Source organism: Paenibacillus sp. 1SOY10 (assembly GCF_056836745.1).
This window is the reverse complement of sequence record NZ_JBXENK010000007.1, coordinates 57,672-115,342: the sequence shown is the minus strand read 5'-3', so window position 1 is coordinate 115,342 and position 57,671 is coordinate 57,672. Positions and strand designations below refer to the sequence as shown.

The following is a 57,671-nucleotide window of genomic DNA, read 5'->3' as shown; positions in this document are numbered from 1 at the left end:
AGGACTTACCACTACTCTTCGCCCTGAAGGCAGGCGTACTGCTGGAGGATGGTTCAATGTTCGTGGCTAATGGAGAGGGCTGTATCCGGCTTAATCTGGCCTGCCCAAGGGCAACCTTACAGATTGGGTTGGAGAGAATTGCAGGTCTGCTAAACCGGGAAGCTCAAACCCGGGAAGAAGTATCGCTCGTTGGTCAGATATCGGCGACCTGAGGTTCCTATATAAAATGAAAAAGCACCGATCCGAGAACAGAGGGATCGGTGCTTTTTTAATAGAATAGTTGCGAATTAATGTTCTACCCCATGGCTATATGTAGAAATGATAGATGGATTAGTTACCACAGGTCCGAGGATTACACTAAGCAGGCAAAAAACTACCATCACGGAAAGATATGTTTTTTTCATGACTCAATTCCTCCTTAAGAAGTTGATGGATCATTGAAGAATATCGCAACTGCTGATCTTCACTAGTCTTGTTGCGAATGGATTCAAAAATGATAGTAAACTTTCTAAATGCTCTGGTGTCACTAAGCAAATTAGAGAATTCCAATCCTTGTAAGATGGTATCTATTGCCATATGATAATGTTTTCTTGCGAGATAATAGATGGATAATTTATTAAGCACTTTCATGATGTATAATGCTCTTTTATGTTTATAGTATTCCATGGCTCTATTCATTTCGATCTTAAACGACGCTAATAAATCGTCAATTTCAAAATCATTCTTTAGCGAAGAATCAATAATGTTAAGTAATCCTGGCATTAATTCATCCAATCGTGATTCTCTTAGAAACTGAACATACGGATCAAGGTACTCCAAATTTCCTTCAAGAACATTGACCGCAAGCAAATTAGCTTTGGCGAACATATTGAAAAAGGAGACCTCTTCGCTTGCCTCTTTACTTCCATCCTCCAGCCAAGAAAGATCGCTATAATTATCTATAAGTTCTTTAGCTTCGCTATACTGTCCCTTGTTTTGTAAGGCGATTCCCTTCATTAATTGGCTGTAGCCAACGTAATATACGATATGCCTCTCACAACTGGAACGTTTGATTTTTACATTTTCTTCAGATTCTTGAGTAGTATGATAGAGCTTGTCCGAAATTTCAATCATTTTGTCCCAGTCTTCCAAGGTATAGGTAGCTTTTAACAAGTCTACCAAGGAATCGACTTTGAGGTCGTTAAGATATAACGAATCCAAAGAAATACCTCCCATCCACATTTTTCCTTTTTAAATTATCATATAGACTAATTTACCATATGTCAATTATTTGGAATACATCCACTTATTGATGGTGTGAAGGGATGGGAATGGAGGAAGATGGTACTTAGGTGGTGCCCTCCCCCTCATGAATCTCGGAAATTTCAATCAGGCGGATTTCAAAAGGCTCCAGCACCGCTTGAATCGATAATATATTGCTCGTAAAGCGCAGCTCCTTTTCAATTCTGGGAATGGAAATTTGTCTCAGATAATCCACATCGCCAGCGGACCAATCGGCTGCTTGACCCAGATTCAGGGCATTATCATAAGCGCTGCCATAGCTGCGGTTTACGATAGAATGCTTGATCTCGTAATGTCCAGCCAAGGGGGCAAGCGCGAGCCGCAGCTCTCGTTTGGTTTTATTGGGAAAATGAGAATAACGTTCCTTGTGCGAAATACTGATTGAGATACCATTCGCGTAAATATCATCATAATGATGGTAGTTATGCAGTAGTATTTGGTAATTACTCCCTTTCCGGGTTATGAAATAGCCCTCTCCCTGGTCTATAAGTTCATCCCCAAGCCGGTTCAAGAAGTAAAAGGCATGGTAGGCTGGCTTCTTGATGTTGTTATACGTAAACAAACCCAGCCCACCGTGGAACAATTGCTGTGGCAACCGGTTCTCTTCATGCATGTCGGTCAGGAGCCAGTAGCCAAAGGAGTCCAGACGATCATAATTTTCAGTAATGTTCTTGATCACATAGGAGGACTTGAAGCAGGTATCGCTCATCAAGTCCTTATGAGACACCGTGGAGTTCCACTCCGTCATATATACAGGTAGATGGGACAAGCTCTCCTCCGAGAGACGACTATGGAGCCGGTCGATAAATTGCTGGAAGGAGTCGGTCACCGGGCTAAGGTTAAGCTGCTTGTCCATGCTGAGATGGTTGTTCTGCGGCACAAGGTCGATATCGTAATAATGAACGGTGATAAAGTCAGGCAGACAGGCATGATCCCGGCTGAAGGTCAGGAAAGAGAACAGCCAGTCCTCGTTCTTATTATAGGTTGAGAAGGCGGCAGGACCGCCGAAGGGTAGCAGCGAATCGATACTCTTCACCGTGTCGTAGGTATTCTTGTAGAGGGAGAAGAAGGTCTCATCCTGCTTGAAGCCAAATAGCAGATTGGACGAGCTGGGCTCATTCCATACGCAGAACATCCAGCTTCGCACTTCCCTGATGCCGTATCGTCCAATCAAGTGCCGCGTCAACGCCTCGACTAATCGGTTCCACTTGTCCATGTCCTTGGGCGGGCTGGTGTTCATGTTGGCGTAGAAGACCGTTTTGGACAAATCGCTGGCTAGCTTGCCGGGCATAAATGAAAACTGTACGAGGGGCTTCAAGCCAACGGACAGTAGAAAATCGAACGCCTTATCGATGAGCCGGAAATTATAGATGGCCTTCCCCTCGGTATCCTCCCCATACACCATCAGATCATCATCTAATAGCCCATGCATCTTGATGTAATGAAACCCGATTTCCTGCTGCGTCGTACGCAAGGCTTCTTGAACATCAGCATAGAGCACTTCCTTCACCCGGCTTACGCCGATGAAGTTCTTGAAGTGATGCTTCAGCTCTACAGTCGGCTCGTCCACATTCACCTGGAGGGTGGTGGAGAGCTGCTGCAAATGGGGCTGTGGTGGGATTACGGCCAAGGGCTCACCCAAATTATTCTCGATAAACAAAGAAATTTCCTGGTGATAAGAGTGAGGTTCGTCCTGATAATAATTCACCGACTTTTCCTTGGTTGTCTCAATGCTTCCTGATACTTCCTCCGCGTGCTTCTTACGCCATATACTAGGAAGCTCTCCATATTTCTCGCTAAATGCGGTTACGAAGGAGCGCACATTGGGGAAGCCGTTCTTGGCGGCAATCTTGTCGATCGTCAGCGATTCGTTCAATAAATCGTTCACCGCATAATGCAGGCGCAGATCCTTCAAATATTCACTGAAAGATAAGCCAAGCTTCTTCTTGAAATATTTGGACAAATAAGGAACAGACAGGAACTCTTGCTTCGCCACCTCTTGCAGGGACAGCGGCTCGTTGTAATGGCTGTTCACATAATCAAGAATACGGCGCAGCCGGTCCAGGGCTTCCTTGGGCTGGCGGGTACCGCCTTGCTCCTCACTGCTAAAATGCGTGCATAGCTCGTAAATCAATTCATAGACGAGGGCGGCATTCTTCAAATCAATAAACTCCGAAGCATTGATATTGTGCTGGAGGATTTGGGCAACGATGCGCTTGATATTTCTGAACATCTCGGGTTGGTTGGTCTTGGCTGTATTGCAGTCGAAATACATCTTCTTCAGATCGACAACGACTTCCTTAAGCAACTCCAGTTTGATTTGCAAGGCGACCATCGTGGCGTCCTCGGAATGCAGCTCATGTACCTCGTTGGAATTAATGAGAATCAGGTCTCCAGCGCCTAGCTGATAGGAGATATTGTTGACATTGATATTGACCTGTCCCTTCATGGTTACAATAAGCTCTAAGGACTGATGCCAATGTCGGCTTACACTGCCGATGCGGTGCAGGAAAAACTTGATAGGAAGCTTTTTGGGGAAGTTGATAATCTCATGGCGAAACTCCAAGCTCAAGCACCCCTTAATGGTCGGTTTGTTAATTCCATGCTTTTTTCAGAGTGTACTAAATATTAATGTAATCCACAATGCTAAAGAGTGAAATGTTGGAAATTGTCGATTTAGGTTAAATTATTACTCTATCCATGATAAAAACTATAGTTAATATTTAACCTGTTCTATGCTAAGATATTTGGTTTCCCGGAATATAGGAGCTTCAAAGAGCAGAATCAGGACGCTTTCAGCAGAAAGTGTGCTTTTTTGTTGTTTATGACGCCCGTAAGGGGGGGATTTTTAACTTTGTGTCAGCATTTCTAGGATTTGGTGTTCGGTATTGGTTAAATTATTGCCCTAATGAAGATAAATGAAGTAGTTATAGCGCATTCTCAATCGTGTTACACTTGGGCCACGGGAAGAAAGCGATATCAAAATTGAAGGAAGGTTGACATGGACAAACCCGTTTTTTTAGAAACCACAAACATTGTGAAGAGATTTAATGAGGTTTTGGCCGTGAACAAGGTGAGCATGAAGATTTATCGTGGGGAAATCCGTGGGCTGATTGGTGAAAACGGTTCCGGTAAATCAACCATTTCCGCGATGATCAGCGGCTTGTTGCCGAAGACGGATGGGGACATCTATGTCGAAGGTGAGCCTTATATTCCCAAGAACCCGCTGGATGCCCGGGCCAGAAAAATCTCCATGATTGTACAGGAGACCGGAACCATCGGTCCTTTGTCCATTGCGGAGAATATCTTTTTGGGAGATGAGAAGCGATTCCTGCGGGGCGGTTTTGTTGATCGCAAGCGGATGCTTGAGGAGGCAGAGAAGGCGCTGGAGCTTGTTGAGTTCGGTCCGGTAGACGTATCACAGCCGACCTTCACCTTGAATTTCGAACAGCGGAAGCTGATTGAAATCGCGAGAGCGTTGTATCACGAGCCGGAATTGTTCATTGTGGACGAGACGACCACCGCATTGTCGCACGACGGAAGACTTCTGATTCATCGGTTAATGCACAAGCTGCGTGATCTGAATAAAGCAGTCTTATTTATCTCTCATGACCTTCCTGAGTTAATGGAGGTCTGCGATGCGCTGACAATTATGCGCGATGGTGATTTAATTACGACCATTGACCGCGCAGATTTTGAAGAAAATCATATCAAGCAATCCATGGTCGGCAGAGTAATCGAAGGCAACTACTATAGAAGCGATGATGTCGCTTCCCGTGGTGATCAGGCCATGATTCAAGTGAAGGACGTTCATACGGATACCCTTCACGATATTGGCTTTGATCTGTACCAAGGAGAAATCCTCGGAATTGGTGGATTGTCAGGCAGCGGTATGCATGAGGTAGGGAAGGTCATTTTCGGTGAGTTGAAGCCACAGCAGGGTGAAGTTATCGTATACGGGCATAGGAAGACCACGGAGGGAGAACTACATCCCACCAAGATAAAAAATGTCCAGAATGCGATTGCGAATCAAGTCGGATATGTGTCCAAGGACCGGGATCGCGAGACTTTAATTATGGAGGCTTCAATCAAAGAAAACCTTGTATTGTCGGCCCTCGGAAAGCTGACCCAATTCGGACTGGTCTTGCCCGGAGCAGAGAAGAGATTTGCTCGTAAGCAGATCGAGGGATTGAATATCAAGGCCAGCGGGATGAATCAGCGCGTAGGGGAATTGTCGGGGGGCAACAAACAAAAGGTGTCTTTCGGTAAATGGATCGGCAACGATTCCAAGATTCTGATCCTCGATAGTCCAACTCGCGGTGTTGATGTTGGCGTGAAGACTACGATGTATCAACTGCTCTACTCGCTGAAGCAGCAAGGCTATGCCATCTTGATCATCTCGGAGGAACTCCCCGAATTAATCGGGATGAGCGACCGAATTCTGATGATGAAGGATGGAAGAATCAATAAGGAATTCCGGCGGGACGAGCAATTAAGTGAATCTATGCTAATCGACTACATGATTTAGGCAAGGCGGTGAGAAACAACGATGAAACTATTTTTCAAAAAGCATCAACATACGCTGATCCAGTATGCCGGGCTGGTGCTCGTATTGCTTGTGTTCACGCTCATGACAGACGGAGCGCTGTTATCTGAGTTCAACGTTCGAACGATACTCAAGCAGCTCGTCATTTTATTTACGATCACCGTGGGGATGATTTTTATTTTCTCCCATGGTGGGATGGATATTTCGGTAGGGGCGGTGTTGGCGCTAAGCTCCATGGCCGCTATTTACACGATGAATGCAGGAGCCCCACTTGTGCTAGGCATTCTGATGGCCGTATTCATATCGGTCCTCTGTTATATGATCAACGTGCTGATTGCCAACCAGTTTGGCCTCATGGCTGCGATTGCCTCATTAGCAATCATGATTGTATCCCGAGGGATTGTCACCTATCAGGTGTCAACCTCGGTGACCAAGATTGCTCTGATGGATGTCAAGCCATTAAGGGAGCTCGGGAGGAATATGCCCCTGATCGTAACCATCATCGTGCTGGTGGGTGTGGTTGGTTATGTATTGTTCCATCTGACGAAGATGGGCAAGCAAAACAAAGCGATTGGCGACAATCCGCTGGCCGCATCACAGAGTGGTGTACGAGTGAAGAGGACCAAGGTTATTGCCTATCTGCTGGCGGGTATCCTGGTGGGGGTCGCTTCGATTCTCTCCTTGTCCCGCTCGGCGGTGATTAGTGAGAACACCGGGATGGGACTGGAGATGGACGTTATCGTCGCGTTGATTCTGGGCGGCATGGCGCTCAACGGGGGTAGCCGTTCCAGAATGAGCTCGGCCTTTGTGGGAAGCATTACCTTGGTATTGCTGAACAATGGTCTGGTGATGGTGGGCGTTCCGCCTGAGGTCGTATCGCTGGTGAAGGGTATGATTTTCCTCGTTGTCGTGTTCCTGCTACTGCGGAGACCGGCCACTGAGGTTATGCCGAGATAAACAACAATAATAGATCAGAAAAGGGGTACATTCAAATGAAAAGAAAACAGTGGATCTTCTCTTTGGTAGCGTTGATGCTTCTGTTCAGTGTAGTTCTGTCCGGTTGTGGCGGGAACGGGAACAGTGCAAACGGCAATGAAGGCGGCAAGGCGAAAGACAACTATACCATAGGAGTCATGCTCTACAATTATACCGATATTCAAGGACAACAAATTAAAGCCTATTGCTCGTATCTGGAGAAGAATTTCAATGTGAAATTCAACTTTGCTACGGTAGGACCTAGTGAAGAAGGACATATCAGCGGTCTGGAGAACCTGCTGGCCTCCGGCGTGGATGCCATCATTAGTGGTTATGATACCGCACTGGAGCAAAGCGTCAGCCTGACGGAAGAAGCCGGTGTTTATTATGCGGTCGCACTGGGTGAAGTGGACGAGAATGTAACGAGTGACTATTTTGTAGGTGGAATCAAGCAATTTGGCGAGAATCCTGAGGAACTGGGAGCCAAATATGCGGAACAAGCTTATGCATCTGGGGCGAAGCATATTGGGATGACGTCATTCCTGGAGTTTGCCTTTGTTGATGCTCCGGCTATTATCAAGGGCTTCACGGATAAGATGAATGAACTGGATACGCAAGGAGAAGTGACCGTGTATCCGACAGAATTCCATTCCTTCGCTCCGGAAAATGCGGCCGATGCCGTGACCAAGGTAATCTCCGATCATCCCGAGGTGGATGCCATTGTAGGTTTGGGTTCCGGTATGGATTATGTGTATCCAGCCATCCTCAACAGCACGAAGCCGGACATTCCTTTGCTGGCGCTTGGTTATAACGATAGCGCGGAAGATGGCTTTGCCAGCGGCAAGGTGCTGATGGCCGGAACAAACAACTATGGTCAGCTTGTCGCGAACTCCTTCGCCCAGCTCTATGATCGGCTGAATGGCAAGACATATTCGGATTGGAAGGCCAATGGCTATATCAGCTATGTCACGATGACTTCCATTGAAGAGGTACAGGATTTCAAAACTTACGTTATTCCGGAAGATCAATCCCAAGGTCCTGTGACGGCAGAAGAATTGAAGAGCGTTATGCTAACGTATAACGATGCAGCCACATGGGAATCGTTGCAGGAGCTGACGAATCGTACACTTGCCGAGATTAAGGCGGCCAGAAATTAAACCATGCTTGCTTTGGGAAAGAAGTTTGACGGGCAAGCGGATAATGGAGTGAAACTATGCAAGCCTCAATGTTGAAATATGCAGTTAACCTGCTAAAGACCTTCATGTTTCCAATTGCTGTGTATCTCAGCTTTCTGGTTATAACGCTTCTCATGAGCAAAACAGGGTACGTATCCTTCGGAGCCTTCGACCGGATTGTACGGGGCAGCGTGCTGACGACGATTACGGCTTATGCCATTGCGTTGCCTTTATCCGGCGGAAGATGGGACTTTGCACCAGGAATCATCATCATGCTCGCCGGCATCATTGGGAGCAATATAACGATTGATCTGGGGCTCGGCCCAGTCATGTTGCTCATCATTACTATCGCGGTTGCCATTGTGCTGAGTTTATTTGAAGGGCTCCTGTATGTCTGGATTCGGGTGCCTACGATCATTGTCTCGCTTGGCGTGGTGATGATGTATGAGGCGATATCCGGCGTCGTCTATGGAGGTTCAGGTACCCAGCTATTTATGCATGCTAACCTGACGATCTTCGCAAGGTCGCCCTGGATTTATATCCTGTTGGCCGTAGTCATGGTGTTGTTCTATTACCTTCTGGGTCACACCAAATTTGGCTATGATACAAGATCGTTGTCGGCCAATCCGAGACTTGCGGTCAACATGGGCGTGAAGGAGAAGAAGAATATTTTGCTGACCTACCTGGTCGTAGGGGCGCTCCTTGGCATCTCTGCCGTTATTAACGCCTCCACTGTACTGGTATCACCAGCCGGTAATCTTAGCTCCACCGCCTTGATGTTCTCTTCCATGGCTCCCGTATTGATGGGGCTGTACCTTGCGCAATTTACGAACTTGCCGTTGGGCATTTTTGCAGGGGCGCTAGGGATGAATTCCTTATCCTATGGGATGGTGGTTATGGGCATTAACAGTTCCTTGCAAACCGTGGTCATCGGAGTGTTCATTGTGGTCTTCATGGCTTATACGACCAATCAGGAGCGCATTCGCTCCTATCTTAGCCGGATCAAGACAGGGAGAAAAGCAAGCGCATAGAGAAAAGCGAGCATCTGGAGAGGAGAGAGATAAGCGGATGGACATCAATTTGCTACGGCAAAAGCCGTTCAATTTAGAGGAAGAGGATTTGCAATGGGTGGCTTCTACCTTTGAGGGACTGACAACCGATGAGAAGATCGGGCAGTTGTTCTTCATGGTAGGGTACAAGCAGGATGAGCCCTTCCTGACAAGGCTGGCAGGAGACTTGGGCATAGGAGGACTGATGTGCCGATCGATGGACAAGGAGAGTGTGATGGCCACCGTCTCTACCTTGCAATCTGCCGCCAGAATTCCGCTGCTGATTGCTGCCAATTTGGAAGCCGGGGGCCAGGGCATTACCAAGGATGGGACAAAGATTGGCTCCAATATGACGATTGCCGCTACCGACGATCCCGAGATGGCTTATGAGTTGGGCAAGATTTGTGCCCTGGAGGGCAAGAGCGTTGGCGCCAATTATGCGTTTGCCCCTGTGGTTGACGTGGATTATAACTTCCGCAATCCGATTACCAATACCCGAACCTTCGGGAGTGATCCGGAGCGGGTAAAAGCCATGGGCGCTGCCTATGTACAGGGAGCGCAGGAACAGGGTATGGCGACCTCGATCAAGCATTTTCCCGGGGATGGTGTAGACGAACGGGACCAGCATCTCGTCACCTCCGTCAATACATTGACCACAGATGAATGGGACCGCAGCTTTGGAAGTATCTACCGTCATTTAATCGATGAGGGAGCGAAGACGGTTATGATCGGGCATATCGCGTTGCCTGAATACTCCAAGAAGCTTGATCCGTCGCTGAAGGACGAAGAAATATTGCCGGCTTCGCTGGCCAAAGAGCTACTCTTCGGGTTACTTCGGGAACAACTCGGCTTTAATGGCTTAATCTTGACCGATGCCACCACGATGGCCGGTATGAATATTCCGATGCCAAGGCATGAATTGGTTCCACGTTCAATTGAGAACGGATGCGACATGTTCCTGTTCACCAAGAATCTGGACGAGGACGTGGCTTTCATGAAGCAGGGATTGGAGAATGGCCTGCTGTCAGCTAAAAGACTGGATGAAGCGGTCCTGCGGATTCTCGGATTGAAGGCCTCGCTAGCTCTGCATAAGTCTAGCAATATCCCCTCTCCGGAAAAGGCGGAGAACACATTAAGACATGAGCGCCATCTAAGTATCGCGGAGCAGGTGGCTGACCGCTCCATCACACTCGTGAAGGAGGAGCAGGGCGTATTGCCTATTACTAGTCAACGCTTCAAGCGGGTCCTGCTCTATGATATCGAGAGTGAAGCGAATGCCCTGGGCTACAACAAATCGAGTGGACTGGCCGCTTCCTTCATTCCACTATTGGAGGCGGAGGGTTTTGAAGTTACACGCTTCGAGCCCAGCGGCGTTTACGAAGGACTTCAAGGCTCGTCCCAGGATATGCAGGATCGTTACGATTTGATCCTCTACCTGTGCAATCTGGCGACCAAATCGAATCAAACGGCCGTGCGTATCGAATGGATCAATCCGATGGGAGTGAACGTGCCGATTTATATGCAATCCATCCCGACGATCTTTATTTCGATAGAAAATCCTTACCACCTACTGGATGTACCGCGGGTTAAGACATTCATCAATACGTATGGGGTTAATGACTACACCTTGCCTCTGCTGGTTCGCAAGCTGACGGGGCAATCGGCATTTAAGGGCAAGAGTCCTGTAGACCCATTCTGCGGAAAATGGGATACCCGATTATAGAAAGAAGGAACTCATGTGATTCATGAAACGATAAAACTGTTCGAACATTCTTCGGCAACCTTGACGACTTATGTGCAAGAGGACGGGGAGTATGACCGGAAAGGCTTGGTTCGTCCAGCTATTCTAATCTGCCCCGGGGGAGGTTATGCCTTTATCTCGCAAAATGAAGGCGAGCCGGTGGCACTGGCCTTCGCCAGAATGGGCTATCATGCTTTTGTTCTGACCTATTCCGTGAAAATCGACAATCCGTTCCCAACCGCCCTACGCGAGTTGGCTCAAGCGATGTCTATCATCCGGGCACGAGCTGATGAATGGCGGGTCGATACGAATGATATTACCGTGGCTGGCTTTTCGGCCGGGGGCAATTTGGCCCTGAGCCTGGGGGTTCACTATCGCAATGCAATCATTACGGATGAGATCGGGCTGACTTCGGAACAAATCAAGCCCAATCAATTGGTTCTGGGTTATCCCGCGGTCACCTTGGAGCCGCGTTCGACAGAGACGCCGGCCTTCCTCATTGAGCTAATGGACAAGGGGCTAATGCCGGATTTCCGTGGTCCGAATATTCGTGAAATCCTGATGGGCAAGGAGAATCTTACGGAGGAAGAAGAGCAATCACTTAATCTTCTCCCCCTCGTAAGCGGGGACACCCCGCGCACCTTTATCTGGGGAACCTATGAGGATACGGTGATTCTGCCAACCGATCTGCTTGGACTTGCCAGCAAGCTGCATGAATATCAAGTGCCCTGTGAATTGCATCTGTTTGAGAAGGGACCTCATGGGATGTCACTGGGTGATGCCACCGTCAAGCCGGAGGAGCAAGTAAGTGCCTTGAGTCTGGGAAGCTGGGTGGAGCTAAGCCAAAAATGGCTTGAGCAAGGAAGAGGGAGGTAACCAACATGCAGCCACAAGCCTTTATCTTCGACTTGGACGGAGTCATTACGGATACCGCCGAGTTTCATTATCTGGCCTGGAAGCAAGTCGGGGAAGAGCTGGGCATCTCGGTGGACAGGGAACTGAATGAACAGCTTAAGGGAGTGAGCCGACTTGAATCTTTAGAACGGATTTTGGCCGCCAGCCCCCGTCCGATAAGTCTGTCTGATGCAGAGAAGGAGCAGTGGGCAACTCGGAAAAATAACCATTATCGTGAATTAATTGAAGCGATTCGCCCTAGCGATATCCTTCCTGGTATCACGGAGTTGCTTGAGGAGATCCAGGCAAGGAAGCTGCGGATCGCCTTGGGATCAGCCAGTCGGAACGCAACCTTTGTCTTGGAGAAGCTGGGACTTACCAAGGTATTCGAGTATATTGTGGACCCTGGACGCATTGCCTTTGGCAAGCCGCATCCAGAGACTTTCTTGAATGCCGCCGATGTCTTGGGCGTTCCTTACGCCGCTTGCATCGGCGTAGAGGATTCAGAGGCGGGGATTGAAGCGATCAATCAGGCGAAGATGTTCTCGGTAGGGGTTGGGGCACCGGCATTTCTGCAAGCAGCGAACTATTTGGTGCCAGATACCTCGCGACTCCAGCTCGATGAAATATTGAAGGCATACGCTGAATACACGGCCCGTTAAAATGAAATAATGATAAGCAAGTCCAATGTATAGCATCCACCGGGAGATTCCCGGCGGGTGCTATATTTGGTTAGGGAGCCCTGTAGGTTGTTGACAGGTCCAAGGGGTTTGGGTATTATTCCTATTAAACAAATAGGAATAATTTTAATCTAAGAACAAGAAGGGGAGGGAATCCATTGAGTGAGACATGGCTTGACATTTCCGGTCTGGAGAAGAAATTCGTTAGCAATCAAGGCGTAGTTCATGCGCTGCATAATCTAAATCTGAAGGTGGAAGAAGGCGAATTCATTACGGTGATTGGTCCAAGCGGTTGCGGCAAGAGTACCCTATTGCGTATTATTGCAGGCTTGGATACGAAGTATGACGGTCAAGTCCAATTAGCCGGGGAACCAATCAAGGCGCCGGGCATCGACAAGGGGTTTATATTTCAAGAGCCCCGGTTGTTTCCCTGGTTAACGGTGGAGAAGAATATTGCCTCCGATCTCTCCCTAGGCAACGCCGAGGTGCGGCGCAAGGTAGGGGAACTTATTGAACTGGTTCGCCTTCAGGGGTTCGAGAAGTCGTTCCCGAAGGAGTTGTCCGGAGGGATGGCCCAGCGGGTAGCGATTGCCCGGGCGCTGTTACGCAATCCGCGTATCTTGCTGCTGGATGAGCCGTTTGGAGCGCTGGATGCCTTCACGCGGGCTCATATGCAGGATGTCCTGCTGGACATCTGGCAAGCGAACAAGACGACGATGATCTTCGTTACTCATGATATCGATGAGGCTGTATTTCTTGCTGACCGAATCGTCATTCTTAAGCCTCGTCCTGGAGAAATACAGAAGGTTATCAAGGTGGATTTACCGTTCCCACGCAAAAAAGCAAGCACAGCGTTCCAGGAATTCCGTTACGCCGTGCTTCGCGAGTTCGAGCAAATCGATGAATTCAGACCGGGCGAGGCCGGCGCTGGTATTTAGACTGAATTGTGAATGATGCCAAGAGGCCTTTATTTATACAGGTAACGCATGTTCAGCATGAGTTCCTGAATGAAGGCTTCTGTTGCTATGGATGTGCTCTGCTTGGAGCGAATCCAATACAATTTGACCTCGACCTTCTCCTTGATGGGAATCGGTAATATTCGCCCCATCATCACGTAAGGGTCTTTGACCAAGGAAATATCAAGGTAGAAGCTGGTAGCCATACTCTCCGAGATGATATGCTTGGTAGCTTCCGTTCGCGTCGAATGGAAGATTTCCTTGGGCGTACCATGCTTCATCAATTCCATTTTAATATTATCGGAAATGTTCACCAGCGGGTACTGAACGATGTCGGCAAGCGAAAGCTGGCTGTTGCCCGCCAAGGGAGATTCCGGTCCCACGCAAGCCACCAGTTGGCAAGACAGAAATTGCTCCGCCTCCAAATGCTTAAACTCATGCTCTCCCAGTAATCCTACCAATCCCAGATTCAACTTCCCTTGAATCACATCTTCCTCAATCTCGTTGGAATTGGCCTCGACCAGCTCCAGATTCACATTCGGATACTTGTCCTTATATCGAGACAACAGCTTCGGCAGGAAGCTGTTGCAGACCCCGGGTACTGCCCCGATTCGAATCTGCTCATAAATGAGCGTCGATTGGTTCCTCGCGGTCAGCTTCAGCTTATCCAATCTCTCCAGAATGTCCTGGGCTTGGGCAATAAGCGTCTTCCCGATCTCCGTGGGTTCGGTTCCTCCACGTTTGCGATGGAATATCTGCACGCCCAGCTCTTCCTCCAGCGTATTCAAAGCATAGCTGATATTCGGCTGAGAGGAATGGAGCTTCTCCGCCGCCAGTGAAATAGACCCCGTTTGAGCGATCTCCACGACATATTGCAGTTGTTCAATCCGCACAGGCCATCGCCTCACATTTTAATAGTATAAATTTCATTTATGCAAATATAAAAAAATTATAGTTTACATTATACAGATTTATATGTTTAAATAAACGAAAATAATTCCTAGTATCCTTGTAGGAGTAATAGATAAAAGAGGGGTGATAGTCGAATATGCGGTTTCAAGAGGCGGCAACCGCGAAGTACAATGTGGCAAAAGCAAGCAGGCAGAAGCGGTTAAAGACAGGGATGGGCCGGCATGGCGGATACCTCAGAACGCTCAGGGGTCTGGTCCTTCCTGTGTTGCTTCTGACGGTGTGGGAATATCTGAGTGCTCACGAATATATCTCTTATTTGCTATTCCCGGCTCCCTCCCGCATTGCCGAGACCTTTATCTCCCTCGTACAGTCGGGGGCGTGGTGGAGCAATCTGGAGATCAGCTTGCAACGTGCGCTACTCGGGTTCTTGCTAGGCGGCGGCGCAGGCTTGCTGCTCGGGATTGTTGTAGGGTTGTTCCGCTGGGTAGAACGAACGATGGACCCGGCGGTGCAAATGCTGCGCATGGTCCCCCATCTGGCGGTGACCTCCTTGTTCGTACTCTGGTTCGGTATAGGTGAGACCTCGAAGGTGCTGCTCATTGCCAAGGGGGCATTCTTCCCGCTCTATATTAATGTCTTCCTCGGTTTGCGGGGGGTGGACAACAAGCTGTTCGAGGTAACCCGGGTGCTGGAATTCAGCAGGCTCCGTCAGGTCATTCAACTCATGCTTCCGGCTTCGCTGCCTAATCTCTTCCTTGGTATTCGGATGTCGGTGGCGATAGCTTGGCTTAGCCTGGTGGTCGCGGAAATGATGGGTGCTTCCTCAGGTATCGGCTATCTGATGATGGATGCCCGGGCGATGAGCAAAACACCGGTTGTCTTCGTGGGTATATTCACCTTCACCCTCATCGGCGTGTTGAGCGATTGGCTGATTCGGCGCATAGAACGTTACTTCCTTCGCTGGAAGGACTAAGCCAGGTCAAGCTAATAAATGAACAACGGTAGCAAGGGAGCGATTATTTTCATCGATCCCATAGAGAGGAGGAACCGGAATGAGCAGGCTGGCAAATTCAATGAAATGGCCAAGACGCAGCAAGGATTTGCATGGAAGCAGGCCGGGTTGGAAGCGGAAGCTGTCCTTGGGGGAGATCGCCCTGGGTGCAGCGTTGCCAATCGCCATCCTTGCTATCTGGCAAGTGTTGTCCGACCGACAGATCATCGATGATTTGTTCATGCCATCGCCGCTGGTCATTGCGCGTACCCTGGCCGAGCTTGTATTTACAGGTCAAATCTTTGGGCATTTGGGCATCAGCCTGTGGCGGGCAGCGATTGGCTTCCTGATTGGTGGCGGACTTGGTCTGGTGTTGGGCCTTCTGGTCGGATTCTCCAAGCGGACGGAAGAGTATGTTGATCCGTCCTTGCAACTACTGCGGCTGACGCCTAATCTGGCGCTCGCCCCGCTCTTTATTCTCTGGTTCGGCTTTGGGGAAATATCGAAAATCGTGATTATTGCCAACATTGCTTTTTTTCCGCTTTATATGAACGCTTATGCCGGAATCCGTCAGGTCGACCCGAAGCTGGTGGAGGTCTCCAGAGTGTTGGAATTCAGCCGCATTCGGCAAGTAACGCGATTGATTCTTCCAGCCTCGGTTCCCAATCTGCTGCTGGGCCTGCGTTTATCGCTAGCCAGCTCATGGCTGGGCCTGGTCGTAGCTGAAATTATCGGTTCCCAGGAAGGCATCGGTTATTTAATTACCTTTGGTCAATCCAATAATCGTACAGACATTATCTTTGCCGGCATTCTGATCTTTGCGCTCGTTGGCAAGCTGGTGGACTCCTTCGTGCGCTGGTTGGAGCGTCGCCTGTTAACCTGGCAGGACAGCTTCAAGGGTTAGTTGACAGGTGAGAGGATTAGGATGAACAACAAGAATCAGAACCAATAAGGAGGAACGATCATGAAAATAAAGAAATTCGGGTTCCATTTGGCACTAGTTGCTGCACTTGCCCTGTTGTTGCAGGGTTGCGGCGCGGGTGCCGCTTCTCCGGGAGGCGAGGAGAACAAAGAGGGAGCGAGCGGCGGCGATACACCTACCGTCTTGAACTTTGGTTACGTGGGCGGAGCTACCAAGCTGCCAGCCGATGCAGAAGGCTGGGGATTCCATACAGGCATCATTCAAGAGCATCTCAAGGAGCATGGTATTGAAGAGGTTAACATTACCGGGTTTCTGACCGGACCCGATTTAAATGAATCGCTAATAAGCGGGCGCCTGGATGTGGGCTTGTCGGGAGATGCCCCGGCGATCAATGCGAAAGCAGCCGGGGCCAAGACCAGGCTGATCACGCTTCGTACAGTGAACGGGCGCAGCATTCTTGTTGCCCCTGAGAATGGGGCCAAGTCGCTGCAGGACCTGGAGGGCAAGAAGGCGGCTGTGGTCAAAGGCTCAGCGATGCATCGTTATTTGTTAACCATCCTCAGTGAGGCCGGAGTCAACGCGGAAGTCATTAACATTAACTCCACGGGAGATTCGCTCGCTGCCTTGAAGCGAGGCGAGGTCGACGCGGTTGCGACGGTGCCATATTTGCTGGTAGTGCATCAAATTTTGCAAGAAGGCTTTACGGCCATTCATGATAGCGCCAGTGATCCGAATCTGGCTTTTGCTTCAGCGAATGTGGTAACAGAGAGCTACCTGGAGAAATTCCCTGAGTTCCCGCGAATCTGGAATGAAGCCAGAGAGAAAGCCATTGCAGACTTGAAGGCCAAGCCCGATGAATATTATGCCTGGTTGGCAGAACTGACGGGGGCTCCGGTCGATGTGGTTCCCGAGCTGTATCCGATTGAGGATATTTCCGAGACTGCCATTACGGATGAAGGAATTCGCCTGATCACCGTATCCAAGGATTTTCTGGTGAAGGAAGGCGTAGCTGCTGGAGATTTTGATGTAGAAGCCTGGATTGCTCGCTAATAATATGATTCGCCAACCAAGGAGGAATTGAACTATGACGACTCAACCCAAACAACATCCACGCCCGCAACCACCTATCTTTGCCACACTGGAGGAAGAGCGTCAGCATCGCAAGGAACGGCTGGCTGCCGCCTTCCGTATCTTCTCGAAGCTAGGCTTTGATGAAGGGGTGATGGGCCATCTGGTCGCCCGCGACCCCATTCTGACAGATCATTTCTGGGTGAACCCGTTTGGCGTAAGCTTCGCCTTGATTAAGGCCAGCGACTTGCTTCTGCTGAATTATGACGGGGACATTGCTTACGGGGAGGGCTTCGTGCATCCGGGGGCGATGCTGCTGCATCCGAAGTTGCTCAAGCTTCGCCCGGATATCGTAGCGGCGGGGCACACCCATTCGGTATATGGTCGCATCTGGTCTACTTACGGAAGGCTACTGGACCCGATTACGAACGAATCGGCTGTTTTCTTCGAGAAGCATGATATTTACGACAGCCATGCGGGCGGTGAAGGGGAGAACCTGGTCAAGGCGCTCGGTACGGATAACCGGGGATTGATTCTCAAGAATCATGGCATTGTCACGGTGGGTCACAGCGTCGATGAAATGGCTTACTGGTTTGTTTCCCTGGAGAAAAACTGCCAGGTACAGATTCTCGCAGAAGCCTCAGGTACCCCGCAGCCGCTGGACGCCGAGGTGGCGCGCGGTATCGCTGCCCGCACCACACCTGCATCGGGCTGGCTGAGCTTCCAGCCGATGTACCAAAGCATCATTAAGGAGCAGCCGGATCTGCTGGGTTAACTGCTGCTAAGACAGGACAGAGTTTATATAAAACACAAGGGGCAGCGATTTGCTGCTTACTATAAGTTGAATCAAAGAAGGATCAAAACAAAAACCAATATACCTCTAACGCGCTTTAACGGGAAATCCTCCTGCTAATTCGCCCGCATTTCACCAAATATCACAAATAGCAGGAAATCTTCATGTTAATTTTGGGCTTTTCCCCAGAATCGACCATTTCATAATAATTAGCATGAGGAATTCCATATAAAGCCCCAATTTTGGCGGATATGAGCAATTTAACGGGAGGTTTTCCCTATAACAAGAAAGCTGCATCCTTAAGCATCAATTTGTATTATATAGTCAGAAAAAGGAGGAGATTGAGCATGGCAGAGCGTCAGTTGAAATTAGGTATTTTTCTTCAAGGAGGAGGCGGACACTGGAAGGACCCGGACGTCCGGGCCGATGGCGCCGCCAATATTGCTGCTTATATCGAATCGGCGCGCATTGGTGAAGCGGGCAAATTTGATTTCGGATTTATTGCTGACTCGGCATTTATTAGCGAAGATTCGACGTGGCCCTTCTTGAGCCGATTGGAGCCAATGACGGCGCTCGCCGCCATTTCGTCCGTGACCACGCATCTCGGTCTGGTAGGAACATTCACTACTTCTTATAGCGAGCCGTTCACTACGGCGCGACAATTAGCATCGCTGGATGTAATTAGCCGTGGCCGGGCGGGATGGAATGCCGTCACCTCCGCACTGGAGGGGGTGGCCCGCAATCATGGTCATGACAAGATTCATGATCATGCGCTGCGCTATCGAATTGCCCACGAATATATTGAGGTGGTCAAGGGGCTGTGGGATTCCTGGGAGGACGATGCCTTTGTCCGTGACCGGGAGCGCGATATATACGTCGATTTGAACAAGATGCATACGCTGAATCACCGGGGAGAATTCTTCTCCGTCCAGGGTCCGCTGAATATGGAACGTTCCCCGCAGGGACGGCCCATCGTCTTCCAAGCCGGGGCTTCCGAGACGGGTAAGGAATTGGCGGCCAAGCATGCCGATGCTGTATTCTCCACATGGACGAGTACGGGAGATCTTGAGGAAGCACAGAACCATTATAAAGACTGGAAGCGTCGTGCCGCCTCTTATGGTCGCTCCCCTTCGGAGTTGCTGATTTTCCCGGCTATTGAGCCTATCGTCGGCGACACGCAGGAGGAGGCGGATGCGTTATACAAGAAGTCTCTGGATTATATCGACATTGATTTTGCCGTGAAATATTTGAGCCGTTACTTCAGCTTCTTCGATTTCTCGCAGTTCCCGCTGGATGAGCCGTTACCTGATCTGGGGGATGTCGGGAAAGACAGCTTCAAGTCGACGGCTGAATATTACTTGCGTATTGCGAAGGAACGGAACCTGACCTTGCGCCAGTTAGCGCTGGAAGCAGCTAATCCGAAGGGGGATTTCGTAGGTACGGCGGAGTATATTGCCGACAAGTTCGAGAAGTATTTTACCGGGGAAGCGGTTGACGGATTTATTCTTAAAGGTACCCACTACAATCAGCGCCGTTTTGTGGAACGGGTCGTTCCGATTTTGCAGGAGCGTGGCTTGTTCCGTAAGGAGTATGAAGCTGATACATTGCGGGGGAATTTGGGTATTCCTTATCCGGCCAACCGCTATACCGAAGGAAAGGTGCTATCATGAGCAAGCTTACAGAGGAGAAGCGAGATCTAGAGACTGGAAACCAAGGATCACGAGTCAAGGTCGTCCAAAGTATTACCGAATTAATCGGCGATACCCCGGCGGTGCGCATTCAGCGCTTGACCGGACCGGACGATGCCGAGGTCTACATCAAGCTGGAATACTTTAACCCTAGCGGCAGTGTCAAGGATCGGGCCGCATATAATCTGATCGTGGAGGCGGAGCGGCAAGGTCGCTTGCAGCCGGGCGCTACGATTATCGAGCCGACGAGCGGTAATACAGGCATTGGGCTGGCGATGAATGCTGCTGCCAAGGGGTATCGGGCCATCATGGTCATGCCCGACAACGCGACGCAGGAGCGGATCAACCTGATCAAGGCGTACGGAGCTGAGGTGGTGTTGACCCCGGCAGCGGAGCGGATGCCAGGCAGCATAGAGAAAGCGCTGGAGTTGAGCCGGGAAATCCCCGGCAGCTTCATTCCCCAGCAGTTCGAGAATCCGGCTAACCCGGATATTCACCGTACCACAACGGCGCTGGAAATCCTGGAGCAAATGGAAGGCCGGTTAGATGCTTTCGTGGCGACCTCCGGTACAGGGGGCACGATTACGGGAACTGGCGAAGCGCTCAAAGCGCAACTGCCCGAGGTTCGCGTCATTGTAGTGGAGCCACAAGGCTCACCGGTATTGTCCGGCGGTGAACCGGGACCGCATAAGCTGGTGGGGACGAGCCCGGGATTCATCCCGGCGATTCTCAACACGGAAGTCTATGATGAGATCGTCCAGGTCGCCGATGAAGCTGCCCTGGAGACCATTCGGCAGTTGGCCGCACAGGAAGGCATTCTGATCGGTCCCTCCGGCGGAGCCTCTGTCTGGGCTGCATTGCAGGAGGCCCGTCGTCTCGGACCGGGGCGGCGGGTATTATGTATTGCGCCGGATACGGGAGAACGCTATCTAAGTATGAATTTATTCTAAGGAGAGAGGTGCTTTATGGCATTTGATCCGCTTTATCATCCCTACCCGTCCCATCGCGTTCCGGTCTATGGCGCGCGGGGGATGGTCGCTACGTCCCAGCCGCTAGCCGCTCAAGCCGGGCTGGATGTGTTGAAGCGTGGCGGTAATGCAATAGACGCGGCCATTGCTACGGCCGCGGCCTTAACCGTGCTGGAGCCTTGCTCCAACGGCATCGGCGGCGATGCCTTCGCGTTGGTGTGGAGCGAGGGCAAGCTGCACGGCTTGAATAGCAGCGGCCCGTCGCCCGCTGCTATTTCGCTGGAGGCGGTGCGGGCGCTGGGCCATGACCGCATGCCTCAGTACGGCGCGGTGCCGGTGACCGTGCCCGGCGCCCCGGCGGCCTGGGCGGAGCTGTCGCGCCGCTTCGGCCGTTTGCCGCTGGCGGAGGCGCTGCGCCCCGCGACCGATTACGCCGAGCGCGGCTACCCGCTGTCGCCGACGGCCGCGCGGATGTGGCAGCGGGCGGCGGAGCATTACGCCGCCCAGCCTGATGGCGCAACCTTCGCCGAATGGTTGCGCACGTTTGCGCCAGCGGGCCGGGCCCCGCGCGCCGGAGAGATCTGGCGCTCGCCTACGCACGCGGCGACGCTGCGCCTCATCGGCGAGACGGACGCCGAGGCGTTCTACCGCGGAGCGCTGGCAGAACGGATTGAGGCGTGCATCGCCGAGCATGGCGGGTTCCTGGACGCCGGGGATTTGGCGGCGTTTGCGCCCGAATGGGTGGACCCGATCTCGACGAATTATCGGGGATATGAGGTATGGGAGATTCCGCCCAATGGTCAGGGCCTGGTGGCATTGCTGGCCCTGGGCATTCTCAGGGGCTGGGAACGGCATGAGCGGGAGGACGTGGAGACGATTCACCGCCAGATCGAGGCCATTAAGCTGGCCTTTGCCGATGGGCAGCATTATATCAGCGATGCTCGCGGCATGAAGATCAAGCCGGCTGATCTGCTGGATCCGGTGTATACCGATGCCCGCCGCGCTCTGATCGGGGATACGGCGGCACTGCCGGAAGCGGGGAAGCCGCCGGGAGGGGGTACAGTGTATTTAGCTACCGCTGATGATGAAGGCAACATGGTCTCATTCATTCAGAGCAATTACACCGGCTTTGGTTCCGGTCTGGTCGTTGAAAATACCGGCATTGCCTTGCAGAATCGGGGTTATGGCTTTTCCCTTGACCCGCTCAGTATCAATCGTCTGGAACCAGGCAAGAGAAGCTATCATACTATTATTCCAGGCTTTCTTACGAGAGATGGGAAAGCGGTGGGGTCGTTCGGAGTGATGGGCGGGCTGATGCAGCCTCAAGGTCATGTTCAGGTGCTGATGAATACGCTTGACTTCCAACTGCATCCCCAGGCGGCGCTGGATGCACCGCGCTGGCAATGGCAAGGGGGCCGAACCGTGCTGGTAGAGCCGGGCTTCCCGGCGCATATTGCTCAGGCATTGGCCCGGCGGGGCCATGATATCCAGGCGGCTGCCGATGCGTATAGCTTCGGACGTGGCCAGATCATTTGGCGCGATCCGGGCACTGGAGTTCTGGTCGGCGGCAGTGATAGTCGTACCGATGGACTGGTAGCAGCTTGGTAATCGCCACACGGGCGTACCAGGCTGCTCTGCTAATTGTACACAGGCAGGCCTTGCTCTAATTCTATCTATAATACAAATAAAAGAATAATACCCATAAGAAAACAATAATAAGCAAAAAACTTCAGGTTGCCCTTCTTCATAATATCCATAAACCACTTCATTGACATATATGTAAAGACCAATGATGCAATAAAAGAGATGGCGTAAGGCAACCAGAGGGTGGAGAACTCTGAGTCATTCGCAATGTCAGAGATGCTTAAGGTCAGACCGGCAAGGCTAATGGGTATATAGAGCATGAAGGAAAAACGCAAGGCCGTTTCTTGTTGCATGCCCATCGCTATGGAGGCAATAACGGTTGCTCCAGACCGGCTGATGCCTGGAATAAGAGCAACGGCCTGTGCTAATCCAACAATTAGAGAATCCTTGAATGTTAAATCCCCATCACGTTTAACCCCACGCAAGTTTCGAATCAACCAGAGTGCTATTGCTGTAAATAAAAGGCTGATACCGATCATTTTTGTCGAAGAAAATACGGCTTCGATATAGTCTTTGAACAATATACCAATTATACCTGCGGGAATTGTTCCAATGATCACATACACAACAAACATAAAATCAGATCGATACTCATCTTGACGAGTACGTAAGAAACCCATAGCGTTAATGGCTACTCTGATAAGCATTTTGCGATATATTAGAAGAATTGCGATGAGAGAGGCTGCATTTAATAAAGCTTCAAAAGATAAACCCCTATGCGTCATTCCCAACCATTGCTGGACTACAATAAGGTGACCACTTGAGGAGACGGGAATCGGTTCAGTAAAACCTTGCACTATTCCTAGAATTAAATACCTTAGCAAAGTTTCAATATCATTCAACTATTTATCAACCTTTCTGAGGGTAACCCGCATATGAATTTTAGGAATTTAAAAATCCTTTTCAGTTTGTTGCTCCAGACTTTTCTTCAAATCGTCCCTCACGCTGTTCTTCCATAGAGGGACTCCCGAACGATAGGCCGCTCTTCCGCTTAAATGTCCTGCTACGGGCGAGGTTAAAAATACAAAAGCGATGCCAAGCAGTAATTTGAGGCTAGTGTGCTCCAAATATAAAGTGAAGTAGAAGAATACGCCGGACAAAATAAACAGAACACCTAAAGTGGCACTTTTGGTTGCCGCATGTGCTCTCAAATATAGATCCGGCAACCGAATCAGGCCGAATACGCTAAGCAAGCCAATGAGTGAACCTGCTACAATGACAAGTCCAAGCAGTATCTCACCGATCTGGCTGATTATCTCCATCATCAAATACCTGCCCCCTTTCTACGTAATGAGCGAATGCAGTGGTTCCTATAAAGGTTAAAATACCCATGACAAGGACGATATCCAGGTACACGGTGGTTCGTAGCAAGGCGCAAAGCACAGCGATCATGGACAGCAGCAAGGTACCTATTGTATCCAGTGCGAAGACGCGATCAGGTACGGAGGGTCCCTTCAATAGCCGATATATACATCCCAGGACGGATATGGCCAGAAGGGTGAGTGCAGTTATAAGAAAATAATGAATCATGTTCTGGTTACCTCCATAATAGCTTTCTCGAAAGTATCCTTGAGATGTCTGGATAGCTCCTCGGCATCCTGAATATCCATAGCATGAATGTACAAGGTTCGATTATCCCGGGAAACGTCTAACGTAAGTGTTCCTGGGGTCAGACAGATCAGGCAAGAGAGCAAAGTGATCTCCCAATCTGATTTGAGCTGCGTGTTCAGCTCGATAATCCCTGGACGCATGGTCATTTGTGGACGAAGTACATGCCTGATCACTTCGAAGCTCGATATAAAGAGCTCTTTGGTAAATATGAGCAGGAGCTTTATGACCTTCCAGACCTTGACCATGTAAAAACCGGAATTCCAGCGTCGAAGCCCCCAAAGGATGATCAACCCGATCAAATAACCAATAACAAATTGTACATTTGACCAGGTTCCATATAGAAAGGTCCAGGCTACAGCAATGATCAAATTCAACAGAATTTGAAGGAACATTTTATCGACTCCTTAATATGGCATCAACATACATGGCAGGGTTGGCAAGTCCTTCTCCTGCTAGTGATACCCATCCGTATACATACTCGGCAAAAAGGCCTACGCCGATGACTAATACACTTAATATCATAGCTGGAAGGTATGATGAAGCTGTTATTACAGAAGGTTGCTTCATCTTGTCGCTCTTCTCCCCCCAGAAGGCATACGAGAATATTCGGAGTAAGGAATACAAAACAATCAAACTTGAGATCAGGCCGATTGCGGATAAGGCATAGTGACCGGCTTCAAGCCCCCCACGAATTAATAATAATTTCCCGGGAAAGCCACTGAATGGCGGTATTCCCGCCACCACCAAGCCTGTCATCAGAAAGAGGCCGCCTAGTAAGGGGTATGACTTGATCAACCCACCCATTTCCTTCAAGTTTGTTGTCCCTGAAACCTTGATAATGAGTCCACCCAGAATGAATAGCAAGACTTTGGCAAGCATATCGTGAAGCAGATAAAAAGCAACGCCATCCAAGGCATCCCTGGATAACACGGCAAGGCCCATCGTGAGTAATCCGACACTGATGATGATGTTGTAATTCATAATTCGCCGAATATCGGTGTAGGCAACGGCACCAAATGCGCCTAGCAGCATGGTAGCGATGGCCATCCATTCGAACCAGCTCTGAAAGTTAATAAACTCTGTATTAAAAATCAGCGTAAATGTTCGAATTAGGGCATATACGCCCACCTTGGTTAGCAAAGCTGCGAATAAGGCACTTATGGCTGTGGGTGGCGCACTATAGGAGCCGGGCAACCAGAAGAAGAGAAAAACGCCTGCTTTTAGCGAAAAGACAATTAAAAATAGCAAGGCAATTACATTCAGCACCGTACCTTGACCTGCTTCAGCAACTTTCATCGATAAATCTGCCATGTTTAAGGTGCCTGTGACACCATAGAGATAGGCAACAGCGGCAACAAACAAGGTGGAGGATAGAATATTGACCAGGATATATTTTAACGTTTCACGAAGTTGCAGCTTGGTCCCTCCAAGTACAATCAAGGCGTAAGAAGAGATTAGCATGACTTCAAAGCATACGAAGAGGTTGAATAAATCTCCCGTCAAGAAGGAGCCGTTAACGCCCACCAATAAGAATTGAACAAAAGGGTAATAGTAATGTTTTTCCCTTTCTTCCCCGATGCTCTTCATGGAATAAAGAATACAAGCGAAAGCGACGACGGAGGTTGTAAGCGTCAATAACGCCGCAAACATGTCGGCTACAAAAATAATACCGTATGGAGGAGCCCACCCACCCATATAAAGCGTTTGAATGCCGTCCGTTCGTACTTGTATGGCAATCAGAGCTGAGGCGATGCCCCCCAGGGTAATTCCGCCAATACTGACCCAACGTTGAAGCCTGACCTTCTGGTTAATGAACAGTAAGGCGATGCCAGTCAATAAGGGAAGGAGCAAAGGAAGCACAAGCAAATTATTCATCTTTTTCCCCCCTTAATTGCTCCATGTCATCCGTTCCAAGCCTGCGGTAGGATTTATAGACCAGAACAAAAAAGAATGAAGTTACGCCAAAACTGATAACAATGGAAGTCAGAATCAGCGCCTGAGGCACGGGATCGACATAAGCTGTCGCTTGTTCTTCTAGCAGAGGAGCTGCCCCTGTCTTTAATCTGGCCATGGTCAGGAGTAGAAGGTGAACCCCATGTGTCAGCAGCGAGGTTCCCAAGATAATACGCAACATGTTCCGGGATAATATCAGGTAGATGCCAACGGCAAACAGGATTCCAATCGTTAAAGACATGAATAATTCCATTCCTATTTATCCCTCCCTATCTCTAAAATGATTGTCATTGTAATGCCTATCACCGTCATGAAAACCCCTAGATCAAACAGCACTGCTGTAGCCAATTCCGTTTTCCCCAGAATCGGTAGGTAGAAGTAGCCGAAAGAATGACTTAGAAACGGCAGCTTGAACAGGAAGGAACCCACTCCCGTCAAAGCAGCAACAAGCAAGCCTGTGGCCGTTAATTTTCTAAAGTTCAGAGGAATTACCTGTTGAATGGTATTAAGTCCAGAGACCATAGTTAGCAGAATGAGGGCGGCTGAGGTCATTAACGCTCCGATAAACCCTCCTCCAGGCTGATTATGTCCGGCAAAGAACAGATAGAAGGAGAAAGTGAGGATGACCAATACAGCCACACTGGAAATCGTTCTTAATATGACATTGTTGCTGTGTGCTTGCCATGGGACAGAGCTCACTGGCGGTGCATCCTGGCTATTCTCCAGATTGAGCCGGATCATGGCATAAATACCAAAAGAAGCAATGCCAAGCACCACAATTTCCAGCATCGTATCAAAGCCCCGGAAATCGACAAGTATTACATTGACTACATTTTTGCCACCCGCAAGCTCATAGCTGAATTTCAAATAATAATCGGATATGGATTCGAACATTTTACTTCCCATAACTTTAAGTGAGATAAGTGTCATTAAAGTGCCCACCCCAACGGAGATGAGCAGGTTCATCCATTTGAACGAGCGTTTAGCTGATTCCAACTTTTTCTTCGGCAAATGATAAAAGCAAAGGAGAAAGAGAGCGGCAGAAACGGTCTCGACAATCATTTGGGTTAAGGCCAGGTCAGGTGCTCTGAAAATAACAAAAAATAAAGTAACAATATACCCAGAGGCGCTTGTTAAAATAATGGCCATCATTCTTGATTGAACAAAAGGAATGGAGACGACCACCACGATTAAGGCCAAATTAATCAATAATTCGTAAGCAGACACCGACGCAAGGGATTCAAATGGAATCGCAAATGGGCCTGTTCTGTATAACATCCAACTAAGTGAGAGAATGAAGAAGGTAAATATATAAATCAAATAATGTCGAACAGAGCCGGTCATATAGCTTTGTGTCAATGAGCGTGAGCCTTTGTGGAATAATTGAAGGCTGTTGTCAAAGGCCCAGTTGAGTGAGATTTTATCTAGCAAAGGCTGATGAAGCGGCTTGAAACGTTGGTGTGCGATATAGACCATCGTTCCCACCAGGATCACGCCTAGCGTCATAAACAATTCAGGTGTCCAGCCATGCCACATGGAGATAGACACTTCGAATCGTTCACCCGCAGTCAACAACCTCGGATGAATAGAGGCCATGGCAGGCTCCAGTATTGAATACGATAGCAGATTGGGAAATAAACCAAACACGACAGCCAAGGACGCCAAAATAACAGGCGAAAGCAGCAATCCCGTAGGGGCTTCATGTGGAGTTTTACCGAGCTTCTCAAATTGAGAAGGTCCGGTAAACGTTCTGAATACAAAAATCAGGCTATAACCAAAGGTGAACACACTGGCAATCCAGGCAACTATCGGAATCAAAACCCCCATAGTTTGCAGGTTCATCACATCCATACTTGCGATGGATAACAAAGCGGTATAAAACATTTCTTTACTTAAGAAGCCGTTAAACGGTGGTAACCCTGCCATGGATAAGGAACCGACTAAGGCGATGGAGAAGGTGATCGGCATCATCGACATCAGTCCGCCTAACTTGCGGAGATCCCGAGTACCTGTCTCATGGTCGACAATACCAACCACCATAAATAACGAACCCTTGAATATAGCGTGATTAATAAGATGGAATAGGGCTGCCAGCGTTGCTGTGGTATAAACCAGTCCATCTTGTGTTCCACTGTAGAAGGCTGCAGCAGAACCTACTCCCAGCAAGCTCATAATTAATCCCAGTTGACTGATGGTTGAGAAGGCCAGAAGTGCCTTGAGATCTCGTTGCTTCATCGCCCGAAATGAACCGTAAAGCAGTGTGCAAATCCCCACTATGGTAACCACCCAGAACCAGATCTTACTCCCGGCGAACACAGGGCTCATGCGTGCAACCAGGTAAAGACCAGCCTTGACCATAGTGGCGGAGTGGAGATAGGCACTGACCGGGGTAGGGGCTTCCATGGCATCAGGTAGCCAAATATGGAAGGGGAATTGGGCCGACTTTGTAAATGCCCCCAACAATACAAGCAGCATAGCCGGAATAAATAAGGGATGATTTGTAACCGGATCTAGATTTCCTATTATTTCCCGGATACTGAATGTGCCTGTCATAAGGTATAACAAAATAAATCCGGCTAGCATAGCCAGGCCGCCCAGAACCGTAATCAGCAGTGATTTGAACGCGCCATATCTTGACGTTTCCCGGTTATACCAAAAAGCAATCAGTAAAAATGAGGAGATGGTGGTTATTTCCCAAAAGCTGTACAGCACAATCAAGTTATCGGATAATACGACGCCCAGCATTGCTCCCATGAAGAGCAATAAATAGGCGTAAAACGAAGAAAGGGCTTCCTTGGTTTTATCCAGATAAAATATGGAATACACCACGACAAGGGTGCCCATACCGCTAATCAGCAGAGCGAACAACAAGCTTAATCCATCCAATAGCGCAGAAAATTCAACGCCTAATGAGGGCATCCATGGCATGGTGCTGTGTGTAATGTGGCCGGATTGAACTTCCGGAATTTGCAACAGGAAATACACAAATAAAACAAAGGGTACGGGAAGCACAAGCCACCCAGTATGGAAAGATTGTCGCAGTTTGTGGAGACAGGTCAACAATGCAGCTGCCAGAAATGGCAGCGAAATAGCAACATGAAGCAGAGACACTTATTTTCCTCCTTGACCCAAAAATATATGACTTCTTAATATTATTTCCCAAAAAAAGCACAAAAAGAGCCCGCTGTTGGCAGGCTCCTCCGATAATTCAATGATTTAGTTATTTAACGTTTAACAACGTTTTTAATAATATCGCGAGATGAAATGAATGTCAAACAAAATGCAAAAAATTACCTATTGGGTCAGTTGAGAATGAATGCTTCTTTACAGGCAAGACTATCTGGTAAAGGAGATGAGCCCATTGCTAAATAGAAGAAAAATAGGAGTGAGTCTGCTTGTGTTTTTTTGCATTCAAATCATTGGGGCGTATATATGGAATCTCCAATCTCAAGCAAGAATCACTGAACTGGTACTCAGAGATCTGACGGAATATTCCATTTTTCAAGCCCAGGCGGAGGGTTTCCATGTTGGTGTTCATTTACCCTTTCAGCCAAGGGAATATATTAGAATCAGAAAATAATGGGGTTGATATTGAATTCATTCTCAGGTAATAATACGTAAGATGAACAGTTTGACCATGCTCGAGAAAGGGGGGAGGGGTAATTTGCATGCACTCAAGACGTCGCCACTGATTCACCTCACTTCCTCAAGACTTATACTATTGAGCTTCGCTATTCCTATTCTCTTGGGGACGATTTTGCTATGGTTACCCGTTTCTTCTGCAGGGGGGAGGGGCGTTGGCTGGCTAGATGCATTTTTTACTTCTACTTCTGCAGTATGCGTTACCGGGTTAGTCGTTGTAGATACAGGTACGGCCTATTCCATCTTTGGACAAATCGTTATTATGTGCCTTATCCAAGTTGGTGGCCTTGGTTTTATGACTTATAGTGTGCTAGTGGCAGTTGTGCTTGGAAAAAAAATAGGTTTGAAGAATCGTCTGCTTATTCAGCAATCGACGAATGCCTTGTCTACTCAAGGCGTTGTCAAGCTATCGCTTGGTATCTTTACAGCAGCTCTTATTATTGAAGGCCTGGGGGCAGTTCTCCTAACCCTTCGGTGGATGGGAGAGATGGGCGGTTCTAGGGCAATTTACTATGGCGTTTTCCATTCAATTTCGGCCTTCAATAATGCAGGCTTCGCCTTGTGGCCAGACAACTTAAGCCGATATGTAGGAGATCCTGTCATGAATATTGTCGTTACCTTACTGTTCATTTTTGGTGGTCTCGGCTTTACGGTTATTCTTGACTTGTGGAAAAATCGAAACTGGAGTGGCTTATCCTTGCACTCCAAAATGGTACTCTCTACTACGGCAATTTTATGTATAGCCGGGTTTGTAGTAATTTTTTTGATAGAGTGCTTTAACCCCAATACGTTTGGTTTGTTAACTTGGCCTGAAAGAATTTGGGCAAGCTATTTTCAAGGTGTTGTCACAAGGACGGCGGGGTTTAATACCGTGGATATAGCATCCATGATGACGGCCTCCCAATTTTTCATGGTGTTTCTGATGTTTATCGGCGCCTCCTCGGGTTCCACAGGGGGAGGAATCAAGACGACAACCTTTGTCGTTTTGCTTCTTACATTAATTAGTATCGTAAGAGGAAAGCAGGATGTTCAAATGATGAATCGAAGAATTCCTCAATCTATTATTATGCGAGCTTTAGCGGTCATGATTATATCGGTATGCGTGGTAGCATTATCGACCTTTTTGCTCACCCTGAGCGAGCAAGGGCCAGGCAGCAATTTTATGGATATTTTATTTGAAGTAACTTCGGCTTTCGGGACGGTTGGTTTGTCTACAGGGCTAACCCCAGATCTTTCTTCCTTTGGCAAACTGGTTATTATACTGACTATGTTTATTGGAAGGCTCGGGCCCTTGACGCTAGCTTTTGCGTTATCACAAAGATACAGTCAGGACAAGTTCCGATATCCAGAGGAGAAGGTATTGATCGGCTAAAATGGGAAAAAGCTTATTGGATAACAATATTCCAATAAGCTTTTTTAGGCTCAATCCAAGAATCAGTGCTTGACTAAAGACATCTATGCAGCGGAGGGTCGTAGGGATTCTGGAGAAGCGAAGTGTTCGCCTTTGCGAGTGGATTTCTACCTTATAGGAATTTATTGAATGAGGAAATCCAGGAACAATAGCGATCGGAAGAACCCTACGAACCCGTAGGGCCTCATTGCTCACATTTCAAGCACTAATTTCGGTGTTTAGCCCTTTTTTATTTCATCTTAATGTAATCTTAATGCGGATAGATAAATGTTAACATGATCCTGATATTATCCATGATATACTCGCATAATAAAGACAGGAAGAGCTGTCATTTGAGAAGCGGGGGCAGACATTTATGACCCAAAGGGGAGCCTTGAAGGTATTTATAGGCTTTTCACCGGGAGTAGGGAAAACCTATGCCATGTTATCCAGTGCGCGCAAAGAGCTTGAGAGCGGAAGAGAAGTGCTCATTGGTCAAGTTCAAAACCAACATCTGCCACACATCGAGCCTTTACTAGCCACTATGGAACAATTACCTTACGAGTTTGATCTGGATGCTGCCCTGAGCCAAAGGCCTGAGCTTATTGTCCTTGATAATCTGGCCCATTACAATAGAGAGGGCAGTCGGCATAAGAGAAGATATCAGGATATTGATGAGCTTCTTCGGGCGGGAATTGATGTTTATACCACTCTAAATATACAGCAGTTAGAAAGCTTGGCAGATATCGTCTCCCCGCTTATTGCCTTTTCCGAGCCGGAGCGTATTCCTGATCATGTGCTTGATCGTGCAGACTTTATTGAATTTATTGATTATGAACCCAAAACATTGATTGAACGATTTCGAAGAGGCCTGATCTTTCAGGATGAGAGCCAACAGAAGGCCTATGAGTCCTTGTTCCAAGAGAAGAATTTGGGGGCATTGCGTGAAATTGCTTTGAGGATTGTCTCTCAGCAGTTAAACCGCATTGCTGGAAAATTATTAGTTCAAGCGAAGCGTCAAGATGAGAACATCAAGGAACATATCTTGGTATGTCTCTCCTCGGCGGAATCCAACAAAAAAGTGATTCGCACAGCAGCTCGTATGGCGGAGGCGTTTCATGCCCGCTTTACGGCGCTATATGTAGAGACGATACAACATAAAGAGTTAGTGAAATCCGATGCGATCATTTTAAGGGAAAATATTCGACTGGCAGAACAACTGGGAGCACAAATAGCAACGGTTTATGGGGAAGATATTCCTCTGCAAATTTCGGAATATGCCAAAACAAGCCACGTATCTAAAATCGTACTGGGCCGCTCTCCTAATCGCCGAGGGGGATTTACCAAGTCTACAGTTGTGGACAAATTGACAACTCTGGTTCCAAATGTAGAGACATATATCATCCCTGACGTACAAATTTCCATCAAGAAGAGCTTTCAAATGTTCAAGCATGAGCCAATGTTTTCAGTGCAGGACGTATTCAAGACATTTGCTATTTTCTCAGCTTGCACTTTAGCAGGGGTGTGGTTCTACGAACTAGGATTTCGCGAGGCTAATGTCATCACTTTATATATTTTGGGGGCCTTGATTAGTGCCATGGTCACTAAGGGCAGAATATATAACGGAATTACCTCGATCCTTAGTGTTATGGTGTTTAATTTCTTTTTTACAGAACCACGTTTTTCGTTTCAGGCCTATGATCCCAGTTATCCTGTAACTTTTTTGGTCATGCTGGTTGCTTCATTTATGACCAGTACACTGACAATGAGAGTTCGGGAGCAGGCCCGCCATTCTGCTCAAAAGGCATATCGTACTGAGCTGTTGCTTGAAACGAGCAGGAAGTTGCAGCAAGCTCGAAATTCAGAAGCTATTATGCAAGAAACAGCGAGACAGATGGTCAAGCTGTTGGACAAAACAGTAGTATTTTATCCGGTAAGCCATGGAAAAACGAATTGCCCGATTATAATCCCCAAGCCGGGGCTAAATATTGAACAATTAGAAGGGCTTGCTGGAGAGAAAGAACGCTTGGTAGCCGATTGGGTATTAAGAAACAATAAACGAGCCGGAGCTACAACCGATACGTTCTCCCACGTTCAGTGCTTGTATTTGGCGGTTCGTGGAGGAGAGGAAGTTTATGCAGTGGCTGCCATTGATATCGGGGAGCACTCCCCCATGGATGAATTTGAGAAAAGTCTGGTGATAGCTATGCTGGGAGAGTGTGGTCTTGCTCTGGAGAAAGAATTCCTTAGTGAGCATCAGAAGACAATCTCTATGCAAATCGAGCAAGAGCAACTCAGAGCCAATTTACTGCGGGGGATTTCTCATGATTTGCGTACCCCGTTAACCAGCATATCCGGTAACGCCGGTATGTTGCTTAATAATTCTTCTGTGTTAAACGAATTCCAAAAGAACGGGCTGTATGCTGATATTTACGATGATGCCGTTTGGCTCATTCATTTGGTTGAGAATGTACTGGCTATTAGCAGAATAGAGAATGGCACGATTAGCCTCAATTTCCAAGCCGAATTAGTAGAAGATGTTATATCTGAAGCACTTCAACATGTGAAGCGCAAGAAAGGCCAACACAGAATTGACACCAACATTCAGAACGAACTGCTAATGGCTAACATGGATTCACGTCTCATTGTACAGGTGTTGGTTAACCTGGTTGACAATGCTATCAAGTATACATCAAACAATTCGGTGATAACGGTCTCAGCAAGACAAGAGAAAGATATGGTTCTGATTGAAGTAGCGGATCAGGGACTGGGAATTGCAGATGAGTACAAATCTCGCATATTTGAGATGTTCTACACACTTAACCATAAGACAGATGGAAGACGTGGTTTGGGATTGGGCCTGTCGTTATGCCGATCAATTATTCAAGCACATGGGGGAGAAATCGGAATAAGAGACAATGATCCTAAGGGAGCTATATTCTACTTAACAATACCTGTCTCAGAGGTGAGCATTCATGAATAAGCCATTTGTTCTGGTGGTTGAGGACGATAAACCTATAAGAAAGTTAATTACGACGACCTTGGAGACCCAAGGGTATCGCTATGAGTCTGCCGCTTCAGGTGAAAGTGCCATGATGGAGGTTCTGTCAAGACAGCCTGATTTGATCATTCTTGATTTAGGTTTACCGGATATAGATGGGGTAGAAATCATTCGCAAAGTGAGAGAGTGGTCCACTCTACCTATCATTGTTGTTAGCGCGCGTAGTGAGGATCGGGACAAGATTGAGGCGCTTGATGCAGGTGCCGATGATTTCTTGACCAAGCCATTCAGCGTTGAAGAATTGTTAGCCAGGTTACGAGTAAGCTTGAGAAGACTTCAGTATGATCAAGAAAAATTAACCAGAGATTCATCTGTCTTTATAAACGGATATCTGAAAATAGATTATGCGGCTGGGTGCGTTTGGTTGAAGGGAGACGAAATTCATTTAACGCCTAGTGAATACAAGCTTCTTTGCTTGCTGGCCAAGCATGCGGGCAAAGTGCTTACACACAATTTTATTCTGCATGAGATCTGGGGCAGCCAATTGTACGATATTCCGGCATTACGTGTATTTATGGCCACCTTACGTAAAAAAATTGAGCCACCCGGCCAACCCAAGCTCATTCAAACCCATATCGGAGTTGGCTATCGTATGCTACAAATCATTGAGGAATCCTAGCCAATTTATTTGGAATGAAAGAGCCCTGAAGAGTCTGAAAGGGCTCTTTTTTTTATCTTTAGACAACCTTAATTCTAGAAGGTAAACCCTAATCCTATACTAATTCTCCGGGTGCTAAGATGAATGACGTGGAAATAATATGATCTGCCCTAATCTTAATACAATCTTAATTCCACTAGAGAGGTTCTAATCCTGACTTAATGTTCAAACTGTTAGGCTAGATACTGGGGCGGATGCTTGGAAAGAAGGAATCATCATGAATACCCGTGCTTATACCCTAGTCTTTGCGCCAACCCAAGCCGGGGAGCTATTCATCAAGTCGTTGAACGAGAAGGAAGTTCCATATGCTGTGTTAAGTTGCAATCAGCAGCTTGAGGATAATGGCTGCCCTTCAGTAGTAAAAACGGAGATAGCTGTTCATATTAAGGGAAAAGAATGGCAAGCTCCCCTCGATGTGGAGTTTGACAAAATATTTCTTTTTGAAGGGAAGACCTCAGAATGCTGTGACTTGATTGTGGCTATTCGCCATTTTAGTTCAGCTCCGATTTATGTCATAACGAAGCATTATCATCCGCAAATGCTGTATCGTTCCTTAGGTGCTGACTATGTGATCTGGACGATCAGTGATGATGTGTCGTTTTTGATAGAGTAAAGATTTTGGATAAGGAGAGGAGTACACCATGCTGGATATTTCAATGATTATCATTCTGATGCTTATGGCCATGCTTATGGCCGGGTTATTGCATTGGGCCGGCAAAACCATTGATGAGGGAAGTGAACGAGGATGATCTGGGTGTTAATGGTTGCCATCCTGGCCTTGTTTGGTTATCTGACTTATGCGCTTGTTAACCCGGAGAAATTCTGACTTCGGGATTCTAGGAGGGAATATCGTAATGACCACTTCGTTTTTGGGTATTGCAGTTACATTGGTTGTTGTTTTACTACTTGCCCGTCCGGCAGGGCTTTATATGGCTCGGGCGTTCGACTATCGTTCTTCTTCCATGGATCGCTGGTTTGGCTGGCTGGAGAAGCCCTTCAGTGCTTTGGGCGGTATTCGCAAGGATGACCAGACCTGGAAGCAATATGCGTTCTCACTGCTTCTTAGCAACACATTGATGATTGTATTGGTATACCTTATCTTTCGGTTTCAGGGCATCTTGCCCTTGAATCCAAGTGAAATAGCTTCAATGGAGCCAACGCTGGCGTTTAATACAGCCGTCAGCTTTATGACTAATACCAACTTGCAGCATTATAGCGGTGAGAGTGGGTTGTCATATCTATCGCAGATGCTAGCTATTATCTTCATGATGTTCGCAGCGCCAGCATCTGCACTTGCTACTGTGATTGCGTTCATCAGAGGAATGGCTGGCAAGCCATTGGGGAATTTCTTCACGGATTTTTTGAGAGCTATCACCCGTGTGCTGCTTCCAGTTGCTTTCGTGTCTGCATTGGCATTACTCGCTACGGGGGTTCCGCAAACTTTGGAACCAACTGCGATTGTAAAGACACTTGAGGGGGCTACACAAGAAATTGCGCGGGGGCCAGTGGCTTCTTTTCTTTCCATTAAGGAATTAGGCAATAACGGGGGCGGATTCTTCGGTGTTAACTCCGCACATCCCTTTGAAAATCCCGATGGTGTGAGCAACTTTATTCAAATTTTGTTAATGATGCTGTTGCCTACCGCGCTACCTTTTACTTACGGGAAAATGGTTGGCAACGATAAGCAAGGTCGGGTTCTATTTGTAGCTATGAGTGTCATGTTCCTAGTCTTCCTTGGGGTATCTCTGGCTAACGAGCATGCAGGCAACCCTGCCATCAATGCGATGGGCATTGAGCAAGGGGGTTCCATGGAAGGCAAGGAGGTACGATTCGGCATTGGCCAATCTTCCTTGTATTCCGTAGTGACAACGTCCTCGGAGACGGGAGCTGTGAACACGATGCATGATACCTTAACACCACTTGGCGGGTTGATTACCCTGGGCAATATGATGCTAAACACCGTCTTTGGTGGGGTAGGGGCCGGCTTCATGAATGTACTCCTGTATGCGATGGTCGCTGTCTTCTTGTCAGGCTTAATGGTAGGACGTACTCCGGAGTTCCTTGGCCGCAAAATTGAGGGTAAGGAAATGAAGCTAATTGCTGTTACGCTTATTATTACACCGTTGTTAATCCTTGTCCCTACAGCTTTGGCGGTATACTCCAACCCGGAGACCATCTCCAATCCAGGCTTTCATGGATTATCGCAGGCGCTTTATGAATATACGTCATCGGCAGGCAATAATGGTTCCGGATTTGAAGGACTAGGCGATGCCACTCCATTCTGGAATATATCCACAGGGATCGTTATGTTTATTGCCCGCTACTTCTCAATGATGACATTAATGGCCGTTGCAGGCTCAATGGCAGTCAAGAAGACAGTTCCGGAAACATCAGGTACCTTCCGTACGGATAATGCCTTATTTGGCACAGTATTTGTGGGGGCGGTATTTATTGTGGGAGCCCTGACCTTTTTCCCGGTCCTATCATTGGGACCAATCGCTGAATTTTTGACGCTGAAGCCATAGTGGCGGATGGAGGATAGAACAAGATGAGTACCCGAAAAAGTGTATTAACCAAAGAAATTGTAAGTGAAGCGATGAAGCAAGCCATTGTCAAATTACATCCAAGAATGATGATGCGTAATCCGGTCATGTTTGTTGTCGAGATTGGATTGATTGTCACTGCCTTCCTGATATTTGTGCCAAATGCGTTTGGCGGAAATGTGTCCAGTGGATTTAATGTTGCTGTTTCTCTAATCCTACTCTTTACCCTGTTATTTGCTAACTTTGCAGAGGCTCTGGCTGAAGGCAGAGGGAAAGCACAGGCTGATTCATTGAAGAAAACCAAAAAAGAAATTACAGCAAATAAACTAACACCTCAAGGCATCAAGCAAGTACCTTCTACAGATTTGCGTAAAGGTGATGTTGCCATCGTTAGTCAGGGAGAAATGATACCTGGAGACGGCGAGGTTATAGAGGGTCTGGCCTCTGTTGATGAATCAGCAATTACAGGGGAGTCTGCTCCGGTGATCAAGGAAGCGGGTGGTGACTTCAGCTCTGTAACCGGTGGGACAAAAGTGATTAGTGATGAAATAAAAATTCGTATTACAAGCGATCCAGGGGAATCTTTTCTCGATCGGATGATTTCCTTGGTAGAAGGGGCCAAACGGCAAAAAACACCTAATGAGATCGCCCTGAATACCGTGTTGGTGAGTTTGACCATTATCTTCTTACTTGTTGTCATCACTTTGCCCGTATTTGCCAATTATATAGGGGTTCAGTTAGAAGTTCCTGTCTTGATTGCATTGCTAGTATGTTTGATTCCAACGACCATTGGAGGACTCCTCTCGGCGATCGGGATTGCTGGCATGGACCGGGTGACGCAATTTAATGTATTAGCTATGTCGGGGAAGGCTGTAGAAGCTTCAGGGGATATTAATACCATTATTCTCGACAAAACAGGAACCATCACTTACGGGAACCGAATGGCTAGTGAATTCATCCCGGTAGGAGGGGCCAATACCAAGGATGTTGCCGAGTGGGCAGCCATAAGCTCAATCCAGGACGATACACCCGAAGGGCGCTCCGTGATAGAACTGGTGAATCAGCTAGGGCTTACCTATGCAAAGCAAACGGCCGACGGAGCTGACTTTATCGAGTTCAAGGCCGAAACAAGAATGAGTGGTATGGATCTCGCCGATGGACGTAAGGTGCGTAAGGGCGCTGTGGATGCAGTAAAGAGATGGGTTGCAGAACAGGGAGGTATCATTCCAGATGGTTTGCAACGAGGCAATGACAAAATTGCATCGGCTGGGGGGACGCCGCTAGCTGTTGCTGTGGATCGTACCATTTATGGCTTGATTTACTTGAAGGATACCGTTAAGCCAGGGATGAGAGAACGGTTTGATCAGATGCGTCAGATGGGGATTAAGACAGTCATGTGTACAGGGGATAATCCATTGACGGCTGCAACCATCGCTGCAGAGGCTGGCGTGGATGACTTTATTGCCGAGAGCAAGCCGGAAGACAAAATTGCAGTCATTCGCCGTGAACAGGCGGAGGGTAAGCTGGTAGCCATGACAGGAGACGGTACCAATGATGCTCCGGCATTGGCGCAAGCGGATGTAGGGATTGCCATGAACAGTGGGACTGTAGCTGCCAAGGAGGCTGCCAATATGGTCGATCTGGACTCAGACCCATCTAAAATCATTGAAGTGGTGTCGATTGGGAAGCAATTGTTGATGACTCGCGGGGCATTAACGACGTTCAGTATTGCAAATGATATTGCCAAGTATTTTGCTATCATCCCGGCAATGTTCATGGTGGCAATTCCTCAAATGGAAGTGCTGAACGTTATGGGCTTGCATTCTCCCATGTCAGCCATCCTGTCGGCGCTGATCTTCAATGCGGTTATTATTCCGCTCCTGATTCCGCTGGCTATGAAGGGTGTGGCTTATAAGCCAATGAGCTCCTCAAGTCTTCTTAGACAAAATCTACTCATATATGGTGTTGGCGGGATCATCGTACCGTTCTTAGGTATTAAGCTGATTGATCTGGCGATTCAATTCTTGGTATAGGAAGGCGATAAATGATGAAAATAATCAGCGTAACCTTGCGCACATCACTGCTTCTTATGGTTCTGATTATGGTGTATCAATTGGCCGTGACAGGGTTGGCCCAAGCCCTTGTGCCAGATAAAGCAAGTGGAAGTCTTATCTTTAATGATCAAGGGGAAGCCATTGGTTCTAAATTGATTGGGCAGAACTTCACTTCACCACAGTACTTTCAAGGCAGAGTATCCAGTATTGAATATAATGCCGTCTCATCCGGGAGTCCCAATTATGCTCCATCCAACCCGGATATGTTGCAGCGTACAAGTGATTCTGTAGCGGCTTGGGAGTCGAATAATCCCGAGGTTCCTATTCAATTGGTTCCCATTGACCTGATCACCAACTCAGGCTCTGGTCTCGATCCGCATATCACGCCGAAAGCTGCCGAGGTGCAAATTCCTAGAATCAGCAGCTTGACGGGAATCTCTACGGAACAACTAGAGACTTTGGTTAGCGCTCATACGCAAGGCCCGGATTGGGGAATATTTGGAGATGCTCGTGTGAACGTGCTGGAACTGAATTTAGTATTATCTGAAATGAATACAAGATAAGTAGTAAGCAGGCCCTGATTTGCCCATTTCGGTAATCAGGGTATGTTTGCCATTATCTTTTCTTTTATTTTTGTTGTAAGAGGTGATAGAGTTGCCTGCTATAAACTTAAACGGGGCATCTATTTATTATGAACAACACGGTCATGGCATGCCTCTAGTATTCATCCATGGCCATGGCATGATGCATACGATGTTTAAGCCGCAAGTAGAAGAACTATCCAAGCGCTTCCGTGTTATTGTCTGTGATTTGCGGGGCAATGGTCGATCAGGAAAGCTGAAGGGCAATTACCGTAAGGTGATGGAGACGCAAGGTACGGATCTCATGATGCTATTAAACGAATTAGATATTAAAGAGGCTGTGTTTGTAGGTGTTGATTACGGGGGCATTCTGGTGCAACAAGTGGCCTTGAATTATCCTCAGCGGGTTAAAGCCATAATAATAGCAGATGTTTATGGTATGGAATTGCATTCCGCCGTTATGAAGGTAGTTCAGAATGTGGCTGCCTACGGTAGCATACTGTCCTATCTTGCTCCAAGCCAGATTTCATTTCCAGCGATTCGTGTCGCTTATCAACACTGGCCGCTGCCTTACTCCATTATTAGAGAGAGTATGTTAATCAAGCGTCCTATTGAATTGTATAAGCAGAGGTTGGCTATAAGTTATGATTCTCTAGGGCATTTGCAGGATATTACATGCCCGATACTTGTACTTGCAGGTGATAATGATATTTACCGTGCAAAATATACCAAATCTATGGAAACACTTATAACTCAAGGCAGGGCGGAGGTATTGGCCAACTGCGCCTATCCGAGTAACCTCTGTCAGCCAGAACGATTTAACTGGGCCGTAGAGCAATTTATCGATATCGTAATAGACTTGACAAAGAATGAAGAAAACGATGGAGGCTAGGCTATGGCACCTTACAAGCGAAAGACGCCAGAAGAAATTTTATACTCCATTTACCGGCTTCATCAGGGGAAGCTAAAAATTATTATTGGTTCAGTCAGTGGCTCGGGCAAAACCTATCATATGTTGCAGGAAGGGAGACAGCTCAAACAACAAGGGATTGACGTAGTTTGTAGCGCTGTATCCACTATGCAACGTGCAGATACGGTTCAACAGCTCGAAGAATTGGAGCGAATTCCCAGCCTTCATTGGTGGAAGAATGGGGTGGAACAAAAGGATCTTCCCTTGGATGCTCTATTAAAGCGCAACCCCGAAGTATTGCTGGTTGACGGGTTAGCGCATCGCAATCGCGAAGGGGCCAGGTTCACTAATCGGCTGGAAGATATCCGTTATCTCATGGATCAGGGAATTAGCGTCATTACCACCATTAATGTCTATGAACTGGCTGGCGTGGAAGAACAAATATACAAAATCACTGGGATCAGAGCTGAGGAAACAGTCCCCTTAAATACGTTAGATTTGGCCGATGAGGTGCAGCTTATCGATGTGTCTCCCGAAACCATTCTTAAGAGAATAGAGGAGGGAGTATTGGGTAATAAAGCTCATCCGGCTTTATCACGGCGAGGTAATTTAGGCGTGCTCAGAGAGGTTGCTTTGCGACTGGTAGCGGAAGGTGTCAATGATTCTTTGGAGAAGCACCGTGAGGCGGAAGGGCTGCTTGGTCCTTCTGGAGCTACCGAGCGTATTTTGGTATCTGCCCAATATCACTGGAACGGCTCACTTTACGTAAGAAGAGGCCAGCAGATTGCCAAGCGACTTGGGGGAGACTTGGTTGTTGCCTCCTTCGTCCTTGCAAATAAGCCATTAACCAAGGAGCAAGAAGCATTTCGCCAGTCATTGAAGAAGCTGGTCAAGCGAATTGATGCTCGTTTTGACGAACTACCTTTGACTCATGTTAGAGGACTTCCTTCTGCTCTCGTTCGTTACGCAATCGATAATAATGTGACCCGAATTGTGATGGGGCATTCTCAAAAGAGTGTTTGGCAAGAGTTATGGCAGGGTTCTATTGCAAATCGCGTGCTTCGCAAAACACGAAATATTGATATTTTTCTAATGGCAGATCGTGCGCTTGAGGTCGGCGAACGTATTCTCCCTGTCAAGTCGTCTCCGCAAAAGCAGGAGGATAAGTTTCACAGGCTAAGCAAATCTGAAATGCAACGTGAAGTAGAGTACATTCGTCGGGGGACCTTCAAGGTGTATATAGGAGCTGCTCCCGGAGTAGGTAAAACTTATAAAATGTTGCAAGAAGGGAATGTCTTGCAGCAAAAGGGTATCGATGTAGTCGTGGGATTATTGGAAACCCATGGACGGAAGGAAACTCAGGAACAGATTGGTGATTTAACAATCATACCCCGGGCAAGAATTCCTTATCAATCGACAGTATTGGAGGAGATGGATACCGCGGCCATTCTCAGCCGCCATCCCGAAGTCGTGTTAGTAGACGAATTAGCTCATACCAATGTGCCTGGCAGTAAGACGAGGAAGCGGTATGAGGATGTGTTGCAACTTCTTGAAGCCGGAATTTCAGTAATTACCACAGTGAATGTTCAACATTTGGAGAGCTTAAATGATGCCGTCAAGCAACTTACGGGAGTTCACGTTCGAGAAACGGTGCCCGACGCTATATTCAAGATGGCGGATGAATTGGAGTTAATCGATATTACGCCTCAAATGCTTCAGGAGCGAATGCGAGAAGGCAAAATATATGCAAGAGAGAAGATCGGCCAGGCACTTGACTCCTTCTTTAAGATAGGTAATCTGATCGCACTTCGTGAATTGGCCCTCAGGGAAATAGCAGATGATGTGGACGAAAGGCTGGAAGCCTGGGACCGGGAATCAGCTTTGCGGGGCGCCTGGGGACGTAAGGAGGTGATCTTTGTCTGTGTAGATTTGGAGCCGCGGGCCGAACGGTTAATCCGCAGGGGCTTTCGCATTGCTCATCGGTTAAAGGCCGATTGGTACGTTCATTATGCAAGTTGTAACGCTACACTTAATGAAGATGAAGGCAAACGGTTGAATTCTTTGCGTCTACTAGCAGAACGCTTGGGCGGGAAGATGGAAATAACCAAGACGGAAAGCTCTAAGGTCGTTCACAGGCATTTGCTTGAACGAATGAATGAAATTCAGGCAACCCAGCTTATTATTGGGCAATCTCGCAAGCCGTTATGGCTTACGCTCTTCAAGGAGACGTTCGTTCATTATTTGTTAAGGAACGCCAGACATATTGATATGCTGATTGTAGCGGACTTTGACCCTCTTGTTGTAAAGCCATCGTAAGTATCAATCATGGGAGGATTGAGAATGGAAGCAGCTACAGAAAGTATAATGGTATGTGTAAGCTATGGACCCAATGGAGAAAGATTAATTCAAAGAGGGAGTCGATTGGCTCGCTTGCTTCATGCTCCGTTGATCGTACTTACAGTTGACTCATCTAAAAATAACGAGTATAACCTGGAAAAACAACAATATATTGCTGGTTGGGAGAGTCAGACAGAAGCTGCAGGTGGGCAGTTTCTGACTCGTCAAACGAATGGAAAAAAAGCAAGTGAAATCATTATAGAGACTGCTCGTGAGATGAATATTACCCAAATTGTTATTGGACAATCGGGCAGAACGCTTTGGCAGGGCATTACACGGGGAGATTTTGTAAATGATCTTATTAAGCAGTTAGGATTAATTGATCTTCATATCGTTGCAGTGCAGCGATATCCGGAAATGCTGGAGCAATCCCATGAGCGAGGAGTAAACGCATATTTGATCAGAAAAGGGGAGCGCTATGTTCTTACAGAAGAATCAGAGGAAGAAGGAGCAATCCAAGGGATTTTCTTTCGCGAGCTTAACACCGACTTTGATAGTGGACTATTTAAAGTAGTAAAAAACGGGGAAGAGCAATATTTAAAAATTGTGCAGAATGAATGGGTTAAGTAGTCAATGTCGTAAAGTATGAGGCATTTTGTTAGAATACACTCAAGAGGTGTAATGAAATGCAACCGAAAAAAGAGCGAAAAGACGTCATCAAATCCAGACTCCGGATCTTACAGACAGCAGAGTCGTTGTTTGTGGAACATGGGGTTGATAACATTACCATGAGGAAAATTGCAACGACAGCAGGCGTCGGGCAAGGGACGCTTTACAGGCATTATGCTCATAAAGGGGAGATATGTCAGGACTTGCTCCAGGAAAGTAGCCAAGAGTTCGTTGATGAAGTAAACAGCTACCTCCAACAAAATAGGGAGATATCTCTACAGGGAAAGCTGACTGCATTGGTACATTTTGCTGTCGAATTTATTGACAAGCACGCCAACTGGTTAGTTTATATGCAGGGACCCTCCTGCGAAGATGGGCAGCAAATGATATACAAATCTCAGGTATATACCTTTCTATATGCACAGGTGTATGAACTCATTGCCGCATCACCGTCGGTGCAGAACACCATGGACGGTGATGCTGGGTTTAGAGCGGATGCCTTGTTAGCCACCTTGACACCAGATCTGTATCTCTTTTTTAAAGCACAGCGTGGCTTAACTCATGAAAAAATTAAACAACACATCGTGAACCTGTATATTAATCCTTTATTTCAAGAATGATCAAAGCAGAATAAAGCAAGACTCTCATTTTTGTCATGGGAGTCTTTTTTCATTTAAGAGATTGCGTTAAATAAAAAAATCAATGATTCGACAATTCATCCTAAAATATTACAAGAGAGGAAGGGATGAAGAACGATGGAAAGGAGAAAACAACTAAGCGAAGAAATTGAAAAACAGCGAAAGGAATTGAATAAACTGGCGGAATTGTATGGTTTGCAAGGAAAAAAGGTGATTCGAAAATCACAGCAGTTAGACCGCTTGTTAAATCTGTATAATCATCTGCACAACCATAAAGCAAAATAAAATTGACAAATGACCCTAGGTCATTTATAGTCGACCTTAGGTCAATGACCTAAGGTCATTTGTGTTTTAGTCATTTATTTTGTATGGGAGGGCTTGGTATGGAACGGAAAGTGATTCTGATTACTGGGGCATCATCGGGGATAGGGAAGGAAACGGCAAAGAAGCTGCTGTCCGAAGGGCATATCGTTTATGTTGCCGCCAGACGGATAGACCCGATGAAGGATCTGCAAAGCCTGGGAGCGATTCGGATACAGATGGATATTTCCAAGGATGAAGACATACAGGCCTGTGTTGAGCGAATCTTGAAGGAGCAATCCAGAATCGATGTACTGTTCAACAATGCGGGTTTTGCTCTCTACGGTAGTGCCGAAGAAGTTAGTCTGGAGGATGCCAGATATCAGTTCGAGGTCAATTTGTTTGGTCTGGCCAGAATCACCCAGTTGATCCTGCCTCACATGAGACAGCAAGGGAGCGGCAAAATTATCAATACCTCTTCGATTGCCGGAAAAATGCATTCCCCACTTGGGGCCTGGTATCATGCCAGCAAGCATGCCTTGGAGGGATGGTCAGATTGCTTAAGAGTTGAAGTGGAACCGTTCGGCATCGATGTTGTGATTATTGAGCCAGGTACGATCGATACGGAATTCGCCCAAGTATCAGGAAGCCCGATGTTGAAAAATTCCGGAGAGGGGCCCTATAAGGAGCTTGCCAAGGGGGTAGCGAAGCTGCATGCCAATTCGTACAAACCCGGCGCCTCTTCACCGCCAACGGTGATTGCAAATGTGGTCGCCCAAGCGGTAAGGCTGAAACGGCCGAAAACAAGATATGCGGTGGGCAAAATGGCCAAGCCTTCTGTTTTAATGAGTAAATGGCTCAGTGACCGTACCCTGGATAAAGCGATCAGAGGGATGTTGAAATAGAGCAATTGTTTCACATTGACAAGCCAGGAGCATTTCCATACCATTGACCTTAAGTCAATAGATATTCCGGGATATGAGGTGATGGCATGAGAAGAGCGATGACAGACGTTGCCAAGGCAGAGAAAGCCAAGCTGATACTGAATGTGGCTTATGACTTATATAAGAACAGCACGTTTGAAGATATTAAAATGATCGATATCGCCAAGGCGGCCAACGTGTCAAAGGGGACGATGTTCTTTTATTACAGCACGAAGGAAGTTCTCTTTATGGAGATTTTATTTCTGGAATATGAGAAGCGGTTTAAAGGTTTTGAGGATTTACTGCTTCCATTAGGAAAGATGTCATATGAAGAGTTCAAAGTCTTCTTCTTGAGGGAAATGGCGGGAATGCTGGATGAGAACTCAGTCTTCATTCGGTTGAGCGCCATCAAGAGCACCATTCTGGAGCGAAATATCAATTATGAGACGGCCATGAAGGTGAGCTTGGGTATGTTTGCTTCATTAGAACGTATCGTACACTTGTTGGTGGAGCGAGTGGAGGAGTTTGCAGAAGATGCCTTCTATGAACTGTTTCAGGCCCAGCATGCTATCATTGTAGGATACAAAAGCGTAGTCAGCGTGCCTGACGCCATGCAGCAGGTTATGATTGACCAGCAGGTAGAACGGTATAGAGTGGAATTCAAGAGCCATGCCCTGATGGCCATGGAGTATTATCTGGATGGGTGGAACCGTAGCCAGAGAAAATGAGAACGAAATGACGATCAAGACGCCTGAAGCTGTTTTTCAGCTTGGGGCGTCTTTTTAATTTTAGAAATATATAATAGAAATCTTTACCAAGGTATAATACAATTATTTTAATCGTATTTATTACGAATAAAAGAAAGGAATTTACACATCTATATCATTTAATTAAGAGAGAAGGTAGGTACTTTCGCCTGAATCAAATAACTTAACTTGCACCAGATGGAACCGAAGGAGGAAAAAGAAAATTATCGTTTTTTGTCGAAAAAAATTGACAGCCCTAGGCAATCAAGCTAAACTTCATTTAAACGTAATAATTACGATTAAAATTAGCGAATTATTACATAAACTTTAAGTGAAGGGCGGGTATTCGGATGATGAAAGCTACGGGGATTGTCAGGAAAGTAGATGAACTGGGCAGAATTGTGATTCCTATTGAATTGCGGCGTACCTTGGGAATTGACATAAGGGATGCTATGGAAATTTTCGTCGATGGAGAGAAAATCATTTTACGCAAATATGAGCCGAGCTGTATTTTTACAGGGAGTGCGGACGACCTAATTTTTTTTCGTGGAAAGATGGTGAGCAGAGAGTGTCTGATAGAGCTTCAGCAGTTACTAGCTTCGACTGAAGGAAAGAAACAAAACCAGTAAATATATGGGCTAAATTCATACTATATTGCTCTTGTATTTAAATAGTAATATTTACGAATAAAAGGAGATAAATTCATGAACTCATTCAAAAAACTTGCACTCATGCTGTCGGCAAGCCTGCTCCTCGCCGTTTCTGTGGGCTGTTCCCAAACTTCAGTGACCAAGGAGACCACCCCCGCAAATGGAGAAGGAGCGTCAACGACGGAAACTAAATCAGCTAATGCAGCAGTCTCTCCCCCTTCGAACGAGGCTGAGGAATTTCTAACCTTTAAGGATGATGCTGACCGTGAGATTGCTCTTTCATCGCAGCCTCAAAAAATTGTTGTTCTATCTCCTCAATTGCTGGATTTGTTGTATGCAGTAGACGGTACTGCAATTGCTCGGGCCACCTCAACAGGAGGGACTGTGCCTGAGGCGGCAAAATCGCTTGATGATGTTGGAGGAATGACTACCGTGAATACGGAGAAGTTGCTTTCCCTAAAACCGGATTTGGTGATTGGTTCTACTTCCTTTCATCGTGATCTGACAAGTATTCTGGAGTCCAGTGATATCCCGGTTGCTCTCTTTACCCTAAGCACTTACGCAGATATGAAAGAAAAGGCCCAATTGTTTGGTAGACTGGCTGGCACAGAGACAAAGGCCAATGAAGCGCTGAAGCAATTGGAGGAACAGATTGAAAAATTGACTGCCAAAGTGCCCATGGGGGAAACGCCGAGCTTTATCATGCTGAATGTCACACCTACCAGCATCTCGGTGCAACGGGAGAATACGGTGGGATTGGAAGTAGCGGAAATGTTACATATGAAAAATGTAGCGGTTAATTTTGAGGCTTCCGAAAAAAGTCCGTCTACGGCTCCTTTTAGCCTGGAGAAAATCGTGGAAATGGACCCCGATTATGTCTTTGTGCTTATCCATGGAGCTCGGGATAACGGTGAAAAAAAGATTGAATCTGATTTGGCCGGACAACCCGCATGGTCTTCTCTTCGCGCGGTCAAGGAGAAGCGCATGGCTATTTTGCCATCAGACCTATTGTTGTCGAATCCCGGCTTTCGCTTGAATGAGTCGGTCGAATACTTGGCCAAACTGGTATACCCCACAGTTTATAACCATGAAAACTGATATCAAACGAACTGCCCCCAGAGGGTCTTTCACTCTGATTCTACTTGCGGGAGCCGCCCTTGCAGGTGTTGCGTTCAGCATCAGCACGGGGGCGGTCTCCATCTCATTGGGCGATATCTGGCGCTATCTGTTTCAGGGCTTTGATGGCCCACTAAGAGATGTGATCTGGAACATTCGTCTCCCGCGTACGTTGGTAGCAGGCCTGGTCGGTGTAAATTTAGCCTTGTCCGGGGCCATTCTGCAAGGGGTTATGCGCAATCCGTTGGCAGACCCCCATATTATCGGCGTGTCCTCAGGAGCAGGGTTGCTGGGTATTATTATTCTTGTCTTATTCCCTCAAGCCTGGCCATTGCTTACTCCTGCAGCCTTTCTTGGAGCCTCAGGAGCGGCAGGAATTATTTATTTGATGGCCTGGAAGCAAGGAGTTCAGCCGATCCGAATTATTCTGGCAGGGGTGGCAGTCTCAGCATTTCTTGGTTCTGGTATTTCTGCTTTGCTGACTTTTTACAGTGACCGTGTCAACGGAGCGCTGGTGTTTCTCGTTGGTGGGCTGGCTGCCAAAAGCTGGCCGGATCTTCAGCTTATGCTTCCTTATTCGCTTGTTGGAGTTACTCTAGCCTTGGCTGGTTCTGTGCATTTGAATTTGCTCGCGCTTGGAGACTCCAACGCCCGTGGGCTTGGCCTGGGAGTCGAAACAACCCGTCTGATCTTAACTGGGATTGCTACGTTGCTGGCAGCCAGCGCGGTAAGTGTTGTTGGTTTGCTCGGTTTTGTGGGACTGGTTGTTCCACACTCTGCCCGGCTTCTGATCGGTAGTGATTATCGGCTGTTATTGCCTGCCTCCGCGCTGCTGGGGGTAGCGGTAGTGACGATATGCGATACACTGGCTCGCTTGATGTTCGCGCCATTGGAGCTTCCTGTCGGCATTATATTGGGTGCGCTTGGGGCCCCGTTTTTTCTATATTTGCTAAGGAGGGAAGGGGAATGACAACAGCGCTTGAACTGGAGAAGCTTGTCGTTAAGTATCATCAACGGACCGTGATTGAGCGGTTAAGCTGGAGTGCACAGGAAGGTCGGATATATAGCATTATCGGTCCAAACGGTTGCGGTAAAAGTACCCTGCTAAAGGCGATTGCCGGGCAGATGAAGACAGCCGGTGGTTCAATTTTGCTTGCTGGTCAGCCGCTGGTCAGCTATTCAAGGCGGCGTCTGGCCAGATATTTGTCCATGCTCCAGCAAAGTCAGGATAAGCTGCCGGATATCACCGTACGCACGTTGGTTGGTTACGGTCGTTTTCCCCATAAACCCACGTGGGCGAAGCTTGGCAAGGAGGATGAAGATATTATCGACTGGGCCTTGGAACAAACGGGAACTACCCGGTTTGCGAATCGGAAGTTGTCTACCTTATCCGGGGGAGAGCGCCAGCGGGTCTGGATTGCCTTGGCGCTGGCTCAGAAGCCGCGCCTGTTATTGCTCGATGAGCCAACCACCTATTTGGACGTCAGTCATCAATGGGAAATTATGGAGCTCGTCGCTGAGATTAATCAGAGCCAGGGTATGACCATCATTATGGTCTTGCATGATATGAATCATGCTGCAGCCTATTCGGATGAACTCATGATTATGGATAAAGGGAAAATTTATGCCAGTGGAAAACCGGAGGACACCATGACCGAGCAAACGCTTGGTGAGGTATTTGGCGTTACGGGACGTATTGAGCCAGGTTCCGGGAACGGTCGGTTGAGCTGTCTTGTGACCGGGCTGCTGAAGCAGAACGATCGGATGAGAGTGGCGGAAGTCATTTAATGGAACAGGAGAGAGGACAAAGATGAATGTAAGACCGGATCTATTTCCGTTTACGGCAATTGTCGGACAGGATGCAATGAAGAAAGGACTTATTTTGAATCTGGTCGACCCACGCCTTGGCGGGGTACTGATTCGTGGAGAGAAGGGAACGGCCAAATCAACGGCTGTAAGGGCGCTGGCCGAACTTATGCCCGGTCTTCATGTCATCAATCTCCCGGTTAGTGCTACTGAGGATCGGGTCGTTGGCACATTGGATATCGAACATGCAATTCGTGAAGGGGAGAAGCGATTCGAGCCGGGCTTGCTGGCTGCGGCGCATGGAAATATTTTGTACGTAGACGAAATTAATTTACTGGATGATTCGATTGTAGATGCCTTGCTGGATGCCGCTGCTATGGGCGTAAATACGGTGGAGCGGGAAGGGGTATCGTATTCTCACCCGGCACGCTTCATTCTGATAGGTACCATGAATCCGGAAGAGGGAGAACTACGCCCGCAATTGCTGGATCGGTTTGCTCTCTCTGTCGAGGTGCTTGGGGAACGGGAAATCTCGAGCCGGGTAGAGGTGGTGAAGCGCCGCCTTGCATTTGATGCGGATCCTGAGGGGTTTCGGCGACAATATGAAGAGGAGCAGTCTCGTCTTGCCGACCGTGTTCTGGATGCTAGGGAAAGGCTTGCCACTATCCAGCCTTCATCGCAGTTGCTGGAATGGATTGCCGAGATTGGGATTCGTCTGAATGTAGACGGTCATCGCGCAGATATTACGCTGATGAAGACAGCCATGGCATTAGCTGCATTTGCCGGAAGAATCGAGGTATTGGCAGAGGATCTGGCAGAGGCTGCCTTATTGGCAATGCCGCACCGCATGCGGAGAAGGCCGTTTGAGGATAGCGGGGATGGACTGGGGATGATTCAGGATCTGATCGTCGATATGCTCCCGGAGGCGGCGCATGTGCTCTGACAGTCCGATCTTTCCATTTTGTGCGGTAGTCGGCCATGAGTTGGCCAAGAAGGCCCTGCTGTTGCATGCTGTCAATCCGGCTTTAAAGGGGGTCCTCCTGGCCGGAGAGCCGGGAACTTCGAAGACCACACTAATTCAAGGCCTTTCACTTCTATTGCCTGAGCGTAAACGGATTGCGGTACCGCTTCATGTGGACGAGGATCGTTTGTTAGGCGGAGGCGATTGGACAGTCTCCCTACGCTCCGGGGAGACAATATTCTCTCCCGGCCTACTGGCTTCCGCCGATGGGCAAGTGGTGACGGTTGACGAGGTCAATCTGATGAGTGAAAGAGCTCTGCGAGCCATTTTATCGGCAGCCGAGAACAGAGGCATACAAGCCAATGGGGAGGGGGCGCCTGATTGGCGGCCCACTTCCTTTTTACTGCTTGCAACGATGAATCCGGAGGAAGCCAGGTTAAGCCCAGCTTTGCTGGATCGCTTTGCCTTATATGTCCCGGTCAAGACGTCAGGCAATCCGGAGGAACGGGCGGAAATTGCCCGGCGGCGGCTGGCCTTTGAGCGGGATCAAGTCGGATTTGTCAGAGCGTTTGAGCCCGAGACCTCGGCGCTTCGTGAGCAGATTCTCCGGGTGAGGGAACGCCTTTCTGGCGTGAAGATGACGGAGGCTGCGCTGCGCTTGGCCGCTGAAATTACGATAGAAGCCGGATGTGCAGGGCATCGGGCAGATGTTCAACTGGTTGAGGTTGCCCGTACCCTGGCGGCTTGGAAGGGTCGACAAGAGATCGACCCCGAGCAGTTGCGCGAGGCGGCCCTACTGGTGTTACCGCATCGGATAAGGTCTTCCGATGAGGAAGCCCAGCCACAAGAAGTACCTGATCATCAGGAGCAGAAGGGCGAAGGGGCCAACAACCGACAACAGTCTAAACAGCCGGAAACATCCTCCAGGCTGCAAGACGAAGCTCACGGCTCTTCTGGGGATGATGGTGCGCCGGAAGAAGAACAGGAGCCTTACCCGGAGTTGAAGGAAGTGGCTGGAGATGGTGAGACTTGGGCAGGTGAACGTGCTCGGGACGAAGAGGGGGCGCCTGGCATGGCAGCGCGTGCCATTGTTGAGTCAGTGGGGCGTGGGTTTGATGTTCGCCGCATCGCTTTTACTCCGCCACGCTCTCGCTTCAAGGCCAAGTCGGGTAAGCGGAACCAGGCCATGGATGGGGGTTGTACAGGCCGTTATGTCCGAGCAGAGAAGCCGCGGGGAGCTGTCTTCGATTTGGCCTTTGATGCTACGCTGCGGGCTGCCGCTCCCTATCAGCAAGTCCGTCGGAACTATAGTCAAGCTGTAGAGAACGGAGGGCGTGGGCCACGCTTGCTGATTGAGCGGAGTGACCTGCGTGTCAAGGTGCGGGAGAGTCGAACGGGAACCGCACTGCTCTTCGTGGTTGATGCCAGCGGGTCCATGAATGCAGCCAAGCGGATGAAGGCGGTGAAAGGAGCGGTATTATCGCTATTGCAAGATGCTTATCGGCAGCGTGACAGCGTGGGACTGGTTACCTTCAGGGGTAGCGGGGCTGAACTGCTACTGGACATTACCCGCAGCGTCGAGTTGGCGGAGCGTCAGTTGAAGTCCATGCCTGTGGGGGGACGGACACCGCTATTAGCCGGACTTGAGAAAGGAGCGATGACCATGGAGGCCATGCTTCTTAAGGGAAGTGGACTTATTCCTGCGATGATCATCATGACCGATGGCAAAGCGAATACCGGAGTTGCTACGGGTAAGGAGATGTGGCAGGAAATCCGCCGGATGGGACAATGGCTTGCGAAGTCCGGCATCCAGACGCTTGTTATTGACACCGAGCAAGGGTTTGTTCGTCTCGGTTATGCTCGCAAGTTAGCGGATTGTTTACAATCGCGCTGTCTCCGATTGGAGGAGCTGGATGCTGGCCGGATTGCCAGAGTGGCAAGAAGTTTAACCAAGGGGAGATGAAGGCATGAAGATGGTGATAGTAACGAACAGCGAGGCCTCGCAGACGCATTTGTCATCCGCATATCGCATGCTGAGAGAGAAGCAGCAGGAGCAATTAGAACTAGTCATTATTGATCCGGGAGGGAACGAATCCACTGAATTTCCGGCTGAGCTTGAGAACAGACTTCTGGTGGAAGCAGGGGATATTGTTATTTGTGATGCGCATGGCGTTCGCAAGGAAGTTATAGAAGAAGTCAAGAAAATTCTGGATCAAGGTGCTTCGGCTTTTCTGCCAGTAGGCGGGGATACCGGTGAAATACGTTCCTTGTTCAAGCTTGGGGCATTAAGGGCAAAGGATCTTCCAGTACGTGGAATAAATGTGGCAGCCGAGTTGCCTGTTCATCTGAGACGGGATTATGAGAACTACGTGAAATTAACCGAATTCTGGCGGGGTGGGGGGCAGACGAATATGTTTGGTCTGCTTTGTCTGGCAGGTCGTATCTATGGCGGGTGTGACCTGCTGCCTACTCCTACTGAGCCCTTCATCATAGAGGAGTTATGTTTGTTCGATCCTGTAGCCGCTATACGCTATGCCTCGCTCGCAGATTATCGTAACCACCGAGCCGCCGCTGGGGGTCGGCCCATCGTGGCACTACTGTTCCTTGGGAACGGTAATCCGATTGAGCTTGCCGAATGTATCGGGGAGCTAGTACATCGAATCGGGGCGTTTGCCGAGGTACTACCGGTGGCGTTTCCCTCCGTCATGAATATTTCGCTGGAGCGTCTGCGTGAATTACTTATTGAGGAAGCTGGAACTGTTGATCTGATCGTCAATCTGTTGCCCTTCCGGCTGGGAATTGGCCCGGGCGGCGGCGGGACTACAGCCGAAGCTGGTGATGCAGTGGAATGGCTGGAGGTTCTGGGTGCGCCAATGCTGCATCCATTTTTATTGTCCGGCACGACAGAAGAAGAATGGCGTCAGTCAAGGCGAGGGATTAGCGCTGCGCAATTGATGGTCCAGGTTGTGCTGCCGGAGTTGGATGGAGCGATCGAGACCTATCCCATCGCAGCTTTGCAACATGAAGGGATCGACCCGGTGCTGGGCGTTACCTTGAACCGGCTGGTGCTTATATCCGAACGGGTAGACCGTCTGGTTAACCGTGTAAGACGCTGGCTTGAGCTAAAGCACAAATCCAATTTAGACAAGAGAATAGCCCTGATTTGCTACAATTATCCACCTGGAGAGGGGAGTGCATTCGGGGGCAGTTTTCTGGACACTTTGGCTTCGGTCTCTCATTTGCTAACTCGGTTGAACGAGGAGGGTTATGACGCACCAATACTGTCGGCAGAAGAGCTTCGTTCCCTGTTCGTAGAGGAAGGAAGGATTAACTCCGGACTATGGACGGGGGAGAAGGCGGCGGACAAGATGATTCGTTATCATGATCCCGAGTTTGCGGCCAAGCTAGGCTCCCGTTCATGGGGAGGAGAGGCTCAGGCTCGTTGGGGGGACCCTCCCGGTGATATTATGTCGGAGGAAGAGTCCTTTCTTATCCCTGGTATTTCGGTCGGCCATATTTTTATTGGATTGCAGCCCTCTCGCGGTATTCATGAGGAGCCCGAAAAATCTGTACATGATCGTTCTTTGTTACCCACGCATCAGTATACCGCATTCTATCAGTGGCTTCGTGAGGAATGGGAAGCCGATGCCGTCGTTCATATCGGTACTCACGGGACAGTGGAGTTTCAGCATGGGAAGGAATGCGGCATGTCGGGAGATTGTGTGCCGGATGATTTTATAGGGGATCTACCCCATTTGTATTACTATTACGTGGGTAATCCCTCGGAAGCGATGATCGCCAAGCGTCGCAGTCACGCGGTACTGGTGGGATATCAGGCGCCTCCCTTTGTGGAAGCAGAGTTGTACGGCGAATGGGCTGGTCTTGACATGCTGCTACACGAATATAGGGAAGCTGAGCAACTCGATCCCGATCGTTGCGGAGATGTTTGGTCCAAGCTGAAGGAGGCCGCCGAAGCCATGCACCTTGAAGCGAAGCATCCTGAGGAGATGGAGGAAGAGCTGTACCGGATGCAGCGCTCTCTGATCCCAAGCGGGTTACATGTACTTGGGAAAGGCTACACCGCCGAGGCGGCCGCCGCTTATATGAGCTTCGTGCTCCGGCATGAACGGGGAACGGTTCGTTCCTTACGAGGATTGCTGGCAGAACAACGGGGAGAGAAGGTCGAAGAATTGATGGCTCAGGGGAAAACGAAGGAGCTCAGAGATTTGGACCATGTAGCAAACGGAGTTATTGCTGAATATTTGCGCGGGAAGAGGAAGGTGCTTCCTAGCTCCTTCGCAGAAGAGCCGCCGACCTGGAGGGCTGCACTGCTGCAGACTCTGGAATTTGGCTATCGGGCTTATGAAAGCTCTATGCATAATGAGGAAATGGAAGGCTTGTTAAAGGCGCTGGAGGGACGCTATATCCGAGCGCAATTGGCAGGAGATGCCCTGCGGTCTCCGGAGGTCCTTCCGTCTGGACGCAATCTGTTCCAATTTGATCCGCGTGCTGTGCCGAGCGTTACAGCCGCTGAGCGGGGAGCACGTACGGCAGAGAATTCAATCCGTAAGTATTATGATAACCATGGCGAATATCCGGGGACGACAGCCCTCGTCCTGTGGGGTCTGGAGACCTCACGAACGCAAGGTGAAACGATTGGGCAAATTCTGTGGTACATGGGAGTACGCCCTGGCAAGGGATTGGGAACATTCCGAACGGAGTTTGATATCATTCCACTAGCTGAGTTGGGCCGTCCACGCTTGAATGTGGTAGTGCATATTACGGGGTTATTCCGCGATATGTTTCCTAACTTGCTGGAGGATTTAAATCGGATATTTCGCCGGGTTTCCGCACTGGATGAGCCAGAGGAGATGAACCTGTTCAAGGCGCATACTCGCAGGACAGAGGCAACATTGCTGGACAGCAACTATACAACGGGGCATGCCCGTGATTTGGCGAACGCCAGGATATTTGGGCCAGCAGAAGGCCAATACGGGACGAATATGACCCGATTGATTGAGACAAAGCAATGGAGCGAGGAGGCTGAGCTCGGTCAAGCGTATGCGGACAGTCAACAATATGTATACAGTCTGGAGCAACGGGGTCAGGCACAACCTGAGTTATATCGTACCCACTTGCTAGCTGTTGATATAGTATCGCAAATTCGTAGTAGCCATGAATGGGAGGTAACGGATACCGACCATTATTATGAATATTTTGGTGGTCTGTCCAAATCGGTGGAGACAGTTCAAGGAGCACCAGTTGAAATTCATATTACAGATACGACAGGGGAGCAGCCCCTGACTGAGTCGGCTGAGCACGCCATAGTTAGGGGTGTACGTACTCGGCTGACCAATCCGAAATGGATAGATGCGCTGCTGAAGCATCCTTATCATGGGGCACAGCAAATCGCCCGGCGATTTGAATATGTGCTTGGCCTGGCGGCTACCACAGGCAAAGTCGAGCCTTGGGTATTTGGTCAGTTGCACGAAGTGTACGTGGAGAATGAGCCAAGAAGCCAGCAATTGCAGGAGAATAATCGCTGGGCTTACCACGCGATGATGGAGACGCTATTAGAAAGCCACCAGCGGGGATACTGGCAGGCGGATGAAAAGCAATTAGAGCAGCTTCGCCAGAAATATGTAGAGTTGGAAGGGGATTTGGAGATCAACAGCTAACTAATGTAAGAAAAGGAGGAGGGTATCCATGAGCGACCAACCGTTCTATGAAGTTTGGTGGAATGATGATACTAGGAATGAGCAAGACATGGAGAACGATCATCAGGCCCATTGGAGCAAAGTGATCCAAATGATTACCGAACCGGATTTGACATCATTCCATGTGCTGGATTTTGGCTGCAATCAAGGAGGATTTCTGAGATACCTGCATAGTCAAAAGCCGTTTCAGAGCGGTACTGGAGTTGATCTGGCTACCAAATCTATCGAAGTGGCCAATAGCAGGAAAAAGGATCTGCCCCTAACCTATGAGGTCACCGCAAATGTTGATCAATATAACCAGACTTTTGACCTGGCCTTCAGCATATCTGTCATTTATCTGCTTCAGAACTTGCCAGAACACGCCTGGAAAATGAAGCAGGCTTTAAAGCGGGGAGGCGTGTATTACTGTACTTATACGGATTACAGCAAAAATCCCAGCCTACTTAATTACAAGAAGCAAGTGGACCACTCTGCATCGCTTCCGATGCAGTTGCATTCCCTGGATGATATTGCGGATGCATTTACAAATGAAGGCTTTAAGATAGAACTGCGCAGAATGCCATCTCCTGGGTTTATTACAATACCCGTTAACGACAGGTGGTTCAATGCCATTGCTGACCGCATGCAGTATGAATATCAAGAGGCGTACATTTTTCGCTTTACTGCTCCCGGCAAGTGAATGACTGGCTTCACGAAGAAAACGGCTTATAGGCTTTCTTGTCAGGTAAAAAAAACCGAAGGTGCGCAACCAATGTTCCATCGTTGCCCCTTCGGGATTTTTCTGTTCAGCGTAAGGCTGGGAGTTGCTTTTATTTTTTGCTGGCAAGCCGTTGATTGAATTTTTCCACTCTTCCGCCAACGTCAAGATTTTTTTGCTTCCCGGTGAAGAAGGGATGGGATGCAGAACTAACATCTAATCTTACTACGGGGTATACATTACCGTCTTCCCATTCCATCGTTTCATTGGAGGAACGGGTAGATCCGGTCAAAAACTTGTAGTTGGCTGCGGCATCGTAAAAAATGACCATATTATATTCGGGGTGAATATCTTTTCTCATATCTATACGCCTCCATCAATTAAACGTAATAATTACGATTTAATTACACTTTAACGTATTTTTA

The 57,671-nt window shown here is 48.2% G+C and carries 50 protein-coding genes (1 of these 50 only partly in view); 39 read left to right on the top strand and 11 right to left on the bottom strand.

The annotated features are described in order from the left end of the window. Positions 1-212, top strand: partial view of a MalY/PatB family protein gene (locus tag AC1VOR_RS16605; protein ID WP_482619370.1) — the final stretch only. 1,039 nt of this gene lie to the left of the window's left edge; the window shows 212 of its 1,251 coding nt (coding positions 1,040-1,251); its start codon lies beyond the left edge, outside the window; its stop codon occupies positions 210-212. Between the two features lie 145 nt (positions 213-357). Here the strand turns inward: AC1VOR_RS16605 and AC1VOR_RS16600 are convergent, their stop codons facing one another. Together AC1VOR_RS16600 and AC1VOR_RS16595 are read right to left on the bottom strand one after the other, a co-directional pair. Further along, positions 358-1,200: a hypothetical protein gene (locus AC1VOR_RS16600; protein WP_482619369.1), complete on the bottom strand. Its 843-nt coding sequence runs from the start codon at positions 1,198-1,200 to the stop codon at positions 358-360. A gap of 127 nt (positions 1,201-1,327) precedes the next feature. Beyond that, positions 1,328-3,847, bottom strand: coding sequence for a GH39 family glycosyl hydrolase (locus AC1VOR_RS16595; protein ID WP_482619367.1), 2,520 nt, complete (start codon positions 3,845-3,847; stop codon positions 1,328-1,330). Positions 3,848-4,345: 498 nt separating this feature from the next. Between AC1VOR_RS16595 and AC1VOR_RS16590 the strand changes: the two genes are divergently transcribed. The 8 genes from AC1VOR_RS16590 (at position 4,346) to AC1VOR_RS16555 (ending at position 13,279) form a co-directional block, all read left to right on the top strand. Beyond that, positions 4,346-5,809: a sugar ABC transporter ATP-binding protein gene (locus AC1VOR_RS16590; RefSeq protein ID WP_482619365.1), complete on the top strand. Its 1,464-nt coding sequence runs from the start codon at positions 4,346-4,348 to the stop codon at positions 5,807-5,809. A gap of 21 nt (positions 5,810-5,830) precedes the next feature. After that, positions 5,831-6,784 (top strand): ABC transporter permease, encoded by a 954-nt coding sequence (locus AC1VOR_RS16585; protein WP_482619363.1) that lies wholly within the window; start codon positions 5,831-5,833, stop codon positions 6,782-6,784. A 35-nt stretch (positions 6,785-6,819) separates the two neighbouring features. Next, positions 6,820-7,959 (top strand): sugar ABC transporter substrate-binding protein, encoded by a 1,140-nt coding sequence (locus tag AC1VOR_RS16580; protein ID WP_059049353.1) that lies wholly within the window; start codon positions 6,820-6,822, stop codon positions 7,957-7,959. Between the two features lie 56 nt (positions 7,960-8,015). Then, positions 8,016-9,008: an ABC transporter permease subunit gene (locus tag AC1VOR_RS16575; RefSeq protein ID WP_059049354.1), complete on the top strand. Its 993-nt coding sequence runs from the start codon at positions 8,016-8,018 to the stop codon at positions 9,006-9,008. 37 nt (positions 9,009-9,045) lie between these two features. Further along, on the top strand, positions 9,046-10,749 hold the full coding sequence (locus AC1VOR_RS16570) for a glycoside hydrolase family 3 protein (RefSeq protein WP_482619361.1): 1,704 nt from the start codon (positions 9,046-9,048) through the stop codon (positions 10,747-10,749). A gap of 15 nt (positions 10,750-10,764) precedes the next feature. Then, positions 10,765-11,643 carry an alpha/beta hydrolase gene (locus AC1VOR_RS16565; protein ID WP_482619359.1) on the top strand — a complete coding sequence of 293 codons (879 nt, stop codon included), beginning with the start codon at positions 10,765-10,767 and terminating at the stop codon, positions 11,641-11,643. A 5-nt stretch (positions 11,644-11,648) separates the two neighbouring features. Next, the gene (pgmB, locus tag AC1VOR_RS16560; protein ID WP_482619357.1) at positions 11,649-12,323 is read left to right on the top strand and encodes a beta-phosphoglucomutase; all 675 of its coding nucleotides are present in this window, start codon (positions 11,649-11,651) and stop codon (positions 12,321-12,323) included. A 176-nt stretch (positions 12,324-12,499) separates the two neighbouring features. Beyond that, positions 12,500-13,279 (top strand): ABC transporter ATP-binding protein, encoded by a 780-nt coding sequence (locus AC1VOR_RS16555; RefSeq protein ID WP_482619355.1) that lies wholly within the window; start codon positions 12,500-12,502, stop codon positions 13,277-13,279. Positions 13,280-13,308: 29 nt separating this feature from the next. Here the strand turns inward: AC1VOR_RS16555 and AC1VOR_RS16550 are convergent, their stop codons facing one another. Next, positions 13,309-14,190 carry a LysR family transcriptional regulator gene (locus tag AC1VOR_RS16550; RefSeq protein WP_482619353.1) on the bottom strand — a complete coding sequence of 294 codons (882 nt, stop codon included), beginning with the start codon at positions 14,188-14,190 and terminating at the stop codon, positions 13,309-13,311. Positions 14,191-14,345: 155 nt separating this feature from the next. Here AC1VOR_RS16550 and AC1VOR_RS16545 point away from each other — a divergent pair, with 155 nt between their 5' ends. The 7 genes from AC1VOR_RS16545 to AC1VOR_RS16515 all read left to right on the top strand — a co-directional run bounded on the left by AC1VOR_RS16545 (position 14,346) and on the right by AC1VOR_RS16515 (position 22,247). After that, a complete protein-coding gene (locus AC1VOR_RS16545; protein ID WP_482619351.1) occupies positions 14,346-15,182 on the top strand; it encodes an ABC transporter permease in 837 nt (278 codons plus the stop codon). Between the two features lie 79 nt (positions 15,183-15,261). Next, positions 15,262-16,104 (top strand): ABC transporter permease, encoded by an 843-nt coding sequence (locus AC1VOR_RS16540; RefSeq protein WP_482619350.1) that lies wholly within the window; start codon positions 15,262-15,264, stop codon positions 16,102-16,104. 60 nt (positions 16,105-16,164) lie between these two features. After that, the gene (locus tag AC1VOR_RS16535; RefSeq protein WP_482619348.1) at positions 16,165-17,172 is read left to right on the top strand and encodes an ABC transporter substrate-binding protein; all 1,008 of its coding nucleotides are present in this window, start codon (positions 16,165-16,167) and stop codon (positions 17,170-17,172) included. A 34-nt stretch (positions 17,173-17,206) separates the two neighbouring features. Beyond that, on the top strand, positions 17,207-17,965 hold the full coding sequence (locus tag AC1VOR_RS16530) for a class II aldolase/adducin family protein (protein ID WP_482619346.1): 759 nt from the start codon (positions 17,207-17,209) through the stop codon (positions 17,963-17,965). A gap of 365 nt (positions 17,966-18,330) precedes the next feature. Then, positions 18,331-19,653, top strand: coding sequence for an LLM class flavin-dependent oxidoreductase (locus AC1VOR_RS16525; protein ID WP_482619345.1), 1,323 nt, complete (start codon positions 18,331-18,333; stop codon positions 19,651-19,653). Continuing rightward, positions 19,650-20,621, top strand: coding sequence for a cysteine synthase A (cysK, locus tag AC1VOR_RS16520; RefSeq protein WP_482619344.1), 972 nt, complete (start codon positions 19,650-19,652; stop codon positions 20,619-20,621). Before AC1VOR_RS16525 ends, cysK begins: the two co-directional genes overlap by 4 nt. Positions 20,622-20,636: 15 nt before the next feature. Then, the gene (locus AC1VOR_RS16515; RefSeq protein ID WP_482619343.1) at positions 20,637-22,247 is read left to right on the top strand and encodes a gamma-glutamyltransferase family protein; all 1,611 of its coding nucleotides are present in this window, start codon (positions 20,637-20,639) and stop codon (positions 22,245-22,247) included. 65 nt (positions 22,248-22,312) lie between these two features. On the opposite strand, the gene AC1VOR_RS16510 is transcribed toward AC1VOR_RS16515, so the two are convergent. The 7 genes from AC1VOR_RS16510 to AC1VOR_RS16480 are packed head-to-tail and all read right to left on the bottom strand — an operon-like array spanning position 22,313 to position 28,958. Continuing rightward, positions 22,313-23,125, bottom strand: coding sequence for an undecaprenyl-diphosphate phosphatase (locus AC1VOR_RS16510; protein WP_482619340.1), 813 nt, complete (start codon positions 23,123-23,125; stop codon positions 22,313-22,315). Between the two features lie 48 nt (positions 23,126-23,173). Then, positions 23,174-23,548: a monovalent cation/H(+) antiporter subunit G gene (gene mnhG / locus AC1VOR_RS16505; protein WP_482619336.1), complete on the bottom strand. Its 375-nt coding sequence runs from the start codon at positions 23,546-23,548 to the stop codon at positions 23,174-23,176. Continuing rightward, complete coding sequence (locus AC1VOR_RS16500; RefSeq protein ID WP_482619334.1) at positions 23,520-23,813, bottom strand: Na(+)/H(+) antiporter subunit F1; 294 nt, start codon at positions 23,811-23,813, stop codon at positions 23,520-23,522. Before AC1VOR_RS16500 ends, mnhG begins: the two co-directional genes overlap by 29 nt. Beyond that, positions 23,810-24,286, bottom strand: coding sequence for a Na+/H+ antiporter subunit E (locus tag AC1VOR_RS16495; protein WP_482619332.1), 477 nt, complete (start codon positions 24,284-24,286; stop codon positions 23,810-23,812). Before AC1VOR_RS16495 ends, AC1VOR_RS16500 begins: the two co-directional genes overlap by 4 nt. Position 24,287: 1 nt before the next feature. Continuing rightward, positions 24,288-25,769: a Na+/H+ antiporter subunit D gene (locus AC1VOR_RS16490; protein ID WP_482619330.1), complete on the bottom strand. Its 1,482-nt coding sequence runs from the start codon at positions 25,767-25,769 to the stop codon at positions 24,288-24,290. Further along, complete coding sequence (locus AC1VOR_RS16485; protein WP_482619328.1) at positions 25,762-26,100, bottom strand: Na(+)/H(+) antiporter subunit C; 339 nt, start codon at positions 26,098-26,100, stop codon at positions 25,762-25,764. Before AC1VOR_RS16485 ends, AC1VOR_RS16490 begins: the two co-directional genes overlap by 8 nt. Before the next feature lie 2 nt (positions 26,101-26,102). Beyond that, entirely contained in the window at positions 26,103-28,958 is a 2,856-nt protein-coding gene (locus AC1VOR_RS16480) for a Na+/H+ antiporter subunit A (protein ID WP_482619326.1), read from the bottom strand. 511 nt (positions 28,959-29,469) lie between these two features. Between AC1VOR_RS16480 and AC1VOR_RS16475 the strand changes: the two genes are divergently transcribed. The 23 genes from AC1VOR_RS16475 (at position 29,470) to AC1VOR_RS16365 (ending at position 57,228) form a co-directional block, all read left to right on the top strand. Further along, positions 29,470-30,861 (top strand): TrkH family potassium uptake protein, encoded by a 1,392-nt coding sequence (locus AC1VOR_RS16475; protein ID WP_482619325.1) that lies wholly within the window; start codon positions 29,470-29,472, stop codon positions 30,859-30,861. Between the two features lie 394 nt (positions 30,862-31,255). Then, a complete protein-coding gene (locus tag AC1VOR_RS16470; protein ID WP_482619323.1) occupies positions 31,256-33,862 on the top strand; it encodes an ATP-binding protein in 2,607 nt (868 codons plus the stop codon). Further along, on the top strand, positions 33,855-34,559 hold the full coding sequence (locus AC1VOR_RS16465) for a response regulator (RefSeq protein WP_482619321.1): 705 nt from the start codon (positions 33,855-33,857) through the stop codon (positions 34,557-34,559). The genes AC1VOR_RS16470 and AC1VOR_RS16465 overlap by 8 nt, the downstream gene beginning before the upstream one ends. A gap of 256 nt (positions 34,560-34,815) precedes the next feature. Next, positions 34,816-35,211: a hypothetical protein gene (locus tag AC1VOR_RS16460; RefSeq protein WP_482619320.1), complete on the top strand. Its 396-nt coding sequence runs from the start codon at positions 34,816-34,818 to the stop codon at positions 35,209-35,211. Between the two features lie 132 nt (positions 35,212-35,343). Next, positions 35,344-35,424 carry a K(+)-transporting ATPase subunit F gene (gene kdpF / locus AC1VOR_RS16455; protein ID WP_482619492.1) on the top strand — a complete coding sequence of 27 codons (81 nt, stop codon included), beginning with the start codon at positions 35,344-35,346 and terminating at the stop codon, positions 35,422-35,424. Positions 35,425-35,452: 28 nt separating this feature from the next. Beyond that, positions 35,453-37,123, top strand: coding sequence for a potassium-transporting ATPase subunit KdpA (kdpA, locus tag AC1VOR_RS16450; RefSeq protein ID WP_482619318.1), 1,671 nt, complete (start codon positions 35,453-35,455; stop codon positions 37,121-37,123). 23 nt (positions 37,124-37,146) lie between these two features. Continuing rightward, positions 37,147-39,174 (top strand): potassium-transporting ATPase subunit KdpB, encoded by a 2,028-nt coding sequence (kdpB, locus tag AC1VOR_RS16445; protein ID WP_482619317.1) that lies wholly within the window; start codon positions 37,147-37,149, stop codon positions 39,172-39,174. Positions 39,175-39,185: 11 nt separating this feature from the next. Continuing rightward, the gene (gene kdpC / locus AC1VOR_RS16440) at positions 39,186-39,758 is read left to right on the top strand and encodes a potassium-transporting ATPase subunit KdpC (RefSeq protein ID WP_482619315.1); all 573 of its coding nucleotides are present in this window, start codon (positions 39,186-39,188) and stop codon (positions 39,756-39,758) included. A gap of 91 nt (positions 39,759-39,849) precedes the next feature. After that, a complete protein-coding gene (locus AC1VOR_RS16435; protein ID WP_482619314.1) occupies positions 39,850-40,668 on the top strand; it encodes an alpha/beta fold hydrolase in 819 nt (272 codons plus the stop codon). Between the two features lie 3 nt (positions 40,669-40,671). Beyond that, positions 40,672-43,002 (top strand): histidine kinase, encoded by a 2,331-nt coding sequence (locus tag AC1VOR_RS16430; protein WP_482619312.1) that lies wholly within the window; start codon positions 40,672-40,674, stop codon positions 43,000-43,002. Positions 43,003-43,026: 24 nt separating this feature from the next. Next, complete coding sequence (locus AC1VOR_RS16425) at positions 43,027-43,653, top strand: universal stress protein (protein ID WP_482619310.1); 627 nt, start codon at positions 43,027-43,029, stop codon at positions 43,651-43,653. A gap of 56 nt (positions 43,654-43,709) precedes the next feature. Then, positions 43,710-44,312: a TetR/AcrR family transcriptional regulator gene (locus AC1VOR_RS16420; RefSeq protein ID WP_482619309.1), complete on the top strand. Its 603-nt coding sequence runs from the start codon at positions 43,710-43,712 to the stop codon at positions 44,310-44,312. Between the two features lie 135 nt (positions 44,313-44,447). Beyond that, complete coding sequence (locus AC1VOR_RS16415; protein WP_482619308.1) at positions 44,448-44,615, top strand: aspartyl-phosphate phosphatase Spo0E family protein; 168 nt, start codon at positions 44,448-44,450, stop codon at positions 44,613-44,615. 98 nt (positions 44,616-44,713) lie between these two features. Next, positions 44,714-45,535: an oxidoreductase gene (locus AC1VOR_RS16410; RefSeq protein WP_482619306.1), complete on the top strand. Its 822-nt coding sequence runs from the start codon at positions 44,714-44,716 to the stop codon at positions 45,533-45,535. 86 nt (positions 45,536-45,621) lie between these two features. Further along, positions 45,622-46,281, top strand: a complete 660-nt coding sequence (locus AC1VOR_RS16405) for a TetR/AcrR family transcriptional regulator (RefSeq protein ID WP_482619305.1) — start codon at positions 45,622-45,624, stop codon at positions 46,279-46,281. Between the two features lie 368 nt (positions 46,282-46,649). Continuing rightward, positions 46,650-46,928: an AbrB/MazE/SpoVT family DNA-binding domain-containing protein gene (locus AC1VOR_RS16400; protein ID WP_482619303.1), complete on the top strand. Its 279-nt coding sequence runs from the start codon at positions 46,650-46,652 to the stop codon at positions 46,926-46,928. Positions 46,929-47,003: 75 nt separating this feature from the next. Further along, complete coding sequence (locus tag AC1VOR_RS16395; protein ID WP_482619301.1) at positions 47,004-48,047, top strand: ABC transporter substrate-binding protein; 1,044 nt, start codon at positions 47,004-47,006, stop codon at positions 48,045-48,047. Beyond that, positions 48,037-49,035 carry a FecCD family ABC transporter permease gene (locus tag AC1VOR_RS16390; protein ID WP_482619299.1) on the top strand — a complete coding sequence of 333 codons (999 nt, stop codon included), beginning with the start codon at positions 48,037-48,039 and terminating at the stop codon, positions 49,033-49,035. The genes AC1VOR_RS16395 and AC1VOR_RS16390 overlap by 11 nt, the downstream gene beginning before the upstream one ends. Beyond that, positions 49,032-49,853: an ABC transporter ATP-binding protein gene (locus tag AC1VOR_RS16385; protein ID WP_482619297.1), complete on the top strand. Its 822-nt coding sequence runs from the start codon at positions 49,032-49,034 to the stop codon at positions 49,851-49,853. Before AC1VOR_RS16390 ends, AC1VOR_RS16385 begins: the two co-directional genes overlap by 4 nt. 22 nt (positions 49,854-49,875) lie before the next feature. Beyond that, on the top strand, positions 49,876-50,814 hold the full coding sequence (locus AC1VOR_RS16380) for a magnesium chelatase ATPase subunit I (RefSeq protein ID WP_482619295.1): 939 nt from the start codon (positions 49,876-49,878) through the stop codon (positions 50,812-50,814). Beyond that, a complete protein-coding gene (locus AC1VOR_RS16375) occupies positions 50,804-52,795 on the top strand; it encodes an AAA family ATPase (RefSeq protein WP_482619293.1) in 1,992 nt (663 codons plus the stop codon). Before AC1VOR_RS16380 ends, AC1VOR_RS16375 begins: the two co-directional genes overlap by 11 nt. 4 nt (positions 52,796-52,799) lie before the next feature. Further along, positions 52,800-56,510 carry a cobaltochelatase subunit CobN gene (locus tag AC1VOR_RS16370; protein ID WP_482619291.1) on the top strand — a complete coding sequence of 1,237 codons (3,711 nt, stop codon included), beginning with the start codon at positions 52,800-52,802 and terminating at the stop codon, positions 56,508-56,510. Positions 56,511-56,538: 28 nt separating this feature from the next. Beyond that, the gene (locus tag AC1VOR_RS16365; RefSeq protein WP_482619290.1) at positions 56,539-57,228 is read left to right on the top strand and encodes a class I SAM-dependent methyltransferase; all 690 of its coding nucleotides are present in this window, start codon (positions 56,539-56,541) and stop codon (positions 57,226-57,228) included. Positions 57,229-57,358: 130 nt separating this feature from the next. Here AC1VOR_RS16365 and AC1VOR_RS16360 read toward each other — a convergent pair whose 3' ends face one another. Next, positions 57,359-57,607: a type B 50S ribosomal protein L31 gene (locus AC1VOR_RS16360; protein WP_482619288.1), complete on the bottom strand. Its 249-nt coding sequence runs from the start codon at positions 57,605-57,607 to the stop codon at positions 57,359-57,361. Positions 57,608-57,671 lie beyond the last annotated feature (64 nt).

Excerpts from the sequence above, each read along its gene's own strand:
- AC1VOR_RS16585 (WP_482619363.1), top strand. The coding sequence starts at position 5,831 with ATGAAACTATTTTTCAAAAAGCATCAACATACGCTGATCCAGTATGCC.
- AC1VOR_RS16580 (WP_059049353.1), top strand. The coding sequence starts at position 6,820 with ATGAAAAGAAAACAGTGGATCTTCTCTTTGGTAGCGTTGATGCTTCTG.
- AC1VOR_RS16575 (WP_059049354.1), top strand. The coding sequence starts at position 8,016 with ATGCAAGCCTCAATGTTGAAATATGCAGTTAACCTGCTAAAGACCTTC.
- AC1VOR_RS16570 (WP_482619361.1), top strand. The coding sequence starts at position 9,046 with ATGGACATCAATTTGCTACGGCAAAAGCCGTTCAATTTAGAGGAAGAG.
- pgmB (WP_482619357.1), top strand. The coding sequence starts at position 11,649 with ATGCAGCCACAAGCCTTTATCTTCGACTTGGACGGAGTCATTACGGAT.
- AC1VOR_RS16545 (WP_482619351.1), top strand. The coding sequence starts at position 14,346 with ATGCGGTTTCAAGAGGCGGCAACCGCGAAGTACAATGTGGCAAAAGCA.
- AC1VOR_RS16540 (WP_482619350.1), top strand. The coding sequence starts at position 15,262 with ATGAGCAGGCTGGCAAATTCAATGAAATGGCCAAGACGCAGCAAGGAT.
- AC1VOR_RS16535 (WP_482619348.1), top strand. The coding sequence starts at position 16,165 with ATGAAAATAAAGAAATTCGGGTTCCATTTGGCACTAGTTGCTGCACTT.
- AC1VOR_RS16530 (WP_482619346.1), top strand. The coding sequence starts at position 17,207 with ATGACGACTCAACCCAAACAACATCCACGCCCGCAACCACCTATCTTT.
- AC1VOR_RS16525 (WP_482619345.1), top strand. The coding sequence starts at position 18,331 with ATGGCAGAGCGTCAGTTGAAATTAGGTATTTTTCTTCAAGGAGGAGGC.
- cysK (WP_482619344.1), top strand. The coding sequence starts at position 19,650 with ATGAGCAAGCTTACAGAGGAGAAGCGAGATCTAGAGACTGGAAACCAA.
- AC1VOR_RS16515 (WP_482619343.1), top strand. The coding sequence starts at position 20,637 with ATGGCATTTGATCCGCTTTATCATCCCTACCCGTCCCATCGCGTTCCG.
- mnhG (WP_482619336.1), bottom strand. The coding sequence starts at position 23,548 with ATGATGGAGATAATCAGCCAGATCGGTGAGATACTGCTTGGACTTGTC.
- AC1VOR_RS16500 (WP_482619334.1), bottom strand. The coding sequence starts at position 23,813 with ATGATTCATTATTTTCTTATAACTGCACTCACCCTTCTGGCCATATCC.
- AC1VOR_RS16495 (WP_482619332.1), bottom strand. The coding sequence starts at position 24,286 with ATGTTCCTTCAAATTCTGTTGAATTTGATCATTGCTGTAGCCTGGACC.
- AC1VOR_RS16490 (WP_482619330.1), bottom strand. The coding sequence starts at position 25,769 with ATGAATAATTTGCTTGTGCTTCCTTTGCTCCTTCCCTTATTGACTGGC.
- AC1VOR_RS16485 (WP_482619328.1), bottom strand. The coding sequence starts at position 26,100 with ATGGAATTATTCATGTCTTTAACGATTGGAATCCTGTTTGCCGTTGGC.
- AC1VOR_RS16475 (WP_482619325.1), top strand. The coding sequence starts at position 29,470 with ATGAACAGTTTGACCATGCTCGAGAAAGGGGGGAGGGGTAATTTGCAT.
- AC1VOR_RS16470 (WP_482619323.1), top strand. The coding sequence starts at position 31,256 with ATGACCCAAAGGGGAGCCTTGAAGGTATTTATAGGCTTTTCACCGGGA.
- AC1VOR_RS16465 (WP_482619321.1), top strand. The coding sequence starts at position 33,855 with ATGAATAAGCCATTTGTTCTGGTGGTTGAGGACGATAAACCTATAAGA.
- AC1VOR_RS16460 (WP_482619320.1), top strand. The coding sequence starts at position 34,816 with ATGAATACCCGTGCTTATACCCTAGTCTTTGCGCCAACCCAAGCCGGG.
- kdpF (WP_482619492.1), top strand. The coding sequence starts at position 35,344 with ATGATCTGGGTGTTAATGGTTGCCATCCTGGCCTTGTTTGGTTATCTG.
- kdpA (WP_482619318.1), top strand. The coding sequence starts at position 35,453 with ATGACCACTTCGTTTTTGGGTATTGCAGTTACATTGGTTGTTGTTTTA.
- kdpB (WP_482619317.1), top strand. The coding sequence starts at position 37,147 with ATGAGTACCCGAAAAAGTGTATTAACCAAAGAAATTGTAAGTGAAGCG.
- kdpC (WP_482619315.1), top strand. The coding sequence starts at position 39,186 with ATGATGAAAATAATCAGCGTAACCTTGCGCACATCACTGCTTCTTATG.
- AC1VOR_RS16430 (WP_482619312.1), top strand. The coding sequence starts at position 40,672 with ATGGCACCTTACAAGCGAAAGACGCCAGAAGAAATTTTATACTCCATT.
- AC1VOR_RS16425 (WP_482619310.1), top strand. The coding sequence starts at position 43,027 with ATGGAAGCAGCTACAGAAAGTATAATGGTATGTGTAAGCTATGGACCC.
- AC1VOR_RS16420 (WP_482619309.1), top strand. The coding sequence starts at position 43,710 with ATGCAACCGAAAAAAGAGCGAAAAGACGTCATCAAATCCAGACTCCGG.
- AC1VOR_RS16415 (WP_482619308.1), top strand. The coding sequence starts at position 44,448 with ATGGAAAGGAGAAAACAACTAAGCGAAGAAATTGAAAAACAGCGAAAG.
- AC1VOR_RS16410 (WP_482619306.1), top strand. The coding sequence starts at position 44,714 with ATGGAACGGAAAGTGATTCTGATTACTGGGGCATCATCGGGGATAGGG.
- AC1VOR_RS16405 (WP_482619305.1), top strand. The coding sequence starts at position 45,622 with ATGAGAAGAGCGATGACAGACGTTGCCAAGGCAGAGAAAGCCAAGCTG.
- AC1VOR_RS16400 (WP_482619303.1), top strand. The coding sequence starts at position 46,650 with ATGATGAAAGCTACGGGGATTGTCAGGAAAGTAGATGAACTGGGCAGA.
- AC1VOR_RS16395 (WP_482619301.1), top strand. The coding sequence starts at position 47,004 with ATGAACTCATTCAAAAAACTTGCACTCATGCTGTCGGCAAGCCTGCTC.
- AC1VOR_RS16390 (WP_482619299.1), top strand. The coding sequence starts at position 48,037 with ATGAAAACTGATATCAAACGAACTGCCCCCAGAGGGTCTTTCACTCTG.
- AC1VOR_RS16385 (WP_482619297.1), top strand. The coding sequence starts at position 49,032 with ATGACAACAGCGCTTGAACTGGAGAAGCTTGTCGTTAAGTATCATCAA.
- AC1VOR_RS16380 (WP_482619295.1), top strand. The coding sequence starts at position 49,876 with ATGAATGTAAGACCGGATCTATTTCCGTTTACGGCAATTGTCGGACAG.
- AC1VOR_RS16375 (WP_482619293.1), top strand. The coding sequence starts at position 50,804 with ATGTGCTCTGACAGTCCGATCTTTCCATTTTGTGCGGTAGTCGGCCAT.
- AC1VOR_RS16370 (WP_482619291.1), top strand. The coding sequence starts at position 52,800 with ATGAAGATGGTGATAGTAACGAACAGCGAGGCCTCGCAGACGCATTTG.
- AC1VOR_RS16365 (WP_482619290.1), top strand. The coding sequence starts at position 56,539 with ATGAGCGACCAACCGTTCTATGAAGTTTGGTGGAATGATGATACTAGG.
- AC1VOR_RS16360 (WP_482619288.1), bottom strand. The coding sequence starts at position 57,607 with ATGAGAAAAGATATTCACCCCGAATATAATATGGTCATTTTTTACGAT.